This is a genomic window from Salmonella sp. 32120201201600049SM (assembly GCF_017572835.1).
In the GTDB taxonomy this organism is placed as follows: domain Bacteria; phylum Pseudomonadota; class Gammaproteobacteria; order Enterobacterales; family Enterobacteriaceae; genus Salmonella; species Salmonella enterica.
The window spans coordinates 115344-173014 of record NZ_JAGESA010000001.1 but is presented as its reverse complement, the minus strand read 5'-3'; the positions used below and the strand labels follow the sequence as shown (position 1 = coordinate 173014).

Here is a 57671-nt window from a genome sequence, read left to right as displayed (position 1 = left end):
TGTCTCTGGTAATGGTCATTGCCAGCCAGCTTATTGCTCGTGATAAAACCAAGGGCCGATAAGGCCCGTAATTCAGGGGACGTTAAATGAAAAAATGGTCACGCCACCTGCTCGCGGCGGGCGCCCTGGCGCTGGGTATGAGTGCCGCTCATGCCTCCGACAACGACACGCTCTATTTCTATAACTGGACTGAGTATGTACCGCCGGGCCTGCTGGAACAGTTCACTAAAGAGACCGGCATTAAGGTGATTTATTCGACCTACGAGTCGAACGAAACCATGTATGCCAAACTCAAAACCTATAAAGATGGCGCGTATGACCTGGTTGTTCCTTCTACATACTATGTCGACAAAATGCGCAAAGAAGGCATGATCCAGAAGATCGATAAGTCGAAATTAACCAATTTCCACAACCTCGATCCGGAAATGCTCAACAAACCGTTTGACCCCAACAACGATTATTCTGTTCCGTATATCTGGGGCGCAACGGCGATTGGCGTGAACAGCGATGCTATCGATCCAAAAACCATTACCAGCTGGGCTGACTTGTGGAAACCGGAATATAAAAACAGCCTGCTTTTAACCGACGATGCGCGAGAAGTCTTCCAGATGGCGCTGCGCAAGCTAGGTTATTCCGGTAACACTACCGATCCGAAAGAGATCGAAGCGGCATATGAAGAGTTGAAAAAACTGATGCCGAACGTAGCGGCCTTCAACTCCGATAATCCGGCGAATCCGTATATGGAAGGGGAAGTCAACCTGGGGATGGTGTGGAACGGTTCGGCCTTCGTTGCTCGTCAGGCTGGCACGCCGCTGGAGGTCGTCTGGCCGAAGGAAGGCGGTATTTTCTGGATGGATAGCCTGGCTATTCCGGCGAACGCGAAAAATAAAGAGGGCGCGCTGAAGCTAATCAACTTCCTGCTGCGTCCTGACGTCGCGAAAGAGGTGGCAGAAACCATCGGCTACCCTACCCCCAACCTGGCGGCGCGTAAGCTGTTAAGCCCGGAGGTCGCCAATGATAAGTCGCTCTATCCGGATGCGCAAACCATCAGCAAAGGCGAGTGGCAAAACGATGTCGGCGACGCCAGCGCTATTTATGAAGAGTATTATCAGAAGCTAAAAGCAGGACGCTAATTCAGCCAAAGCGCCTGTCGGGCCTACAGTTGAACGTAACGTGAAATGTAGGCCGGATAAGGCGTTACCGGGCAAACAGTACTACAGCCCTTTCAGGAATTTATCAACAAATTCCGGCACAACCTGGCTTGCCGGGCCGTAGTGCTTCTCTTCAAACTCGCTGCCGACCTGGCTTGGCTCAAGATTCAGTTCCACCGTATGTGCGCCGTGCAGTTTTGCTTCATGCACAAAACCCGCAGCCGGATAGACATGACCGGATGTGCCAATGGCGATAAAAATATCCGCCATCGACAGCGCCATATAAATTTCATCCATGCCAAGCGGCATCTCGCCAAACCACACTACGTGCGGACGTAGCGGCGCCGGGAACTGACAGCAGTGACATTTATCTTCCGGCATCACATCGCCGTTCCATTCCAGAATCTGGCCGCTTTGCGAACAGCGCACCTTCAACAGCTCGCCATGCATATGAATGATGTTGCGATTGCCCGCGCGCTCATGCAAATTGTCGATGTTTTGCGTCACCAGCAAAAAGCGATCGCCAAGCGCTTCTTCAAGCTTCGCTAACGCCAGATGCGCCGCATTGGGTTGTATTTCCGGCTGTTGAAGCTGCTGACGGCGGGCATTATAAAATGTCTGCACCAGCCCCGGATTACGGGCGAATCCTTCCGGCGTGGCCACATCTTCAACCCGATGCTCTTCCCAAAGGCCATCCGCCGCGCGAAACGTACGAATACCAGACTCTGCAGAAATTCCTGCACCTGTAAGGACTAATACTCTTGGGTTTTCCATCATTTCCGGCACCACTCTGTCTCTGAAAAAGATCCGCTGGCGCAGACGTTCACGCAACAGACGTTTATTTTTACGAAAGCGGCTTAATCGATGAAACCGACGCGACTGCATAACAACCTCTTTTTTTGATTAGTCGGTAAGATGTAAAAAAGCAGCACCGCGCATCCCACCTGCATCCCCATGCCGCGCACGCTCAATGCGCGGCGCGCGGGCAACAGGGAGGAGATGGCGCGGCAGTCTTTCCGCCAGTTGCGTTGTTATTGCCGTAAAGTTCGATAGTCCGCCGCCGATCACCAATAAATCGGGATCGACAATCGTCAGTATATTCCCCAGACAAACCGCCAGTAAATTCAGATAGCGCTCAACATGCGCGTGCGCCTGCTCATCGCCCTGCTCCCACAACGCGATAATCTCCGGCGCCTGCAGCGATTGATGATAATAATGCTGATATAGCCACGCAAACCCGCGCCCGGACAGATAATTCTCAATGCAGCCCATCTGACCGCATCCACAACGGCGGAGAGGAAAATCAAACCCCATCAACGTTAGCGCGTCAACCGGCAAACGCATATGACCAAACTCGCCGGTGATATAGCTCTGACCAGTAATCGGCTTCCCGTTTAGCACCAGGCCGCCGCCGACGCCGGTGCCGAGGATAAGCCCCATAACCAAAGGATATTGCGTGAATTCATCATCCCAGGCTTCGGACAAGGCAAAACAGTTAGCGTCATTGTCCAGACGCACATCGCGATCCAGTCGGGCGCTGAGATCGGCGCGCAACGGCTTACCGCTGGCTGCCGGGACATTCGCGGCGTACAGCGTGCCGTCTTCGGTTTCCGGCATACCGGGTATGCCAATCCCTACCGACCCTTTGACGCCAAATCGCTGGTCGGCTTCCGCGACCAGTTCGCACACGGCGTCTAAAAAGGCGCTATAGCTGGTATGGGGCGTAGGAACCCGTTTTTCCCACTGCAGCCGCCGCGTTGAGTCAAATACGCCTAACGCAATCTTTGTTCCGCCAATGTCAAACCCGTAATACATCACCGCTCCTTGTTTTTATATTCCGCGATTACTGGCCGCTCAATACTCGCGCAGGGTCAATGTTGCTTGCCCGCCGCGCCGGATACCAGCTCGCCAGTAAGCTTAACAACAACGCCGTGACCAGTACGTAAACAACGTCCAGCCAATGTAATTCGGATGGCAGGAAGTCGATAAAATAGATATCGCCGGACAAAAACTGATGCCCGATCGCCTTTTCAATCCCATTAATAATGGCGGTAAGCTGAAGCGAAACGACAACGCCGATCGCCACGCCAATCAAGCTGCCCAGCAAGCCCGCCAGTAGCCCGTACCAGACGAAAATGGCACGAATCAAACCATCTTTCGCCCCCAGCGTTCTTAATACCGCAATGTCGCCGCTTTTGTCTTTTACCGCCATCACTAAGGTGGAAACGATATTAAAACAGGCCACGCCGATCACCAGAATCATCGCCAGATACATAATGGCGCGAATCATCTGGATATCGCGATACATATAGCCGTAGGTGCCGATCCAGCTCTTAATGTAGACATAGCTGTTAGTCACTTCACCCGCGTCACGCACCAGTTTGTTCGCATTAAACACGTCGTGGACTTTAAGCGCGATACCGGAAACGCTGGACCCCATATCCAGATACTGCTGCGCATCCTCAAGCGGGATCATGGCGAAGCTGTGATCGAGCTGGCCGCTCAGTTGCAGAATCCCAATGACATGCAAACGCACGCGTTTGGGCTGGAGCAACTTATGGTCGGCATTCGCATTGGGGATCATGATGGACACCCAGTCGCCCTGTTTCACGTTCAGCGCATCGGCGACGCCTTTACCGATAATGATCTGCTGCTCGCCCGCTTTGAAATGATCCCAGGCGTGATTTTGCACAAATGACGGTAACGCGCTAAGCTGCTGCTCTTGCTTAGGGTCGACGCCTTTAACCTGAATGGCGCGCAAATTCGCCCCGCTCTCTACCAGGCCAGTAAAATTGATATACGGCGCGGCGGCGGCAATGCCCGGTACCTTCTGCACTTTTGCCAGCGCTTCACGCCAGTTGGTCCACGGCTGATTGACCGCTTCAATCTCCCCGTGTGGAACCACCGCCAGAATACGGTTATTCAACTCGCGTTCGAAACCGTTCATCGCGCTTAAACCGACAATCAATACCGCCACGCCCAGCGCGATACCGATGGTAGAAATGACGGAAATGAGCGAAACCATACCGCCGCGCCGCCGTCCACGGCTAAAACGCAAGCCAATTAACAATGATAAAGGCGACGCCATTACTCCGCCCCCATCAGGCTCAGTTCCGCCGTCAGGCGACCATCGCGCATCTCAAGCTGGCGGCTCATACGTTTCGCCAGTTGCAAATCGTGAGTCACCACCAGAAACGCGGTTCCCTGCAGACGATTTAACTCGCCCAGAAGCTCAAAAATACTGTCGGCATTACGCGCATCCAGATTACCGGTCGGCTCATCCGCCAGTACCAGACGCGGGTTATTCACCAACGCGCGCGCTATCGCGACACGCTGGCGCTCACCGCCGGAAAGTTCCGAAGGTCGATGGGTTGCGCGATGCTCCAGCCCTACAGCGTGCAGCATTTCTCGCGCCCGAGCGTCAATCTCCGCCGGTTTCTTTTTGCCAATCAATAATGGCATCGCCACGTTTTCCAGCGCCGTAAAATCCGGCAGGAGATGATGAAACTGATAGATAAACCCCAGTTTCTGGTTACGTAATTCCGCTTTTGCCGCAGAAGAGAGTTTGCTCATCGGCTGGCCGCTAAAAATCACATCGCCAGAGGTAGGCGTATCCAGCCCGCCTAACAGGTGCAGCAACGTACTTTTACCCGAACCGGAACTGCCGACGATCGCCATCATTTCGCCTTCGCCGATACTGAAGCTGACATCGTGCAACACGTCGGTTTGTACGGTGCCTTCCTGATAGCGTTTGCACAGGTTGTCGCATTGCAACAGGATCTTATTCATAACGTAAAGCCTCAGCGGGTTGAGTGGCGGCAGCGCGCCAGGAAGGATAAAGCGTAGAAAGCAGCGCGATGGCCATTGCCACCAGCGCGATAACGATCACCTGTAACGGCTCTATCGCCACGGGCAACGCAGCGCCATCCAGAAACGCGCCGATGATCGGCATCAGGTTATTCAGTTGGCTGGCAAGCAATGCGCCCAGCGCGGCGCCCAACAGCGCGCCGATAATCCCGGCGCTGGCGCCCTGCACCATAAAGACCATCATAATTTGTCGCGGCGTCAGCCCTTGAGTTTGTAAAATCGCCACTTCACCCTGCTTCTCCATAACCATCAGGCCCAACGAAGTAATAATGTTAAAAGCCGCGACCGCCACGATGAGGCTCAGCAACAATCCCATCATGTTCTTTTCCATGCGCACAGCCTGGAACAACTCGCCTTTGCGTTCGCGCCAGTCCTGCCACTTCGTGCCTTGCGGCAGCGTCTGTTGGCTGAGGGTATCGACTTGCAGCGGTTCATCCAGCCACAGACGCCAGCCGGTAATATTGCCTGCCGGATAGCGCATTAAACGCGACGCGTCCTGAATATTGACCAGCATTTCATAGCCATCGACCTCGCTATTGGCGGCAAATGTGCCAATCACCGTAAACAGACGCTGGCTGGGCAGGCGTCCCATTGGCGTAAACTGGCTGGCAGATGGCACCATTAGCCGAATCTGATCGCCGCGGTTGACCCCTAACTGTCCGGCGAGCTGCTCGCCGAGGATGACATTATACTTACCCGGCTGTAATTCGCTTTGCTTCACATTGACCAGATACGGCGTTAACGGATCTTTTTGCGTCGGATCGATACCCAACATCACGCCAACTGCAACGCTACGCGCGCTTTGCAGTACGACATCGCCCGTCGTCAGCGGCGCAATACGGTTAACGCCTTGCAGATTCACCGCTTTTTCCGGCATCTGACTCGGGTTAAGAGAACCATGTTCAGCAGAGAGGATGGCCTGAGGCATCAAACCAAGAATGTTATTTTGCAGTTCGCGCTCAAAACCGTTCATCACCGACAATACCGTGACCAGCGCCATCACCCCCAGGGTAATGCCGATAGTGGAAAGCCAGGAAACGAAGCGACCGAAGCGATCTGCTGCACGCCCGCGCATGTAACGCAGGCCAATGAATAGAGCGACAGGTTGATACATGTAATCCGTCTGGTTGCTGTTAGCAAAGTCCCGAGTATATAAGCGAAAGCGGAATGCGTAAATGTCTGAACCGTAAGAGTTCGTCAGCGTTATTCTGAAAAAGGCCGACAAATCAAGTCACTTACATGTTCATACTTTACCTGTTCGGCGTGTTATGCGGCGGATTCAATTTGCTAATAAACAACGATCGCGGATAATAAAGAACATTGCTTATCAGTCATATGCCCCTGAATACCTGAGTCCTTCATGCTGTCCTGGCGTGCAGCCAACCATGAAGCAGCCTGAAGGGTGACGCGTAGAGTGCGGCGTAAAACAAAAAGAGATACTGACAACCGTTATGCCTGAAAAACAACGTTACACGCTGCCGACAAAAGCGGGCGATCAGCGCCAGTTGGGCGAACTTACCGGTGCCGCCTGCGCTACGCTGGTGGCGGAGATAGCTGAACGCCATGCCGGTCCGGTGGTACTCATAGCGCCTGACATGCAAAATGCTCTGCGATTGCATGATGAAATCCGCCAGTTTACCGATCAGATGGTCATGAACCTGGCGGACTGGGAAACGCTACCGTATGACAGCTTCTCCCCGCATCAGGAAATTATCTCTTCGCGTCTGTCCACGCTCTACCAGTTGCCGTCGATGCAGCGCGGCGTCTTGATTGTACCGGTAAACACCCTGATGCAGCGCGTTTGTCCGCATAGCTATCTGCATGGTCATGCGCTGGTGATGAAAAAAGGCCAGCGGCTGTCCCGCGACGCTCTGCGCGCGCAGCTTGACAGCGCCGGTTATCGGCATGTCGATCAGGTGATGGAGCATGGCGAATACGCGACGCGCGGCGCGCTGTTGGATCTCTTTCCGATGGGCAGCGAACAGCCTTATCGCCTCGACTTTTTTGATGATGAAATCGACAGCCTGCGTCTGTTTGACGCGGATACCCAGCGTACGCTGGAGGAGGTTGAGGCCATCAATTTGTTGCCCGCGCACGAATTTCCTACCGACAAAGCCGCTATTGAGCTTTTCCGTAGCCAGTGGCGCGATACCTTTGAGGTAAAACGCGACGCCGAGCACATCTATCAGCAGGTCAGCAAAGGCACCCTCCCCGCCGGGATCGAATACTGGCAGCCGCTCTTTTTCAGCGAACCGTTACCGCCATTATTTAGCTACTTCCCCGCCAATACTCTGGTGGTGAATACCGGCTCGCTGGAAACCAGCGCCGAACGCTTTCAGGCCGATACGCTGGCGCGTTTTGAAAATCGTGGCGTCGATCCTATGCGCCCGCTTTTGCCGCCGGAAGCCCTCTGGCTACGGGTGGATGAGCTCTTTTCCGAGCTTAAACGCTGGCCTCGCCTCCAGCTTAAAACCGACCACCTGCCGGAAAAAGCCGCCAATACCAATCTCGGTTTCCAGAAATTACCGGATTTGGCTATCCAGGCGCAGCAGAAAGCGCCGCTGGACGCGCTGCGTAAGTTCCTCGAATCTTTCAGCGGTCCGGTGATTTTTTCTGTGGAAAGCGAAGGACGCCGCGAAGCGCTGGGAGAGCTCCTGGCCCGCATAAAAATCGCGCCGAAGCGGATATTACGCCTGGACGAGGCGCAGGATGCGGGACGCTATCTGATGATTGGCGCCGCAGAACATGGTTTTATCGACACCCAACGCAATCTGGCGCTGATTTGCGAAAGCGATCTCCTGGGTGAACGGGTCGCGCGTCGCCGCCTGGATTCCCGTCGTACGATCAACCCGGATACGTTGATTCGTAACCTGGCGGAGCTCCACGTCGGTCAACCGGTAGTGCATCTGGAGCACGGCGTCGGACGCTATGCCGGCATGACCACTCTGGAGGCTGGCGGCATCAAGGGTGAGTATCTGATGCTCACCTACGCCAATGACGCCAAACTGTATGTGCCGGTTTCCTCATTGCATCTGATTAGCCGCTATGCCGGCGGCGCGGAAGAAAGTGCGCCGCTGCATAAACTGGGTGGCGACGCCTGGTCGCGCGCCCGGCAGAAAGCGGCGGAAAAAGTGCGCGATGTCGCAGCGGAACTGTTGGATATTTATGCGCAACGGGCGGCAAAAGAGGGGTTTGCCTTTAAGCATGATCGTGAGCAGTATCAGTTATTCTGCGACAGCTTCCCGTTTGAAACGACGCCCGATCAGGCACAGGCGATTAACGCCGTATTGAGCGATATGTGCCAACCGCTGGCGATGGACAGGCTGGTGTGCGGCGACGTCGGCTTCGGCAAAACCGAAGTGGCGATGCGCGCCGCGTTCCTGGCGGTGGAAAACCATAAACAGGTAGCGGTACTGGTGCCGACCACGCTGCTGGCGCAGCAACACTATGACAACTTCCGCGACCGTTTCGCCAACTGGCCGGTACGCATTGAGATGCTGTCCCGCTTTCGCAGCGCCAAAGAGCAGACGCAAATCCTGGCGGAAGCCGCCGAGGGTAAGATCGATATTCTGATCGGTACGCATAAACTGCTACAAAGCGATGTGAAGCTACGCGACCTCGGCCTGCTGATTGTCGATGAAGAGCACCGTTTCGGCGTGCGCCACAAAGAGCGAATTAAGGCGATGCGCGCCGATGTCGATATTCTGACGCTCACGGCGACGCCGATCCCGCGGACGCTGAATATGGCGATGAGCGGTATGCGCGATCTCTCTATTATCGCCACCCCCCCTGCCCGTCGTCTGGCGGTAAAAACCTTTGTCCGCGAGTATGATAGCCTGGTGGTAAGGGAAGCGATTCTGCGTGAAATCCTGCGCGGCGGTCAGGTTTACTATTTGTACAATGACGTCGAAAATATTCAGAAAGCCGCAGAGCGGCTGGCGGAACTGGTGCCGGAAGCGCGAATCGCTATAGGCCACGGGCAGATGCGTGAACGTGAGCTAGAACGGGTCATGAACGATTTCCACCATCAACGTTTTAACGTGCTGGTGTGTACTACCATTATCGAAACGGGGATCGACATTCCCACCGCTAACACGATCATCATTGAACGCGCGGATCATTTCGGCCTCGCGCAGTTGCACCAGCTGCGTGGCCGCGTTGGGCGCTCGCACCACCAGGCCTACGCCTGGCTGTTGACGCCACATCCTAAGGCCATGACCACCGATGCGCAAAAACGGCTGGAGGCGATTGCGTCGCTGGAGGATTTAGGCGCCGGGTTTGCGCTGGCGACCCACGATCTGGAGATCCGCGGCGCGGGCGAACTGCTTGGCGAAGAGCAAAGCGGCTCAATGGAAACCATTGGCTTCTCACTCTACATGGAACTGCTGGAAAACGCCGTTGATGCGCTGAAAGCAGGCCGCGAACCCTCGCTGGAAGATCTCACCAGTCAGCAAACGGAAGTCGAGCTGCGAATGCCGTCGTTACTGCCAGATGATTTTATTCCGGATGTTAATACCCGGCTGTCATTCTATAAACGCATTGCCAGCGCAAAGAACGAAAACGAGCTGGAAGAGATCAAAGTGGAATTGATCGACCGCTTCGGCCTGCTGCCCGATCCGGCGCGTAATCTGCTGGATATCGCACGCCTGCGCCAACAGGCGCAAAAGCTCGGCATCCGAAAACTGGAGGGTAACGAGAAAGGCGGAACGATTGAGTTCGCCGAGAAAAACCACGTTGACCCCGCCTGGCTTATCGGGTTGCTGCAAAAACAGCCGCAGCATTTCCGTCTGGATGGCCCGACGCGCCTCAAGTTTATTCAGGATTTAAGCGAACGTAAAACGCGTATAGACTGGGTACGCCAGTTCATGCAGCAACTGGAAGAAAACGCTATTGCATAAGCGTCAGGCCGGGCGTCATTACTCTGCGTCCGGCCTAATCTTTACAAATTCTTTGCACTTCCCTGCAGTTCCAGACACAGCCAACCGCCATAATTCTTATTTCCTCTTTTATAAAAATAACCACATAATAATCATGGGTTTATTATAATGTTCAACAATACGCGACTCTCTCGCTGGTGGGCGTTGCTTGCGCTTACCGCGACCATCATGCTTGCCCTTCCCGCGCAGGCGAATACGTGGCCTCTTCCGCCCCCCGGCAGTCGACTGGTGGGAGAAAATAAATTCCATGTCGTTGAAGACGACGGCGGCTCGCTGGAGGCGATCGCCAAAAAATATAACGTGGGCTTTTTAGCCCTGTTACAGGCCAACCCTGGCATTGATCCTTACGTGCCACGCGCAGGCAGCGTGCTGACGATTCCGCTGCAAACGCTGCTACCGGACGCGCCACGTGAAGGTATCGTCATTAACCTCGCGGAATTACGGCTTTACTATTATCAACCGGGGAAAAATACGGTCACGGTCTACCCTATCGGGATTGGCCAACTGGGCGGCGATACCCTGACGCCAACGATGGTGACGACCATTTCGGATAAACGCGCCAATCCAACCTGGACGCCGACCGCCAATATTCGCGCCCGTTATAAAGCGCAAGGCATCGATCTCCCCGCCGTGGTGCCTGCCGGTCCCGATAACCCAATGGGGCATCACGCGATTCGTTTAGCGGCCTACGGCGGCGTCTATCTGTTACATGGCACGAATGCCGATTTTGGCATTGGTATGCGCGTCAGTTCCGGCTGTATCCGTCTGCGCGACGGTGATATAGAGACATTGTTCCGTCAGGTCACGCCGGGAACCAAAGTGAATATAATCAATACGCCGATTAAAGCCTCGGTGGAGCCAGGCGGCGTGCGACTGGTGGAAGTTCATCAGCCGCTGTCTAAAAATATAGGCGACGATCCACAGGTGCTGCCGATTGTGCTGAATGGCCCGATGCAGGCCTTTAAGGACGCGCCGCAGACCGATGCTGCGGTGATGGAACATGTTATGGAAGTGCGTTCCGGAATGCCGGTGGATGTAACCCGTCAATCAGAGGCGAAACCGCAGTCGCTGTAAGCGTGAATAGCTGACCGACAAAAAAGCCTCGCGATGCATCGCGAGGCTTTCTCTTTTTATTGTGGCAATCGCAGCGGCATTAATGAGGGTTAATGCTTACTTATAGATTACCGCCGTACCGTGGAGGGTATTCGGGCCGGTAACAGAGGTAATACGGAAAGACTTCGCCCCCATCTCCTGCGCTTTTTGCGCCAGCTGATCTTCCAGCGAGCCCAGATTCGTGCCGCCATTCGCGGAAATGGTGCCGAACTTCTGTTGACCTTCTGGCGTTGCCTGAACTTCAACGGCGGCGAAGCTGGCGAATGAGAGCGAACTCAGTACCGCAGCAGCGATGAGGGTTTTTACGTTTTTCATAGTGATGACCTTTAGCAGATGAATGGGTGTCGTAAGCATTAACTTAACGATCGATAAATTAATCATAGATGTGATCTACATCACACGTCAACCTCTTTTTATAATGATCGTTATATAATTTATAAAGATGTTATTTTTCATGTGAATAGAATTGATTTATTTTTCTAATGAATACTCTGGAGCCAGAAGTGGTTTGTTTTTATAATAGAGAGACCGCTCTTTAAACAGGTACAACGGCATCATGACAACGGATACCACGAGTTGCGCGAAGAAAAGCCGTGGCCGACCAAAAGTGTTCGACAGGGAAGCCGCGCTTGATAAGGCCATGACTCTCTTCTGGCAGCACGGCTATGAAGCAACTTCGCTTGCCGATCTCGTAGAGGCTACCGGGGCGAAAGCGCCTACTCTCTATGCGGAATTCACTAATAAAGAAGGATTATTTCGCGCTGTACTGGATCGCTACATCACTCGCTTTGCCTCAAAGCACGAAGCCCAGCTCTTTTGTGAAGAGAAAAGCGTGGAATCGGCGCTGGAAGATTACTTCACAGAAATTGCCGCCTGCTTTACCAGTACAGACACGCCGGCTGGCTGCTTTATGATTAATACGTCCGCCACCCTCGCCGCCTCCTCGCGCGATATCGCCCGCACGGTAAAATCACGCCACGCCATGCAGGAACAGACGCTCATCCAGTTTCTGCGCCAACGTCAGGAGCGCGGTGAAATTCCGGCGCACTGTAACCCGCAGGCGCTCGCGGAATATATAAACTGTATTTTACAGGGAATGTCGATCAGCGCCCGTGAAGGAGCCACCTTCGAACAACTGATGCAAATTACGCGTACGACTCTGCGCATCTGGCCTGAACTACTCAAGTCCTGAACGACGCGGCTTCGGATAAAAAAAGCCCCTCAGCCTGAGCGAATGAGGGGCTAACTTGCAGAGTACAGCTTTTTTATGCTTTGTTATTCAGAACCAGTTGGCCATTGCCGTCGAGGGGAATTTGCGTTCCGGGGTCTTTATCCATGCGGATTTTGCCCTGCTGATCGCCAATTTTGTAGGTCACGTCGTAGCCAAGCATCTTTTCAGATTTGTCATACACCGTCTTACAGCGTTGCTGAGTGGTAGTGTAAGTATCACTTTCCTGCATTGATCCCTGGATTTGATTGCCAGCATAACCGCCGCCCAGCGCCCCGACGACCGTCGCCACATCTTTACCACGACCGCCGCCAAATTGATGTCCAATCACGCCGCCTGCTACTGCGCCAAGCACCGAGCCGGCAATACGGTTTTCGTCCTGAACCGGTCTGCGATGCGTGACCGTGACATTACGGCACTCCTGACGCGGCGTTTTTACCGTCTCTTTAATCGGTTTAGCCGATATCACCTGCGCATATTGCGGACCACGATCAAATACGTTGAGACTGGCCACTGCCGCCACACCCAGCGCAGCCGCTACGCCAATCCCTATACCCGCCAACATTGATTTATTCACGGGAGTTCCTCCTTCGTTGCTATTGGTAACAATTTTGCAACCAGTATGCGAACAAAGCCAATCGGAATGAGGATGAAAAATGCGGGATGAGGCGGTAAAGCTGAAGGATTCGGACAACTCCGAAGCAAGTGATGGAGAAGCGCTCACCGGCGAGCAGCCGGTGAGGCGCAGAGAAATTAATGCAGTTTCAGGCGCGGACGAATGACGCGGTTAATACTGCCCACCAGCATCATCAGGCCGGTTTTAAAGTATCCATGCAGCGCTATCTGGTGCATACGGTATAGCGAGATATACACGAAGCGGGCGATACGTCCTTCAATCATCATTGAACCGCGGGTCAGGTTCCCCATCAGACTACCCACGGTAGAGAAGTTGGACAGAGAGACCAGCGATCCATGATCTTTATACTGGTAAGCTTTCAGCGGTTTGCCATTCATCTGCGCCAGAATGTTATTCATCGCGCAGGTAGCCATCTGATGCGCCGCCTGAGCGCGAGGCGGCACAAAACCTCCCTCCGGACGTGCGCAGGAAGCGCAGTCGCCAATCGCATAAATATCAGGATCGCGCGTGGTTTGCAGCGTCGGTTCCACCACTAGTTGGTTAATGCGGTTCGTTTCCAGACCACCAATCTCTTTCATAAAATCTGGCGCTTTGATACCCGCCGCCCACACCATCAGATCGGCCTGAATATATTCACCTTCTTTCGTATGCAGACCGCCTTCGTCGGCGCTGGTGACCATAGTTTGCGTCAGCACGCGAACGCCCAGTTTGGTCAGTTCATTATGCGCGGCGCTGGAGATACGCGGCGGCAACGCAGGCAGAATACGCTCGCCAGCCTCAACCAACGTCACGTTCAGCGCGTCGTTGGTCAGCCCCTTATAACCATAGCTATGCAGCTGTTTTACCGCATTATGCAGTTCAGCCGACAGCTCAACCCCCGTCGCACCACCGCCAACGATGGCGATATTGACCTTACCGTTCGCGCCCAGATTAGCCGAATACTTGAGGAACAGGTTCAGCATCTCCTGGTGAAAACGGCGCGCCTGATGCGGGTTATCGAGGAAGATACAGTGCTCTTTCACGCCCGGCGTGTTGAAATCATTAGAGGTGCTGCCCAGCGCCATCACCAGCGTGTCATACGCGATTTTGCGCTCCGGCACCAGCAGTTCGCCCTTTTCATCACGCAACTCGGCAATAGTGATGGTTTTCGCTTCGCGATCGATATCCATCACCGACCCCAGCTGGAACTGGAAACCATGATTACGCGCATGAGCCAGATAGCTCAGCGCATCCACGCCTTCGTCCAGAGAGCCAGTCGCCACTTCGTGCAGCAATGGTTTCCACAGATGGCTGTGATTTCTGTCTACCAGCGTGATTTTCGCTTTTTTCTTGCGCCCCAGTTTATGGCCTAACTGCGTCGCCATTTCCAGCCCGCCAGCGCCGCCGCCGACAATCACGATCTTTTTTAATGGTGTAGTCAACGTGACCCCCTTAAATTTATTAACCAATTGTTAATTAAAAGTTATTAGCATAGCCTTTAATTAACAACAAGTTACGTTAATGAGAATAAGCTTCTGATATGAGAATAGCATGAACGGTGCATTGGTCATACCAAAATTGATGTGCATCAAGTTTTCATGCTGAAAAGATAGACAGTTTGCGAGAATTGAGCATAAAAAAACCAGCCGCAAGGCTGGTTATCCGGTCACTGATAACGCCATATTGCCGGGGGCGTTACCCCAGCGTTTTAAACGCTTTGATACGTTGCAAATGCGGCGAAATATTTTTGAATTTGTGAGTCTGTTCCTCATCCCACACAATTTCATAAAACGGGTGAAGCGCTTGCGCTGAGCGTTGGCTGTCCAGCGCTTCGTCATGACGCGAGAGGATCACCAGACAACGATCGCGATTTTTTTCGCGAAAGTTGGTCACGCACTTTGTAGCGATGTCCGCATATTCTTCCGGGCGATCGATTTTCCCCTCCATGTTTTCATAGGGGAACAGGTTCGGGTTAAAAACCACCTGACGGATATCGCACAAAAAGCCAATCCGCTCCGCCCAGTAACCGCCCAGCCCCACGCCACAGATTAAAGGGCGCTCGTCCACATTCAACTGCAACATTTTGTCCACTTCTTTCAGCAGATGCTGCATATCGTGCTTAGGATGCCGCGTACTGTAGCTTACCAGCCGAACATCCGGGTCGATAAACTGTAATTGCAACACTTTTTCATGGTTGCCCGGACTATTTGAATCAAAACCGTGTAAATAAATAATCATCTGGCACCCTCACGAAAACTCGAGTTAATGACCTGCTTTTTCTTCCTGCCAGCGTTCATGTAACTGGTTGAGCTGGGCGCTGGCTGTTTTCCAGCGTGCTGAGTCCATGAGCTCCCGGCGTGAAAATGAACCTTTATGATACAAACGTGTAACACGTTCTGCTTTGATCGGCGACAGATTATCCAACACGCTGACTGCGCCTTTACGATTATTGCAGACCAGAATCATATCGCAACCCGCATCCAGCGACGCCTGAGCGCGCTCAGCATAGCTGCCCATAATCGCCGCGCCCTCCATCGACAGATCGTCGGAGAAAATGACGCCATCAAAGCCTAACTCCTGACGCAGCACCGTTTTCAGCCAGTACGGCGAACCGCTTGCCGGACGCGGATCGATAGCGCGGTAGATCACGTGGGCAGGCATAATCGCATCCAGTTTATTCTCGCTAATCAGCGTGCGGAACACCGACATATCTTTGCCACGGATGTCCGTTTCAGGACGTGGATCGCACGGCGTCTCTTTGTGGGAGTCCGCCGTGACCGCGCCGTGGCCGGGGAAATGCTTACCGGTCGTTTTCATCCCGGCGTCATGCATGCCGTCAATAAAGCGTGTTGCCATTGCCAACGCTTTTGCGGGATCGGCATGATAAGAACGCTCGCCAATTGCCGCGCTGATATGCCCGACGTCCAGCACTGGCGCAAAACTGATATCAATATCCATCGCGATCATTTCGCTGGCCATCAGCCACCCTGCCTCCTGCGCCAGTCGTCCCCCCTCTTCCAGCCCATGCAGCGCAAAAAAAGATTGCGCCGCGGGCAGGCGGGTAAACCCTTCACGGAAACGCTGTACGCGCCCGCCTTCCTGATCGACGGCCACCACCAGATGGTTACGCGATGCCGCCCGAATCTGGCGCACTAATTCGCGCAGCTGTTCCGGGTCATGGTAATTACGCGTGAACAGAATAAGCCCGCCAACCAGCGGATGCGCCAGTATCTCGCGCTCCTCCGCATCCAGCTCACATCCTTCGACATTCAACATTACTGGGCCCACACTGCTCTCCTTATCCTTTCATACGTAGCTGGCGCCAGGTTTCATCGGCCAGCCTGATAAATTGTTGCTCGCCGGTTTGTCGCCAGCGGTATTCGAACCACCCTGCTTTTAGCATAATGACCCAGGGGTGCCATAATCGTATCTGTCGCCATAGCTGCCGGGCGTCGATTCGCGCGCACGCGGCATAAGCGTTTGCCAGTTGTCGGTGCTGGCGTTCATCCTCAACCCATACTGCCGCCAGCTCCAACGCAATATCGCCGTCACCGGCATACTCCCAGTCAATCAGTCTCAACCCGGCGGACGTTAATACTATATTGTCGCCATGGACATCCATATGCAAAGGCGCGAGCCGCAGCGGGCGAGGTTCACCGTTTTTTTGCAACTGTTTGAGCCGCCGCAACCAAAACGGCGTACGCCTTGCCGGATCGCAACACGACCAGTACTGCGCCAATAGTGGCGATAGCGCGATACGCCAGCCAAAACGCGGCTGTTGATGCAAATGATACAGTAAGGCCGCCAGTTCGTCGGCATCTGGCAGAGCGGAATTTACCACACCATGCAGATATTCTACCGCCATCCAGCCTGGCGTATAAAAAAGCGCTCGCGGCGCAAGACTGGCCGGCAATTGGGATAAGGCGCGGTAATGACGTAAAAAATGGGCTGGTGGAGCGTCGGGGTCGTGATGACGGCGCAGCACGACACGGTGAGTATCGTGGGCAATAATACAGCTCCCGCCGCTTAGCCCCTGCGATGCGGCGACGGCGGGACGATACTGGGGAAAATAGCGCGACAGGATCTCGTCGCGCGTTAAGGGATTATTGTTGTTGGACCGCACCTTTACCTGACCAGATTATCTCGCCAGTTTGCACCAGCATTAACTGCATCTGTAATGCAGGCGCGTTAACGTTACCGGATGCGCTGGAGTAAAGTACATATTGCGCCCCGACATTGCGCGCAATGCCAATAGCTTTACTGCGCGTTCCCAGACTATCCTGCGGAGACAACCCTAACTGCTGTTTTGCCATCGCGAGTTGCTGTACAGAGACCAGCGTAAATTTACCGTTGTTCGCCAGCGCATTACGTAACGTTTCCGTTGCCTCGTTCGCATTTAACGACCCATTCGTCCGGTTATTCACGCTGTCGACAAGCAATACGCTTCCGGCCGTCACGCCATCAGCCTGCAACATTTTGCTGACCAGCGGTTGCATCGCGCCGTTCCAGTCATAGTGGCGCACCTTAGGCGCTGGCTGGCCCGTTTGATCTTCATGTTCGATCGGCCCCGGTTGCTGTGGAATGGTTGGCACAGACGGCACAACAGGAGGCTGTGGTGGCTGCGCGGGTTGTTCTGGCGCTGGTTTTACCTCTTCAACTGGCGCAGGTTGACGTTGCGCCATACACCCGGAGAGAAATATCGCCAGCGCAGCAATGGCAGCGTAGCGATGCATTTTTGTCATCAAAATTCACTCCTCACAAATAAAGATAAAGCCTGACCTTATGCGCCCCCAGATAATTGGCGCTGCCAAATAGCGTTACCGACGAACGCGCGGGTATGGTTACGCTACGCGGCGCCTCCAGCGGATGCATCTCCAGCCCCCGCGCGTCATACCAGTAAAACCGATAATGAACGGTTATGGGCTCTTGCCTTTCGTTATAGACGCGGGAAGAGGCTGATGGCTGGATATCAGACGCCGTCAGTTCAGGCGGCTCTGCGGTGACGCCCGCCGCCAGAACCGTGGACTCCATCACCAGCGACTGCGCGTCGCTTACCGGAATTTCAGGGTGTGACCGGCAGCCGGTAAGCAGCAGCAAGCCCAGAGAAACCGCGATGCATCCTTTGATCATACTTACAAGCCTTTATGCGCCAGCATCGGGCCTAGCGGGCGGCCGCCCAGTAGGTGCATATGGATATGATAAACCTCCTGGCCCCCATGACGGTTGGTATTCATGATTAAACGATACCCATCTTCGGCAATGCCTTCCTGTTCGGCGATTTTCGCCGCCACGGTGATCATCCGACCTAACGCCTGTTCATGTTCCGCCGTCACGTCATTGACGGTTGGGATCAGGATATTGGGAATAATCAAGATATGCGTCGGCGCCTGCGGTGAAATATCACGAAAGGCGGTGACCAGCTCATCCTGATAAACGATATCCGAAGGGATTTCACGACGAATAATTTTGCTGAATATAGTTTCTTCTGCCACGACGTTTTCCTTTTTCATAATAGCCCTTGCAGCGCACATGCTACGCCGAGCCATACTGCGAGTATAGAGTATGAGCGAGTTACCGACGCTCTTTCAACTTTAACCCACGATTTATTAAGCGAAAAATGACTACATGCTGGACTTACCGCCATATCCCCCTGCCATGACGCCTTTGTACGCTTAAAAAATATTTCTAGTTTCCCTGGTTATACCGTTTTACACATTTAATACAAATTCGTATATTTCTCATTTGCATTTTTATGCGCATTAACTAGCAAAGAATGAAAAGGTTCAACGTCATACGTCCTGAACTTACCCCAATAACAAGCAAGGATTTTCAGATGTCTTTCATTCAATACCGCCGGGACAAACACCTTCCGTCCACCGCCGCACCGTCGCTGTTAGCTATGGGTATGGCGATGGCATTTATGCCTGCCGCCTTCGCGGCTGAGGATACCGTTATTGTCGAAGGCGCGACGACCGCTGACGCCGTAAACCGCGAAGAACAGGATTACAGCGTGAAAACGACCGCAGCGGGCACCAAAATGCCGATGACTCAGCGCGATATCCCGCAGTCGGTCAGTATTGTCAGCCAGCAGCGTATGGAAGACCAGCAGTTGCAAACCCTGGGCGAGGTGATGACCAATACGCTGGGGATCAGCGGAAGCCAGGCTGACTCCGATCGCATCAGCTATTACTCGCGCGGGTTTGAAATTGACAACTATATGGTTGACGGTATTCCAACGTATTTTGAGTCCCGCTGGAATCTGGGCGATGCGCTAACGGATACCGCGCTGTATGAGCGCGTGGAGGTGGTTCGCGGCGCGAATGGGCTGATGACCGGAACCGGTAATCCTTCTGCCTCAATTAATATGATCCGTAAACACGCCACCAGTCGGGAGTTCAAAGGTAACGTCTCCACAGAATACGGTAGCTGGAATAAGCAGCGTTACGTCATGGATCTGCAAAGTCCGCTCACCGCAGACGGTAATGTCCGTGGGCGCATCGTGGCGGGTTATCAGAATAATGATTCCTGGCTGGACCGCTATAACAGTGAGAAAGCGTTCTTTTCCGGAATTATCGATGCCGATCTGGGGGCAACTACCAGCCTTTCAGCCGGTTATGAATATCAAAAAATTGATGTCAACAGCCCGACCTGGGGCGGTCTGCCGCGCTGGAATACCGATGGCAGCAAAAATAGCTATGACCGCGCGCGTAGTACCGCCCCGGACTGGGCTTATAACAATAAAGAGATAAATAAATTCTTCGTCACGCTTAAGCAGCGTTTTGCCGAAAGCTGGCAGGCGACCCTGAATGCGACCCATACTGAGGTCAAATTCGACAGTAAAATGATGTATATCGATGCGTTAGTGGATAAAGAGACAGGTACGCTGGTGAGTCCTTATGGCGCAAGCTACCCCGTGGTCGGCGGTACGGGCTGGAACAGCGGCAAGCGCAAAGTAGATGCCATAGATCTCTTTGCCGATGGCGCTTATGAGCTGTTTGGCCGTCAGCACAATATGATGTTTGGCGGCAGTTATAGTAAACAGAATAACCGCTATTTTAGCGCCTGGGCGAACGTCTTTCCGGACGACATTGGCAACTTCAGCGCCTTTAACGGTAATTTCCCCCAAACCCACTGGGCGCCACAAAATCTGGCGCAGGACGATACCACGCATATGAAATCGCTGTATGCCGCTACGCGCATTTCGCTGGCCGACCCGCTGCATCTGATTCTCGGCGCTCGTTATACCAACTGGCGTGTTGATACACTGACCTACAGCATGGAGAAAAACCATACCACGCCGTATGCCGGGCTGATTTATGATATCAACGACAACTGGTCCGCTTATGCCAGTTATACCTCTATCTTTCAGCCGCAGAATAAATGCGACAAAGCGGGTCAATATCTGGCTCCGATTACCGGTAATAACTATGAAGCGGGTCTGAAGTCCGACTGGATGAACAGTCGCCTCACCACCACGTTGTCCGTGTTCCGCATTGAGCAGAATAACGTCGCTCAGGCAACCACTATTCCCATCCCTGGCAGTAATGGGGAGTTTGCCTGGAAGTCTACTGACGGAACGGTGAGCAAAGGCGTCGAATTTGAAGTGAACGGCGCAATTACCGATAACTGGCAGATGACTTTCGGGGCTACCCGGTATGTTGCCGAGGACAATGAAGGTAACGCCGTGAACCCTAATCTTCCGCGCACCAGCGTGAAGTTATTCACCCGCTATCGTCTGCCGGCGATACCGGAGCTGACGGTCGGCGGCGGCGTGAACTGGCAGAATCGGGTTTACAAAGATACCACGACGCCGTACGGCACTTTCCGCGCCGAACAGGGCAGCTATGCGCTGGTCGATCTGTTTACCCGCTATCAGGTGACGAAAAATTTCTCCGTACAGGGAAACATCAATAACCTGTTTGATAAAACCTACGACACCAATATTGATGGTTCCATTGTTTACGGCGCACCGCGTAACGTCAGCCTCACCGCCAATTATCAGTTCTGACAGACTGTCGGAGAGCGGCATGTAAAGCGCCATTAAAAAAGGCAGCCGAATGGCTGCCTTAATTCTCCCCAACATCATTACTGCTTAGCTGTTACGGATGTACTCATCCATTTCCGTTTTCAGGTTATCGGATTTCGTACCGAAAATAGCCTGAACGCCGGAACCCGCGACGACAACGCCTGCCGCACCCAGTTTCTTCAGGCCAGCCTGATCCACTTTCGCTACATCGGCTACGCTCACGCGCAGACGCGTGATACAGGCATCCAGGTTAGTGATGTTCTCTTTACCGCCAAACGCCGCAACCAAAGCCGGCGCCATTTCGCTGGTCGCGCCCGCTTTTGCGTCATCAGTAGTGTCTTCACGACCCGGCGTTTTCAAATCCAGCGCTTTGATCAGCACGCGGAAGACGGTGTAGTACACAATCGCATAACCGGCGCCAACAATCGGGAACAGCCACAATTTGCTGCTGTTACCGGACAGCACGATAAAGTCGATCAGACCGTGGGAGAACGACGTACCGTCACGCATCCCCAGCAGGATACAGATCGGGAATGCCAGACCTGCCAGAATCGCGTGAATGATGTACAGGATCGGCGCCACGAACATGAAGGAGAACTCGATAGGCTCGGTAATACCCGTCAAAAACGAGGTCAGCGCGGCGGAAATCATGATACCGCCCACTTTTGCGCGGTTTTCCGGTTTAGCAGAGTGCCAGATAGCAATGGCCGCAGCCGGCAGACCGTACATTTTGAACAGGAAGCCGCCAGACAACATACCCGCCGTCGGGTCGCCCGCCATATAGCGCGGAATGTCGCCGTGGAATACCTGACCCGCTGCGTTGGTGTATTCGCCGATCTGCATCTGGAAAGGAACGTTCCAGATATGATGCAGACCAAACGGCACCAGGCAACGCTCGATAAAACCGTAAATACCAAACGCGACAACCGGGTTCTGATAAGCCGCCCACTGCGAGAACGCCTGGATAGCCGTACCGATTGGCGGCCATACGAAAGACAGCACCACACCGGTAAAAATAGCGGCCAGACCCGAAATGATCGGCACGAAGCGTTTGCCCGCAAAGAAGCCCAGATACTCAGGCAGTTTGATACGGTAGAAGCGGTTAAACATATACGCTGCGATCGCACCGGAGATAATCCCCCCGAGAACACCCGTATCAGCAAGGTGTTTAGCGGCGATCTCTTCAGCAGGTAAATGCAGAACCAGCGGCGCAACCACAGCCATGGTTTTCACCATGATGCCATACGCTACTACCGCCGCCAGAGCCGAAACGCCGTCGTTGTTGGTAAAGCCCAACGCCACGCCGATAGCGAAAATCAGCGGCATATTGGCAAAAACAGATCCGCCCGCTTCTGCCATAACGTGCGATACAACGGCTGGCAGCCAGCTGAAGTTAGCGGAACCGACACCCAGCAGGATACCTGCGATAGGGAGTACGGATACCGGCAGCATCAGCGATTTACCGACCTTTTGCAGGTTAGCAAATGCATTCTTAAACATAATTGAGAGTGCTCCTGAGTATTTGTGCTTTTCTACGTTCTCACGCATTGGCGAGGGGGGAGAACCCCGCCGTGGACAGGACATCTAAGTGCCCTTTTATTTATTACACAGAGTAAAATAAATACGTCTGATTTTGTTTGACGGCTATCACGTTTCAGCGCCAGATAGCCTAAAAAGTATCACATTCTGCCAAAATGAGTTTCCGAATGTTTCTATAAGCTCGTTCACCGCCCCTTTTGTGGCGGTGAACTTTACGCGCTTTGCTTATTAATTACGAGCTTTAAAAAAACTCGTTTAACGGATTGATGACAGGCGAGACGCGTCAATATGGAACAGGCGAGCAAAGTTATCGGTGGTGATCTGCGCCAGTTCTTCAACGGCAACCCCTTTCAATACCGCCATATATTCTGCGACGTCGCGTACCATCGCAGGCTGGTTCTCTTTACCGCGATGCGGCACCGGCGCCAGATAAGGAGAATCGGTCTCGACTAATAACCGATCCAGCGGCACATAGCGCGCCGCATCACGCAACTGTTCAGCGTTACGGAACGTTACGATGCCGGAAAAAGAGATATAAAACCCCAGATCCAGCAATTTGCCGGCCGTTTCTCTGTCTTCTGTAAAACAGTGTAGTACGCCGCCGCAATCCGTCACTTTTTCTTCGCGCAGGATAGCCAGCGTATCGGCACGCGCGTCGCGAGTATGGACAATCACCGGTTTATGCAATTCGCGGCCAATCTGGATATGATGAATAAAAGACGCCTGCTGGCGGATTTTGGTCTCAGGCGTGTAAAAGTAATCAAGCCCGGTCTCGCCCATCGCCACCACATCGTCTTCTGCAGCAAGGAGGCGCAGTTCTTCTACGTCATATGCTTCATCCTGATTTAACGGATGCACGCCGCAGGAAAAGACCACATTATCGCGCTTGCCCACCAGCTCGCGCATATGGCGATACCCCGGCAGCGTCGTCGCCACCGCTAAACAGAACTTCACATCGCGCGCGGCGGCTTTTGCCAGCACATCGTCCACGTCCTTATGCAAAGATTGATAATCCAGACCATCAAGATGGCAGTGTGAGTCGACTAAAAACATAATGTCTCTCTCAAAGATGAGGAACAGGCAACAAGGTGCCTGGTTGCAGGTAATGCTCGATGCGGAGAATGAGATCGGTTAATACCAGTTCGCGGTTTAATCCGGTCACATGAAGTAATTGATCACGACAATGGCAAACATCGTTCAGGATTGCCTGAATACGCGCCGGGGATAGCGGCCCCGCCAGCGCGGCAACAACCGCGTCCGCATCAACGTTTGTCAGGTACGACGCGCCGTGCTGACGTTTCAGCGCGTCTACCAGCAGCGTCGCCAGCCAGTGCAGGCGCGCCGGGGCTTGCTCATGATTGAGCGCCGTTAATAACGCATACCAGTCGCCCGTATGCAAACTGTCCATTAACGCCTGACACAGCGCCTCACGCTGCGCCCAGCGTTCAGACTGCAACAGCGCCAGCGCGGCGCCGGGCGACCCCGCATTCAGGCGTAGCGCCGTGAGCAATGCTTCTTGTGACGCCGTCACTTCTCGCGACAGCCATGACATCGCATACGATTCGGACGGCGGCGCCAGATGATGCAGCCGGCAGCGGCTGCGTAATGTCGCCAACAGACGAGCTGGCTCCGGGCTGGCAAGGAAAAACCAGGTTTGCTCCGGCGGCTCTTCCAGCGTTTTGAGCAACGCATTGGCGGCGGCGTCGGTTAATAGCGCCGCATCCGCAATCCACACCACCTTCGCACCGCCCAGACGGGAGTGCTCGTACAATTTCTCGCTGACCTCGCGTACCGCATCTACGCCGAGGCTGCTTTTGCCTTTATCCGGCGTCAGCGTGTAATAGTCCGGATGCGTGCCAGCCTGCATAAGCTGACAGCCACGGCAATGCCCACAGCTTTTGTGGCCCTCAGGCTGCTGGCATAACAGATAACGGCTCAGCGCATAGCACAGCGCCTCGTCGCCCATGCCAGGTAAGGCCTGAATCAGTAGCGCATGGTGCCCACGTCCCGCCTGGTAACTTTCTACCAGTTTTTCATAGGCGGGCCGTAACCATGGATACCATTTCATGCCGCTTGCTCCTGCACCCACTTCGTCACCGTGGCGCGAATGTCGCGCATGACGGCATCCAGCGGCTGGGTCGCGTCAATGGTGCGGATACGCGAGTCTTGCGCCGCCAGTTCCAGATAGCGCGCGCGAGTCCGGTTAAAGAAATCAAAAGATTCCTGCTCAATGCGATCCAAATCGCCGCGCGCTCTGGCGCGTTTTAGCCCGACTTCCGGCGTGACATCCAGATACAGCGTCAGGTCAGGACGAAAATCGCCCAGCACGGCATCGCGTAGTGTCGCCAGCATGGTTTGATCAATGCCGCGCCCTCCCCCCTGATACGCCTGTGTCGAGAGATCGTGGCGATCGCCGATCACCCATATGCCTTGCGCCAGCGCGGGTTTGATTACCGTTTCGACGAGCTGTACGCGAGCGGCATAAAACATCAGCACTTCCGCTTTATCGGTAATCACTTCGTCGCCTACCGATCGGATATCCAGCACCAGACTTCTTAGTTTTTCGGCAAGTTGCGTCCCGCCCGGCTCTCGGGTAAAAATCATATTACGAATACCCAGTTGCTCAAGGGTCTCCACCACCACGTCGCGCGCAGTGGTTTTTCCGGCGCCTTCCAGGCCCTCGATGACGATATAATTACTGCCCATTTTTTTCCTTAAGCACTTTCAGGTACTCCTGCACTGACCGATTATGGCTGGCAAGATTGGTGTTAAATGTGTGACCGCCTTTACCGTCGGCCACAAAATAGAGATACGGCGTTTTCGCCGGATGCGCCGCCGCCTGCAATGACGCTTCGCTGGGCGATGCAATCGGTCCTGGCGGCAGCCCGGTTATGGTATACGTGTTATAAGCCGTCGGCTTTTCCAGATCCGCACGCGACAAGTTACCATTATAACTCGTCCCCATTCCGTAAATCACGGTGGGATCGGTCTGAAGGCGCATACCGATTCTCAGGCGATTAATAAAGACTGAGGCCACCTGATCGCGTTCGCTGGCGACAGCCGTTTCTTTTTCAATAATCGAGGCCATTGTCACCAGTTGGTTCTGATCTTTATAAGGCAGCCCCTCGGCCCGGCCTTTCCAGACAGTATCGACAGCTTTCACCATCTTTTGGTGCGCTCGCTTGAGAATAGCGACATCGCTGGTGTTGGCGGTATACATCCAGGTATCGGGCCAGAACCACCCTTCTACCCATTCCGGATGCGCAAGCTTTAATGCCTGAGCGACAGTGGCGTAGTCATCATCCGGCAATGTATGGCGAATATACGGCGCCTCTCGTAGCTGTTTTAGGTAGTCGCTAAGGCGCATCCCTTCCACAAACCGCAACGGGAATTGCGCTTCTTTGCCGCTCTCCAGCAACTCAAGCATCTCCCGTACGGTCATCCCCGGCGTAAAACGGTAAGTTCCCGCTTTAAAGTGCGATAACTCAGGCTCCACGCGCAGCAGCCACTGAAATACCCGGGGGCGATTAATGATTTTTTCATCATAAAGCTGGTCGCCAAGCGCCAGCCGCCCCGTTCCCGCCTTGAGCGTAAAGATAGTCTCGTTTTTAATAAGTAACGTGCTGTTCGCCAGATGGCGAACTTTCCACATCCCCACGCCCACGGCAATACCCAGCACAACCAACAGCAGAAGGAAAACGCCTGACAATTTTTTCATAACTAATTCGGATGCTCACAAAATGGGGCTAAAAATTGAAACAGTGTTCGCGAAGAATACGACGTCCCGTGATAGGCGCGTATGGGAATAATCGGCATTAGCGCGTTGCAGATGATAATCTCATCCGCCTGCCTGACTGCCTCCTCTCTCGCCTGTACTTCAAGAACCTGGAAAGGAGATTGCGCCAGTTGGCGTAAACAAAATTGTCGCATAATGCCGTTCACCCCGGCCTGATCCAGACGCGGCGTAAAAACAATGTCGCCTGTACGCCAGAACAAATTAGCCGCACAGCATTCCGTAACCCATCCCTCGCTGTCAAGAACCAGCGCCTCATCGGCGTCCGTCTGCTCAAGATGAGAGCGAATCAACACCTGTTCGAGGCGGTTCAGATGTTTTAATCCGGCAAGATAAGGATTGCGCCCAAGCGGTATGGGACTAAGGGTAAGAGTGATGCCTTGCTTACGCCACTGAGAATAATAAGCGGGATAAGCAGAAACGGAGAGGATTCGGGTAGCTGCCTGACAATTCATGGCGCTGTATCCCCGGCCGCCGCTACCACGGCTAATGATCACTTTCAACACGCCTGAATCATGCCCTGTGGCCAACATTGTCATCTCTTGCCGAAGGGTCGACCAATGGCTAAAAGCGATCCGTAATTTTTCACAGGCAACCTGCAAGCGCTGAAGATGCGCTTCCAGATGGCAAATGTTGCCATCAACAATACGTGCGGTCGTAAAACTGCCATCGCCGAACTGCGTCGCCCGGTCGCTTACAGCAAGTTGATCCTGCGCATGGCCATTAATTAAAAACATAGTGGCTCCTTATCCGTCGCCTGCTAGTGTGGCAGGATGAATAACGCAGAACAAGAGGTGATATGCCTGATAAAAAAGGCCCGACAAGCGGACCTTTTTATTAATGTCTGTCTCTGGCTTAACTTAGATCTTTTTAAAAATCAAGGAACCGTTAGTTCCGCCAAAGCCAAAGGAGTTACACAGAGCGTACTCCAGATCGCTGACCTGGCGCGCTTCATGCGGCACGAAGTCCAGATCGCAACCTTCATCCGGGTTATCCAGATTAATGGTTGGCGGAATGGCCTGATCGCGTAGCGCCAGAATAGAGAAAATAGACTCTACTGCGCCTGCGGCGCCCAACAGATGGCCGGTCATCGATTTGGTCGAGCTCACCATCACTCGCCTTGCGGCATCGCCAAAGACTGACTTAACCGCCTGCGTCTCAGCTTTGTCGCCGGCAGGCGTCGACGTGCCGTGCGCGTTGACGTAGCCAATCTGAGCAGGCTCAATCGCGGCATCACGCAACGCGTTAACCATCGCCAGCGCAGCGCCTGCGCCATTTTCCGGCGGCGACGTCATATGGTAAGCATCGCTGCTCATACCAAAGCCGACGATTTCAGCATAGATTTTCGCACCACGCGCTTTTGCATGTTCGTACTCTTCAAGCACCAACATACCGGCACCGTCGCCCAGTACAAAACCATCGCGTTCTTTATCCCACGGACGGCTCGCCGCCTGTGGGTTATCGTTGCGGGTCGACAGCGCGCGCGCTGCGCCAAAACCACCTACACCCAGCGGCGTACTGGCTTTTTCTGCGCCACCTGCCACCATCGCGTCCGCATCGCCATAGGCGATGATACGCGCGGCATGGCCGATGTTATGCACGCCTGAAGTACAGGCAGTCGCAATAGAGATGCTTGGCCCACGCAGGCCATACATGATAGTCAGATGGCCTGCTACCATGTTAACAATCGTCGACGGGACAAAGAACGGGCTAATCTTACGCGGTCCGCCTTTTACCAGCGAACTGTGGTTTTCTTCGATCAGACCGAGACCACCGATACCGGAGCCGATAGCGGCGCCAATACGGCTTGCGTTCTCTTCCGTCACTTCAAGGCCAGAATCCTGCATGGCCTGTACGCCAGCGACAATTCCATATTGAATGAAGGCATCCATCTTGCGCTGCTCTTTGCGCGAGATAATGTCATCACAGTTAAAATCCTTTACTAAGCCAGCAAATTTCGTTGCATAGGCGCTAGTATCGAAATGGTCGATCAGGCTGATGCCACTCTGACCGGCAAGGAGAGCTTTCCAGGTAGACTCTACGGTATTGCCGACAGGAGACAACATGCCCAGTCCGGTCACAACTACACGACGCTTAGACACGGTTGTCCTCCAGGGAGGGAAAATGATTCTAGTGGGACAAAAAGATAAAACTCAGGCGGTCGAACGACCGCCTGGAGATGTTCACTTACGCCTGGTGGCCGTTGATGTAATCAATGGCAGCCTGAACGGTGGTGATTTTCTCAGCTTCTTCGTCCGGAATCTCAGTATCAAACTCTTCTTCCAGAGCCATTACCAGCTCAACGGTGTCAAGAGAATCTGCGCCCAGGTCTTCAACGAAAGAAGCATTGTTGGTTACTTCTTCCTGCTTAACGCCCAGCTGTTCGCCGATAATTTTCTTAACGCGTTCTTCGATAGTGCTCATACTCTTAAATTTCCTATCAAAACTCGCTTTCGCGATGGTTTTCGTAGTGTATAAAATGTTGAAAAATTTGCAACTAAATCCCGGCAGGTCTTACCACGATTTTACGTTATTTTGCGGCCTTTCGCCCTAATAACGCAAATATTTTTCAATCGTGATTAAACCATGTACATTCCGCCGTTGACGTGCAGAGTCTCACCAGTGATGTAACTCGCTTCGTCAGAGGCTAAAAATGCAACCGCACTGGCGATTTCCTGAGCGCCGCCGAGGCGACCCGCAGGCACCTGCGCCAGGATACCCGCACGCTGATCGTCAGACAGCGCACGCGTCATGTCCGTTTCAATAAAACCCGGAGCCACAACATTGACAGTAATACCACGGGACGCAACTTCACGCGCCAGTGATTTACTGAAACCGATCAGGCCCGCTTTCGCCGCAGCGTAGTTTGCCTGACCTGCATTTCCCATGGTACCAACCACAGAACCAATAGTGATAATGCGACCACAACGCTTTTTCATCATAGCGCGCATTACCGCTTTTGACAGGCGGAAAACGGATGATAAGTTGGTTTCGATAATATCGTTCCACTCATCATCTTTCATTCGCATCAACAGATTATCACGAGTGATACCGGCATTATTAACCAGGATATCCACTTCACCAAATTCTGCGCGAATATTTTCCAGAACAGATTCAATAGATGCAGGATCGGTCACATTCAACATCAAACCTTTCCCGTTAGCACCTAAATAGTCGCTAATGTTCTTCGCACCATTTTCACTGGTCGCAGTCCCGATAACTTTCGCGCCGCGGGCAACGAGAGTCTCTGCAATTGCGCGGCCTATGCCACGGCTTGCACCAGTCACCAGCGCAATCTTTCCTTCAAAGCTCATGGTTTTCCTCTTTTATTGCGTAAGTGCCGCAGACAGCGCCGCCGGCTCGTTCAGCGCCGACGCTGTCAGGGTGTCGACAATACGTTTCGTCAGACCAGTGAGGACTTTACCTGGACCCACTTCATAAAGATGTTCAACGCCCTGCGCCGCGATAAATTCCACGCTCTTCGTCCACTGTACCGGATTGTACAACTGGCGAACCAGCGCATCGCGGATAGCGGCGGCATCGGTTTCACATTTCACGTCAACGTTGTTCACTACCGGCACCGTTGGCGCGTTAAAGGTAATTTTGGCTAATTCAACCGCCAGCTTATCTGCCGCTGGTTTCATCAGCGCGCAGTGCGACGGTACGCTCACCGGCAGCGGCAGCGCGCGTTTCGCGCCAGCGGCTTTACAGGCTGCGCCCGCGCGTTCTACCGCCTCTTTATGCCCGGCGATAACCACCTGTCCCGGCGAGTTAAAGTTAACCGGCGAAACAACCTGCCCTTCGGCAGATTCTTCACAGGCTTTAGCAATAGAGGCATCATCCAGCCCGATGATCGCAGACATGCCGCCAGTGCCTTCCGGAACCGCTTCCTGCATGAATTTACCACGCATTTCCACCAGACGAACGGCATCAGCAAAGTTGATGACGCCAGCGCAAACCAGCGCGGAGTATTCGCCCAGGCTGTGACCCGCCATTAACGCAGGCATTTTACCGCCCTGCTGCTGCCAAACGCGCCAAAGCGCGACGGAAGCGGTTAATAACGCCGGCTGCGTCTGCCAGGTTTTATTCAATTCTTCCGCTGGACCTTGCTGGGTGAGCGCCCACAGATCATATCCCAGAGCCGCAGAAGCTTCAGCAAACGTTTCTTCTACGATAGGGTAATTTGCCGCCATTTCGGCCAACATCCCAACGCTCTGAGAACCCTGACCGGGGAACACAAATGCAAATTGCGTCATGTTTAAATCCTTATACTAGAAACGAATCAGCGCGGAGCCCCAGGTGAATCCACCCCCGAAGGCTTCAAGCAATACCAGCTGACCGGCTTTAATTCGCCCGTCACGCACGGCTTCATCCAGCGCGCACGGCACAGAAGCCGCGGAGGTATTGCCGTGCCTGTCCAGCGTGACGACGACATTGTCCATCGACATGCCGAGTTTTTTCGCTGTCGCGCTAATGATACGCAGGTTAGCCTGATGCGGCACCAGCCAATCGAGTTCTGAGCGATCCAGGTTATTAGCCGCCAGCGTCTCATCGACAATATGCGCCAGTTCAGTGACCGCCACTTTAAAGACTTCATTGCCCGCCATTGTCAGGTAAATCGGGTTATCCGGATTTACGCGATCGGCATTCGGCAGGGTCAGTAATTCACCGTAACGGCCATCGGCATGAAGATGAGTGGAGATAATACCCGGTTCTTCAGAAGCGCTCAGTACGGCCGCGCCTGCGCCATCGCCGAAAATAATGATCGTACCGCGATCGCCAGGATCGCAAGTGCGGGCTAATACATCGGAACCGACCACCAGCGCGTGTTTAACCGCGCCGGATTTAACGTACTGGTCGGCGATGCTTAACGCGTAGGTGAAACCTGCGCACGCTGCCGCGACATCAAACGCCGGGCAACCTTTAATACCGAGCATACTTTGAATCTGACATGCCGCGCTTGGAAATGCATGCGTTGCTGATGTGGTAGCCACCACAATCAAGCCAATTTGGTCTTTATCGATCCCCGCCATCTCAATCGCGCGATTCGCAGCGGTAAAGCCCATCGTCGCGACAGTTTCATTCGGCGCGGCGATATGGCGTTCACGAATACCTGTACGAGTGACAATCCACTCGTCAGAGGTCTCAACCATTTTTTCCAGATCGGCGTTAGTCCGCACTTGTTCGGGCAGATAGCTGCCAGTACCAATAATCTTCGTATACATGTACGCTCAGTCACTTTTCGGTTATATACCGTTACCTGTAAACGTCTGGCACGCTGGCGGCGCCGGGGAGACAGCGATATTATCTGTGCGCCCGCAGGTTTACGCCTTTGCCATCGTCCAGCGGTTCAAATCCGGCTGGGTATACAGATTCCAGGCGAGCGGCAATTCGCTGAGGAACTTGTCGCTGCACCGCCTGCACTGCCTGTTCAATCGCGACTGCAAATGCTCGCTGATTGGCCGCACCATGACTTTTTATCACCGTGCCGCGCAATCCTAACAGACAGGCGCCATTATACTGGTCGGGGTTGAGGTGACTGAATCGCCTCGTCAGGCTTTTTTGTAACCAACGTTTTAATAACAGCAGCCACCACGACCGTTTTTTCCCCTCGCCCTGTGATTTCAGCAGTGAAAGGAACATTCTGACAACCCCCTCCATCGTTTTAAGTGTGACATTGCCTGTAAAGCCGTCACACACCAGTACATCGGTTTTTCCCGTCAGTAACTCATTCGCCTCAAGGTAGCCGATGTAATTGATGGTTGGGACTGTTTTTAACATTAAAGAGGCTTCGCGAATACTGTCGAGGCCTTTGGTTTCTTCTTCCCCGATATTGAGTAGCGCCACGCGGGGATTTTTGATCCCGACGACCTCTTCCGCCAAAACGGCGCCCATCACGGCAAACTGCACCAGCATGGTACTGTCACAGTCGACGTTGGCACCCAAATCAAGCACTACCGTTTTGCCCTTTTGCTGGTGCGGTAATACCGTCACCAACGCCGGACGCTCAATCCCCTCAAGAGGCTTGAGCAATAATTTCGCCAGCCCCATCAGCGCCCCGGTATTACCGGCGCTAACGCAAGCTTCGGCTCGGCCTTCTTTCACAAGCTCCAGGGCCACACGCATGGATGTCCCGCGACTGGCGCGGATCGCCTGCGAAGGCCGGGCATCACTGGCAATAACTGACTGTGCAGGGATAATCTGCAGACGCGAACGTTGTTCAAAGTCAGCTTTGGCAAGTAATGGCGTGATAATATCGGGATTCCCGACTAAAAGAAGAGTGAGCTGCGAATTAGCGTTCAGTGCCTGCAATGCTGCAGGCACCGTCACGGAAGGACCAAAATCGCCCCCCATGACATCTAACGCCAGGGTTAGACGTGTCAAGGTATCGTCGCTGCCTGGTTCGGTGTTCTCCGCTTACGCGGAGAAATCCTCACTAAGCTTTATCACGCTTGTACTCTTCGGCTTTTACACCACAGGCACGCCTGTGATGCAAAAGGCATCGAGTATCGCGCGATTACTTAGCGATGACCTTACGGCCGCGGTAGTAACCGTCGGCAGTGATGTGGTGACGCAGGTGTTTTTCACCAGAAGTTTTGTCTACAGACAGGCTGGTGACTGCGGTCAGAGCGTCATGGGAACGACGCATGCCACGTTTGGAACGGGTTGGTTTATTCTGTTGTACGGCCATGGACCTTACTCCTCAATTACGGTTTATCCCTGCGTCCGCGGGGAAGACCTATTACTTACGCTTTAAGCTGGCTAATACGGCAAATGGGTTTGGCTTTTGCGCTTCATCAGGCAGTTCGCCAAAGACCATGTCCGCCTCGGACACTTCACAGTGTTCAGAATCATGCACCGGAACTACCGGCAAGGCGAGGATGATTTCATCTTCAACCGTCGCCAGCAGATCGATTTCGCCGAATTCGTTTACCTCAATCGGCTCATACGCTTCCGGCAGTGCTTCAGCCTGCTCGTCGGAACGAACAGGGCTAAAACAATACGTTGTGTGAACCTGATGGGTAAACGGTTTCCCGCAACGCTGGCATTCGAGCGACACCGTAACGACCGCATCGCCGGTTAAAACGGCGAGACGCTGGTTATCGATAGCGAACGACATGGAGCATTCCACATCACTGTCCACACTGACTACAGATTCGGCAACGCGCTCAACCTGATCGGGGGTATAGATACCCTGGTAATCAAGGCGTTTTTGAGCGGTACGAACCGGATCAAGAGTCAGGGGTAATTTTACCTTTTGCATAGGGCGCGCATATTAACTTCGTAACGTCATATAGTCAAAGAAAAAGGCAGCCTGCGGTTGCCTTTTGCCAATAATTCGCACACATTGCGGGTTACAGACTTATTTTCGCTCAAGACGAGTCAGTATGACAGGCTTGAAGACCGAAGAGCATAGTTTAAGATGGCTCTCATCATTACGCTATATCTGAGGGAAAAAATATGCCCCGTCTCATCCTTGCGTCTACCTCTCCCTGGCGTCGCGCGCTGCTGGAAAAGCTGACGATTCCTTTCGAATGCGCCGCGCCGGATGTTGATGAAACCCCCATGCCGGGCGAAGCGCCGCGTCAGTTGGTGCTGCGGCTGGCGCAGGCGAAGGCGCAATCGCTCGCCGCGCGTTTCCCGAATCATTTGATTATTGGCTCCGACCAAATTTGTGTTCTGGACGGCGAAATCACCGGCAAACCGCTGACGGAAGAAAAAGCGCGTCAGCAATTAGCCAAAGCCAGCGGAAATATTGTGACGTTTTATACCGGACTGGCACTGTATAACTCCGCCTCCGGGCAATTACAAACCGAAGTGGAGCCTTTTGACGTTCATTTTCGCCATTTAAGCGAAGCGGAAATAGACGACTATGTCCGTAAAGAGCATCCGCTGCACTGCGCGGGAAGTTTTAAAAGCGAAGGTTTAGGCATTGCATTATTTGAGCGCCTGGAGGGTCGTGATCCGAACACGCTGATCGGCTTGCCGCTTATTGCCCTGTGCCAGATGCTGCGACGGGAAGAGATGAACCCGCTGAATGCCTGATTAATCTGCCTGATGGCGACGCGATGCGTCTTATCAGGCCTACGGTGCATCACACGATTGTAGGCCTGATAAGCAACGCGCATCAGGCTTTACTACGTAATACCTCAAGGCAGCGCTTCAATTGCTTATCCATTGGCGCTTCAATGCGCATGACTTCGCCCGTTCCCGGATGCGTGAACTTCAGCGCCGCGGCGTGCAGAAAGAGACGTTTAAGACCGGTTCCCGCTTCGGTAAGCTGTTGATCAAACTCACGGTCGCCGTAGCGATCGTCGAACGCAATAGGGTGACCGGCATATTGGGTATGGACGCGAATCTGATGCGTACGGCCTGTGACCGGGCTACAGCGCACCAGCGTGGCGAAGGCATAGCGCTCTTCCACCTTGAAGCGCGTTTCTGACGGTTTGCCTTCCTGGCTCACGCGAACAATACGTTCGCCGCTTTGCAGAATGTTCTTTAATAATGGCGCCTGTACGGTTTTAACGTGCGATTGCCACTGGCCGCGCACCAGCGCCAGATAATCTTTCTGCATTCCCTTTTCGCGCAGTTGCTCATGCAGCGAACGCAGCGCGGAGCGTTTTTTCGCCACCAACAGCACGCCGGAGGTATCGCGGTCAAGACGATGCACCAGTTCCAGGAATCGCGCTTCCGGACGCAACGCCCGCAGCCCTTCGATGACGCCAAAACTTAACCCGCTCCCGCCGTGTACGGCGGTGCCGGAAGGCTTATTCAGCACCAGAATATGGTCGTCTTCATACAAAATGACGTCCGCCAACGCCGCCACTTTTTGCAAATGCGGCGACACTGCCTCTTCTTCGCGTTCAGCAACGCGAACCGGCGGAATGCGGACTTCATCGCCCGCTTCCAGTTTGTATTCCGGTTTAATGCGTTTTTTGTTCACCCGCACCTCGCCTTTACGCAAGATGCGATAAATCATACTTTTTGGTACCCCTTTCAGTTGGGTGCGCAAAAAGTTATCAATGCGTTGCCCCGCTTCGTCAGCGGCGATAGCAACAATTTTTACGGATGGCGTTTCTGTTTTCATGGGGGGCGATTCTAAATAGCCTGTGAGATTCGCGCCACACATTTTTCTATGCTTATAGAGACGTCTACGCCAGTGGATGAACATTTTTCACTGCGGTTTTGCTGGTTATTAAAGCGATTGGCTCGCGCTGGTGAAAAAACTGTGAGTAAGCGGGTGATAAATGGTAAAAGTCATCTTGCTATAACAAGGTTAGCAGTGGAATAATGATGCGGTTTCCGCACCGAAACTTGTTAAAACAAAAAGTTTAGCGGAATAACCCATTTTGTCTGACCGATCATCAACGCAGCAATGGCGTAAGACGTATTGATTTTTCAGACAGTTAGCGGGCTGCGGGTTGCAGTCCTTACCGGTAGATAGGATCTTCTCTGGAGAGTAATGCCCAGGCTGCTTCCCTGATAATTGCGCTGTGTTTCCGTATGAAATACAGGCAACCGACACTCTGCGCCTCTTTGAGCTGACGATAACCGTGAGGTTGGCGACGCGAAATAGTCACGAGGCCATCGGTTCATGCCCGGTAAGGCGTCACCATGCCCGCAGCTTAGTCGTCAACGTAAGAATAATGAGTAAGTTACGATGAAAAGAATGTTAATCAACGCGACTCAGCAGGAAGAGTTGCGCGTCGCCCTTGTAGATGGGCAGCGTCTGTACGATCTGGATATAGAAAGCCCCGGACACGAGCAGAAAAAAGCGAACATCTATAAAGGCAAAATTACCCGTATTGAACCGAGCCTGGAAGCGGCTTTTGTTGATTACGGCGCAGAACGCCACGGTTTCCTCCCGTTAAAAGAAATTGCCCGCGAATATTTCCCCGCTAACTACAGCGCTCATGGTCGCCCGAACATTAAAGACGTGTTACGCGAAGGCCAGGAAGTCATTGTTCAAATCGATAAAGAAGAGCGCGGCAACAAAGGCGCGGCGTTAACCACCTTTATCAGTCTGGCGGGCAGCTACCTGGTACTGATGCCGAATAACCCGCGCGCGGGTGGTATCTCCCGTCGCATTGAAGGCGACGATCGTACCGAGTTAAAAGAAGCGTTGGCCAGCCTGGAACTTCCTGAAGGGATGGGGCTTATCGTACGTACCGCGGGCGTGGGTAAATCCGCCGAAGCGTTGCAGTGGGATTTAAGCTTCCGCCTGAAACACTGGGAGGCCATTCAGAAAGCCGCTGAAAGCCGTCCCGCGCCGTTCCTGATCCATCAGGAAAGCAACGTCATCGTACGCGCGTTTCGCGACTATCTGCGTCAGGATATCGGTGAAATCCTGATCGACAATCCAAAAGTGATGGAAATGGCGCGTCAGCATATCGCCGCGTTGGGCCGCCCGGATTTTAGCAGCAAAATTAAGCTGTACACCGGTGAAATCCCGTTGTTCAGCCATTACCAGATCGAATCGCAGATCGAGTCAGCGTTCCAGCGTGAAGTGCGCCTGCCCTCCGGCGGCTCCATCGTCATTGACAGTACCGAAGCGTTAACCGCCATCGATATCAACTCCGCCCGCGCGACTCGCGGCGGCGATATCGAAGAAACCGCGTTCAACACCAATCTCGAAGCGGCCGACGAGATTGCCCGCCAGTTGCGTCTGCGCGACCTGGGCGGCCTGATCGTTATCGACTTTATCGATATGACGCCGGTACGTCACCAGCGCGCGGTAGAAAACCGCCTGCGTGAAGCGGTGCGTCAGGACCGGGCGCGTATTCAGATTAGCCATATTTCCCGCTTCGGCCTGCTCGAAATGTCGCGTCAGCGCCTGAGCCCGTCGCTGGGCGAATCCAGCCATCACGTGTGTCCGCGCTGTAGCGGTACCGGCACCGTGCGCGATAACGAATCTCTGTCGCTGTCCATTCTGCGCCTGATTGAAGAAGAAGCGCTGAAAGAGAATACGCAGGAAGTCCATGCCATTGTTCCGGTGCCGATCGCCTCTTATCTGCTTAACGAAAAACGGACGGCAGTTAACGCTATTGAGACGCGTCAGGATGGCGTCCGCTGTGTCATCGTCCCGAACGATCAGATGGAAACGCCGCACTATTCCGTGCTGCGCGTACGCAAAGGGGAAGAAACGCCGACCCTGAGCTACATGCTGCCGAAGCTGCACGAAGAAGCGATGGCGCTGCCTTCTGAAGAAGAGTACGCCGAGCGTAAACGCCCGGAACAGCCTGCGCTGGCGACATTCGCTATGCCAGATGTGCCTCCGGCGCCGACGCCTGTCGAACCGGCGGTTAGCGTCGCCACGGCGAAAAAGGATAATGTTGCCGCCGCGCAGCCTGCCCAGCCGGGTCTGTTTAGCCGCTTCCTTAACGCGCTGAAACAACTGTTCAGCGGTGAAGAAACGAAAGCCGTCGAAACAGCCGCGCCGAAAGCGGAAGAAAAAGCGGAGCGTCAGCAGGATCGTCGCAAGCCACGGCAGAACAACCGTCGCGATCGTAACGAACGCCGCGACACCCGTGATAACCGTGCCGGACGTGACGGCGGCGAGAGCCGCGACGATAATCGTCGTAACCGTCGCCAGGCGCAGCAGCAAAATGCGGAAACGCGCGATACCCGCCAGCAGGAAACGGCGGAAAAAGTGAAAACCGGCGATGAACAGCAACAGACGCCGCGTCGCGAACGCAGCCGCCGCCGCAATGATGACAAGCGCCAGGCGCAGCAGGAAGTAAAAGCGCTTAACCGCGAAGAACAACCTGTCCAGGAGACCGAGCAGGAAGAACGCGTTCAGCAGGTTCAGCCGCGCCGCAAGCAGCGCCAGCTTAATCAGAAAGTCCGCTTTACCAACAGCGCAGTGGTTGAAACGGTTGACACGCCGGTCGTCGTCGACGAACCACGCCCGGTTGAAAACGTTGAACAGCCCGTTCCAGCGCCGCGTACCGAGCTGGCGAAAGTTGATTTACCTGTCGTCGCCGATATCGCGCCGGAGCAGGATGATAGCGTAGAACCTCGCGATAATACCGGTATGCCGCGTCGCTCCCGCCGTTCTCCGCGCCACCTGCGCGTAAGCGGTCAGCGTCGCCGTCGCTATCGTGACGAGCGCTACCCGACACAATCGCCGATGCCGCTAACCGTCGCCTGCGCGTCGCCGGAAATGGCGTCCGGTAAAGTCTGGATCCGCTACCCGATTGTCCGTCCTCAGGAAACGCAGGTTGTTGAAGAGCAGCGTGAAGCAGATCTGGCGCTGCCACAACCGGTTGTCGCTGAACAGCAGGTTATCGCTGCGACCGTAGCGCTCGAACCACAAGCGTCGATACAGGCGGTAGAAAACGTTGCCGTTGAGCCGCAGACCGTCGCCGAACCACAGGCGCCGGAAGTCGTCGAGGTCGAGACAACGCATCCGGAAGTGATTGCCGCGCCGGTTGATGAACAGCCGCAACTGATTGCCGAAAGCGATACGCCGGTGGCGCAAGAGGTTATTGCTGACGCCGAACCGGTAGCAGAAACCGCCGACGCGTCCATTACGGTGGCTGAAAACGTAGCTGATGTTGTCGTTGTCGAGCCAGAAGAAGAGACAAAAGCGGAAGCGGCTGTTGTGGAGCACACGGCAGAAGAAACCGTTATCGCACCGGCCCAGGTGGTGGAAAAACCGCAGGACGTTGTCTGCGTTGACGATCATAACCACGCCAGCGCGCCGATGACGCGTGCGCCAGCGCCGGAATATGTGCCGGAAACCCCGCACCATAGCGACTGGCAGCGCCCTTCCTTCCACTTTGAAGGTAAAGGCGCAGCAGGCGGACACAGCGCCACACGTCACGCCAGCGCCCCGGCGACACGCCCACAGCCGGTAGAATGATGTAAATGCTGATACAAAGCCGACCGCCAGGTCGGCTTTTTTATGCCCCTTACAGGGCGATGCCTCACCCCATAGCGTCTTTTAGTCACTCCAGGCGTTTATGAGATCGGGCGGGATAATACGTACGGATGGCGTCGCTACGGGCGCGACAATATGACCACTAACTCAATGACGACTAAAAAAATGCCCGCGCCGGGGTGGATGGCGCGGGCAGACAAAACATATCCAGTTTCGTGATATGTTTCAAAAAGAGGCGTTACCGGTTCAACTGGAAAAGCGACATTCCCTGCATGTCGGTAAACGTTTTATAGGACGCCTGTAATGCCGCCTGTTGCATGACGTAGGAGGAAATGACCGAGTTCCAGTCCACATCTACCAGGTTGCTCATCTGCAGTTTCTGTCCCAGCGCACGATCGCTTCCCAGTGAATCCAGCGTACTGAGTTCGCTCAGTTGCGTTCCCAGTTCCGCACGAACGGTCAGGACGTTATTAAGCGAATTTTTTAAGCCGCGATTGGTTTTATCAATGGCGGCAGCGGCCTTTTCTTTTTCCACGTCATTGCCTTCCACCGGGGTCTTGAGTGCGGCAATTGCCGTATCGAGCATGACAAACAGATTCTTTTCGGAGTCCGAGCCATCCGGTTCCGGCACCGCATTGCTGGTGATGCTATTAAAAATTTGCGCTCCCGTATGGCCAATTACCATCGTGCGTGCGGAATCCACCTGCTGGGTAACACTTTTCTCGCCGCCATGATAACCACCTGTCGCCTGGTCGAATGGCGCCGCTTCCGTTTTATACCCGGCAAAGATATAGCGACCATTGCCGTCAGTGCTGTTTGCCAGGTTCATCAGCTGATCGCGGATGCCCTGTAAATCCGTCGCCAGCGACGCGCGGTCATCGTCGCTTAACGTGCCGTTTCCGGCATAGACGATTTTTTCCTGCGCGGTTTGAATCGCCGTCGTCACCTGACTGAGTACGCTTTCTTCCAGCGACACTTTTTGGGTGGCAAACGTACGCGCCAGGGCGTACTGGCTATTCTGCGCCTGCGCCTGAGAGAGTACTACCGCCTGCGACGCGGCGATCGGATCGTCAGATGGGTTGGTAACGCGCTTACCGGTAGACATCTGCTCGCCCAGCTTCATCCATTCGGCCTGAGAATTAGTGATGCCGCTCATATTTTGTTCGTACATCATCTGGGTACTGATACGCATGTCATCCTTCTCCTTTAGCGAATATTCAATAACGCATCAAACAGCGCATTCGCGGTCTGCAATACTTGCGCATTCGCCAGATAATACTGCTGATAACGCTGCAAATTGCCGTACTCTTCGTCGAGGTTAACGCCGGAAACCGACTGTTGCTGTTTATAAAGCTGTTTAACCACATTCGCCTGCGTGGTGCTGCTGGTTTTCAGCGTTGACGTTTTGTTACCCACATCGCTGACCAACGTGGCGTAAGCATCGTTAAAGGTTTTGTTGCCGCCCACCACGTTGCTGTTTTGTAAGTCCAGCAATGCCTGACCATTGCGGTTATCGCTGTCGCCGGTATCCACATCAGGATCGAGTTTTGACTCAGACGCCATCGCAATCTCGGCTTCATTTGTCACTTTAACGTTCATGTCGACGATAGCATTGCTGACCGGCTTGAGAAGAAAACTGTCGTTTTTCTGTGCGCCAGTCCCTACCGTCACTTTCAGACCGTCAATCTCCAGTTTTCCGTCAGCATCTTTTGTCGCCGTGAAAGTGGTGTTATCCGCAGTGCGAGTAACCTGCCAGTCTGTACCGTCAAAAACAATCTTATAATCCGTCGCCTGAACCTTCGTGCTGTCGACCACCTTAGCGGTTAGCGATACCGTTTTATCGGCATTATTACTGTTGCTATATACCACCGGCGAGCCAATGCTAAAGAAGTCTTTCCCTTTATTGCCGTCGGCGTCATAACCTTTGGTATGCTGCGCGTTAAACGCATCGGCAAACGCCAACGCCAACTGGCCCAGCGTATTACGAGTCTGATCCAGATCCTGAGAACGGAACGTCAGTAATCCGCCGAGCGAACCGGTGTTCAGCAACTTTTCCGGAATTTCGATGTTACCGGCGGCCTCATCGACATAAGCGACAGTCGTTCGCGTCGGGTCGGCGCTGGAGGGAACCGCCGCCAACTGACGCGCCGTCGACCCCTGCACCAGCGTATAGCCATTGGCCATCGTCAGGTTATAGGTGCCGCCGTCCTGTACACTCACCTCGACGCCAACGATCTTGTTAAGCTCGCTGACCAACTGATCACGCTGATCGAGCAGGTCGTTCGGCGATGCGCCCGCGCCTACGCCCGTCATACGGGAGATTTGATCGTTCAGGTTAGCTATCTGCTTCGCGTAATTGTTGATTTGCGCCACGCTGGAGCCAATCGCGATATTGACCTGTTTATCCTGATCGCGCAGATACTGATCGGTGGTTTTGAACTGGTTTACCAGCCCTTCCGCTTTACCAATCAGCGCCTGACGCGCCGCAGGATCTTCCGCGTTACTGACTAACGTTTGCAGGCTGGTAAAAAAACTCTGCAACGAACCAGACAGTGAGCTGGATTTATCGGCCAGCAGGTTGTCGATTTTCGACATTTGTTCATAGCGCGTGGTTAAGCCGCTGCTCTGGTTTTGCGCGCCGCGTAGCTGATTAGTGATAAACGCATCATATTCGCGCTGTACGCCTGAAACGTAAACGCCATTACCTATCCAGCCGCCAGCCCCTAACGTACTGTTTGCCTGCGCCAGAATAGTTGTCTGCCGGGTATAACCCGCAACGTTATAATTGTTGATGTTATTACTGACCGTATTTAACGCGGCCTGCGCGGCGTTAAGTCCGCTCATGGCGTGATTAATCAAGCTGGACATGATGGTTCCTTTTAATCCTTCAATACTCGTTGTTATCGGCAGCGACTACGTGGACTTGAGCAATTTAAAAGAGATTGTCGAGATTCGCGCTGTAGGTTTTGCTGACCTTTTCACTCATCGCTTTCAACTGCTGAATCATGCTGGTCAATTTACGCGCGTAATTCGGGTCAGTGGCGTATCCGGCGTTTTGCAGAGCCACTGCGCCCTGCTCTGCCGTGGCGGCAGTGGTCACGGCAGCGTAGCGTGGGTTACGCGTTAACAGCGCGACATAATCCGATAATGCCTCCAGATACGAGCTATAGACGCGGAATTTCGCTTTCACTTTTTTCGCTTCGCCATTCTCGTATTCAGTGGTGGTGATTTCCGTCACCGGCCCTTTCCAACTGGCGGTCGCTTTCACGCCAAATACGTTATAGCTGGGTTCGCCATTCTCCCGCAGGATTTGCCGCTGCCCCCAGCCGGACTCCAGCGCCGCCTGCGCCAGAATCAGATGATGCGGCACCCCGCTTTGTTCGCTGGCCAGCCTCGCCGGGAGCGAAAGCCGGGCCAGAAAGTCTTTACTGTCGCCGGAGAGCGGCGCATCGCTGCTCTCCGGCGTTTTCGGTATGGCTTTGCGCACCAGTTGGGTCAGCGCCTGATTTTGATAGCTGTTTACCGTCTCCAGGGAGAATTTAAGCGGTACTTGCGGCGCGTCATCCGCAGGCATCGTCTGCCCGCTGGTCATCTGTTTAACCATCATATCCGCCAGCCCCAGTCCCTTGCCGGCAGTCATCTGCTGGGCGATCTGCTGGTCATACATGCTGGTATACAGACGCGTCTGATCGCTGCTGAATAGACCATCTTTGGGTAAAGCCTCGCGCATACTTTTCAGCATCATCTGCACAAACATCCCTTCCACCTGACGGGCCACAGGACGGATATTCGCCGCCGGGTCCTGGCCCGCTTTCGCTTTCAGTTCGTTCAGAGATTGCGCATCCCAGGCCGCGCTGGCCAGCAATTTACCGTCTCCTATCATCAGATGATTTCCAGTTTGGCGCGTAGACAGCCCGCGCTCTGCATGGACTGCAAAATCGACATCAGGTCCATCGGCGTCGCGCCAAGCGCATTCAGCGCACGCACTACGCTGTTCAGATTGGCGCTGGAACGCACGCTCTGTAGCGATCCGCCGCTCTGACGCAAATCTATTTGAGTCTGTGGCGTCACCACGGTCTGCCCGCCGCCAAATGGCGTATTCGGCTGGTTGACGTTGAGCTGGCGATTGACTGTCACTGACAAATTGCCCTGCGCCACAGCGCAGCTATCCAGCGTGACTTCCCGATTCATGACCACCGAACCGGTACGCGAGTTGATCACGACTTTTGCATCCTGCGGCGTCACGTTGACTTCCATATTTTGAATGTCCGCCAGAAAACGCACCTGCGAGCTGTTGCCGCTGGGCACGCGCACCTGTACCGTTCGCGCATCAAGCGCAGTGGCGCTGCCGTAACCGCGGGCGCGGTTAATGGCGTCGGTAATTTGCTGCGCCATCGTAAAATCTTCGTCGTTCAATTGCAGATTAATGGTGTTGCCAGCGCCGAACTGAGTCGGCAACTCGCGTTCGATAATCGCGCCGTTAGTGATGCGCCCGCCATTAAGCTGGTTAACCTGCACGCTACTGCCGCCTGCGGAAGCGCCCGCGCCGCCGACCAGAATATTGCCCTGCGCCAGAGCATACACCTGGCTGTCCACCCCTTTTAACGGCGTCATTAATAACGTCCCGCCACGCAGACTTTTAGCGTTCCCCATTGAGGAAACGACGACATCGATCGTTTGTCCCTGTCGCGCAAAAGGCGGATACGATGCCGTCACCATCACCGCCGCCACGTTTTTCAACTGCATATTGGTGCCGGTGGGGACCGTAATCCCCAGTTGTGACAGCATGTTATTCAGCGTCTGGGTGGTAAATGGCGTCTGGGTCGTCTGGTCGCCCGTACCGTCCAGCCCGACCACCAGCCCGTAGCCGATCAGCGAGTTTTCCCGTACTCCCTGGACACTGGTCAGATCCCGGATACGCTCGGCGTGCGCCAGAGTGGCAACCAGTGCCAGAACGATTCCTGCAAGAGCTTTAAACACATACACCTCGCTTACATCGGCGACAAATTAAGGAAGAAACGTTGCAGCCAGCCCATATTTTGCGCTTCGTTAATATAGCCGTTCCCGACATATTCAATCCGCGCATCCGCCACCTGTGTCGAGGGAACAGAGTTGCTGCCGCTGATGGTGCGTGGATTTACCACGCCGGAGAAGCGGATGAATTCCGTTCCCTGATTAATCGCGATCTGTTTTTCCCCCACGACGTGTAAATTGCCATTGGCCAGAACCTGATCGACGGTCACGGTCAGCGTGCCGCTAAAGGTATTGCTGGCATTCGCGCCGCCTTTACCATTAAAAGAGTTGCTGCCGGAGGCCTCCATATCCGCGCGGGAATTACCGAATAATCCCTGCAGATAACGCGGTACCGTATCAAAACCAAAGCTGGTTTTGCCGTCGCGGCTGGCATTTGCCGACGAGCTTTTACTGGCGCTGACGTTTTCCTGTAACACAATCGTGAGCGTATCGCCGATATTACGCGGTCGACGATCTTCAAAAAGCGGCTGATAGCCATAATTAATCGGCTGCGCAGACTGAAATATGGAGCCATTCGCCACCGGTACCGGGCCAGGTATCGGCTGCGCCGTGGTCGCCCCCTGCACGAGCGGTTTAGCGGGTATCCAGGCGCATCCTGTCAGCGTCGCGACCATCAGGGCCATAACTGGGTAAGCGTGAAGCGCGTATTTTTGCATTACCTTCATCTTCAAAATCAGGGAGCCGGTGGCGTATCCCCCACCGGCGGCCCCTTAGAGTTGCGTCAGTTTCTGCAGCATCTGATCGGTCGTCGATACTGCTTTACTGTTAATTTCATAGGCGCGTTGAACCTGAATCATGTTCACCAGCTCTTCCGCCACGTTAACGTTCGACGTTTCGACATACCCTTGATACAACAACCCCGCGCCGTTGAGCCCCGGCGTGCTTTCGTTCGGCGCGCCGGACGATTGCGTTTCGATATAGAGGTTCTCGCCGATGCTTTCCAGCCCGGTGTCGTTCATAAAGGTGGTCAGGTTAAGCTGCCCGACCTGAACCGGCGCGGCCTGCCCCTGCTGGGTCACGCTGACCACGCCGTCGCGGCCAATCGTGATGCTTAACGCGTTGGCCGGAATGGTGATTGCCGGCTGCACCTGAAAACCGCCCGCCGTCACCAGTTGACCATTCTGATCCACCTGGAAAGAGCCATCGCGGGTATAAGCAGACGTACCGTCCGGCAGCATGACCTGGAAAAAGCCCTGCCCTTTAATCGCCACATCTTTACTGTTGTTGGTCTGCGACAGGTTCCCCTGACTGTGCAGACGCTCCGTGGCGACCGGACGCACGCCGGTACCGATTTGCAGCCCTGAAGGCAGCGTCGTCTGCTCGGACGACTGCGCGCCCGGCTGGCGGATGGTCTGATACAACAGATCTTCAAATACCGCGCGCTGACGCTTAAAACCATTGGTGCTGACGTTTGCCAGGTTATTGGCAATCACATCCATATTGGTTTGCTGCGCGTCCAGACCGGTTTTGGCGATCCATAATGAACTGATCATAAAATGTCCTGTATTAACTCATCGACAGCAGTTGGTTAGCTCGCCCTTCGTTCTCATCTACGCTGGTGATAACCTTCATCTGCATTTCAAAACGACGTGCGTTGGCGATCATGTCGGTCATGGCTTCAACCGGCTTGACGTTACTGCCCTCCAGCACGCCCGACATAATGCGAATTGACGGGTCGGCGGCCAGTACCGCCCCGCGTTCAGCCTGTGCCTCGGCGGTAAGGCGGAATAAACCGTCATCGCTCCGCTGCACCTCATTGCCTTCCGCTTTGACCAGCTTCAGTCGCCCAACGGGCGCCACCGTGTTTGGCGGGTCGCCGGGATTGAGCGCGGAGATCGTGCCGTCTGCCGCAATGGTGATTTCCGACCCTTCAGGAACGGTAATCGGGCCGCCTTCGCCGATAACCGGATGTCCCTGAATGGTTAACTGCCCGGTCGGACCCACCTGGATATTCCCGTTACGGGTATATCCTTCAGCGCCATCCGCCGCTTGCACTACCAGCCAGCCGTCCTGCTGTAACGCGACATCCAGCGGACGGGAGGTGTAGTCCAACTGACCCGGGGTCATATCCGCCCCGGGCGTCGACGCCGTAACCAGCGTGCGCGTTGCTAAAGAGAGGCCATCAACGGGCACCGCGCGTAGCGCGTTAAGCTGCGCGCGAAAGCCCGGCGTTGAGGCATTAGCCAGGTTGCTGGCCGTTACCGCCTGCTGGTTAAGCGTCTGGCTGGCCGCCCCCATAGCGGTATAAATTGCGTGATCCATTAAGCTATCCCGTCAGGCGCTTAGCGCAGGTTAACCAGCGTATTGAGGATCTGGTCCTGAGTTTTGATGGTCTGCGCATTCGACTGGTAGTTACGCTGCGCGACGATCATATTCACCAGCTCTTTACTCAAATCCACGTTAGAGGCTTCCAGCGCGCCGTTCGTCAGCTTACCGAAGTTGCCGGAACCGGCAGTCCCCAGCAGCGCAACCCCGGAAGCCTGCGTCGCCGCCCAGACGTTATCGCCCTGGGATGCCAGACCTTCGTTGTTGGCGAAGTTAGCCAGCACAATCTGCCCCAGCACCTGCTCCTGCTCGTTGGAGTAGTTGCCAACCACGGTGCCGTCGTTGTTAATCTGGTAGCTCACCAGGTCGCCCGGCTTATAGCCGTTTTGATTGGTGGCGACGATGTTGTTAGCCCCGGTGTTCTGCTGCATGGAGTTAAGGAAGCTGAGGGAGAAGGTGGCCGCTGTCGCGCCATTAATCGTACCGGTGGTGATGTTCACCGTACCGCCAGACTCCAGAATCCCGTTTTCATTGAATTTCAGCGTAGTGGACGCCGTTGTTGGCGCAGTGGCTGCAGGATCGCTGCTGTCATGGGTGTACACAGCCCATTCATTATCTTTGGTTTTCACAAAATAGACGTTCATGTCATGGGCATTACCCTGGCTGTCATAAACGGTGACGGTGCCTTTTTTGTTATACGAATCCGCATCACTCACGCTAAAGGGCGTTTTAGACGGTACAGGGTCCGTTGAGTTCAGGTTGATCTGCATTGACGCGGTGGTGGTCGATTTCGCCGCCATCAGCGTGTTCGGAATGGTGATCGGTGCAGGATTCGCCCCCTGCTGAATGGTCGGCGGCGTACCGGTGGCCGGATAGCCGGTCAACTGCATCCCCTGCATATTGACCAGGTTACGGTTCTCGTCCAGTTTGAACTGGCCGTTGCGGCTATAGAACACGGAACCGTTGCTGTCTACCAGGCGGAAAAAACCGTTCTGGCTAATCGCGACATCCAGCCCGCGCCCGGTGTTCGTTGTCGTACCGTCGGTAAAATCCTGGGTAATCCCCGCCACTTTTACGCCCAGCCCCACTTTGGAACCGGCGAACATATCGGCAAATGATGCCGTACCGGACTTAAAGCCATAGGTGGCGGAGTTGGCGATGTTATTACCGATAACATCAAGGTTGGTGGCCGCAGCGTTCAGGCCGCTAACCGCTTGAGAAAAAGACATGACTGACTCCTGATAAGTGTAAGGGCTTAGATTATTTGCCGAACTTCGTCGAGTGTGGTGGTGCCGTAGGTACCCAGATCCAACAGGTTGCCGTTACTGCCCTTCGTCACGCCCTGTACCAGAGCGAATTGCAGCGGCTGCGCCACCAGTTGCGTCCCGCCATTGCTGGCGGTAATCGCAATGTTGTAAGAACCATTCGGTACCGTTGTTCCGTCCGTTTGCTTACCATCCCAGGTAAAGGTGTGTACCCCGGCTCGCAACTCACCGATCTCCAGCGTCCGTACCACCCGGCCATCTTTATCGGTAATGGTTGCCGTCACTTTGTCCGCAGGCTGTTGCAATTCCACGCCAAACGGCGTCGTGGACGTCACGGCCCCTTCTTCCGCGCCTTTACCCGCCAGAATTGTGGTGCCAGGCACCATAACGCCATGTCCAATCAGCGTGGTCGCCTGTAGGGACTGACTATTATCGATTTGCCCGGAAATAGCCCCCAGCGTCGTATTCAGTTTTTCAATGCCGCTCACGGTACTGATTTGCGCCAACTGTGTCGTTAACTCATTATTTTGTAATGGGTTAGTCGGGTCCTGGTTCTTCAATTGCGCGACCAGTAAGGTCAGGAAACTGCTTTGCAGATCGGCAGCGTTGCTTCCGGTCATCGACCCGCTGCCGGTCGTCGTTTTGACGCCCGTGTTGGTCGGGTCATTCATATTTACGGCAATAGACATACGCGCCTCCTTTACTGGCCTAATGTCAGCGTCTTAAGCATCATGCTTTTTACGGTATTCAGGACTTCGATATTTGCCTGATAGCTGCGCGAGGCTGACATCGTGTTGACCATTTCGCCGACCACATCGACGTTGGGCATTTTGACGTAACCATTAGCGTCCGCCAGCGGGTTGCCTGGCTCATAAACCAGCTTTTCCGGTGCCTGACTTTCAATCACGCTGGCGACCTTTACCCCGCCAGTGGCTTGACCCGGCGCGGCGTCCACCTGAAAAACCACCTGTTTGGCGCGATAAGGCTGTCCGTCCGGGCCGGTGACGCTATCCGCATTCGCCAGGTTACTGGCCGCAACGTTCAACCGCTTGGACTGCGCGGCAAGCGCCGATCCGGCAATATCAAAAATGTTTAACAGCGCCACGAATTAGTTTCCTCCCTGTAGCACATTCATCATGCCTTTGAGTTGGCTACCCAGAACGGTAAGCCCCATCTGATATTTGAGACTGTTATCCGCAAACTGCGTACGTTCCCTGTCCATATCTACGGTGTTACCATCCAAAGAAGGCTGATCGGGTACGCGGTAAAGCAGATCCACTGCGGGAGAAGAGACCGCCTGGGCGGGAATATGGTGAGAGGAAGTCAACGTTAACGCGACGCCGCCGGTTTCTTCCCGTCCACGCACCATCACCTTTTTTAACTCACTGGCAAAATCAATATCGCGCGCCTGATACCCCGGCGTATCGGCATTGGCGATATTCGCCGCTAATATTTCCTGACGTTGCGCGCGCAGATTTAGCGCTTCCTGCTGAAATCGTAAGGCGGCATCGAGCCTGTCGAGCATATCTCCTCCGCAAATGGCAAAATTCAGCCGACAGCTTAAATGCCTTCACGCGCGCGTTATCGCCGGAATAAACGCAAAATGCGTCGCTATTTATTGCGTTGATGCTTGCTTCACACGGGTAGAATCCTGTCATGACATCAACCAGGGGGAAGTACCATGCAAACGTTAAAACGAGGATTCGCCGTGGCGGCTTTGCTGTTCAGCCCCCTGACAATGGCGCAGGACATCAACGCCCAGCTGACCACGTGGTTTTCCCAGCGTCTGGCTGGCTTCAGCGACGAGGTGGTTGTCACGCTCCGTTCACCGCCCAATCTGCTGCCGAGCTGCGAGCAGCCAGCCTTCAGCATGACGGGCAGCGCGAAGCTGTGGGGCAACGTCAATGTGGTGGCGCGCTGCGCCAATGAAAAACGTTATTTGCAGGTGAATGTGCAAGCGACCGGCAATTATGTCGCCGTTGCCGCGCCCGTCGCGCGCGGCGGAAAATTGACGCCGGCCAACGTCACGCTAAAACGTGGCAGGCTGGATCAGTTACCGCCGCGGACGGTACTGGATATCCGTCAGATTCAGGATGCCGTCAGTTTGCGCGATCTCGCTCCCGGGCAGCCGGTACAGCTTACGATGATACGTCAGGCCTGGCGCGTCAAAGCGGGGCAACGAGTACAGGTCATCGCCAATGGCGAGGGGTTCAGCGTCAATGCGGAAGGTCAGGCGATGAATAATGCCGCCGTCGCGCAAAATGCGCGCGTGCGCATGACATCGGGTCAAATCGTGAGTGGAACCGTCGATTCTGATGGGAATATTCTTATTAACCTATAATTGTGTAAAGATTTTGTCGCGGCTGCCGATGAGATATTCAACCATGATGGTAGCTGGCCGCTACAACGTAACCCTCGATGAGGATAAATAAATGAGCATTGACCGTACCTCACCTTTGAAACCCGTTAGCACTGTCCAGACGCGCGAAACCAGCGACACGCCGGTACAAAAAACGCGTCAGGAAAAAACGTCCGCCGCGACGAGCGCCAGCGTAACGTTAAGCGACGCGCAAGCGAAGCTCATGCAGCCAGGCGTCAGCGACATTAATATGGAACGCGTCGAAGCATTAAAAACGGCTATCCGTAACGGTGAGTTAAAAATGGATACGGGAAAAATAGCAGACTCGCTCATTCGCGAGGCGCAGAGCTACTTACAGAGTAAATAAGCGTATGACTCGTTTGTCAGAAATACTTGACCAGATGACCACCGTCCTGAATGACCTGAAGACGGTGATGGACGCCGAGCAACAACAGCTTTCCGTAGGCCAGATTAACGGCAGCCAGCTACAGCGTATTACAGAAGAAAAAAGCTCGTTGCTGGCGACGCTGGATTATCTGGAACAACAGCGCCGTCTGGAGCAGAATGCGCAGCGTAGCGCAAACGATGACATTGCAGAGCGCTGGCAGGCGATTACCGAAAAAACGCAGCATCTTCGCGACCTCAACCAGCACAACGGCTGGCTGCTGGAAGGGCAAATCGAGCGTAATCAACAGGCGCTGGAGGTGCTGAAACCTCACCAGGAGCCGACCTTGTACGGGGCTGACGGTCAGACTTCCGTCTCTCACCGCGGCGGTAAAAAAATTTCTATCTAATCATTGCCGGATGGCGACGTTGCGCCTTTCCGGCCTGAATGCCTTGTAGGCCTGATAGCACAGCGCTATCAGGCACTGAATTTACGCCGTCCGGCGAACAAACTCTTTCACTTTAAAGCCCAACACGGCAAGCGCGGCGAAATAGGCCGCGATACCCGCAATCACTACCGCCATCAAACGTAGCAAACGCCATAGCATCGACCCTTGCGACCACTCCGGCATAATATGCAACACGCCGAACAATACGGCGGCCATCACCAGTACGGAAATGATCAGACGCATCAGGAACCACATCCAGCCCGGTTGTGGCGTAAAGATATTCTGTTTGCGCAGTTGCCAGTACAGCAGCGACGCATTGAGACATGCCGCCAGACCAATAGAGAGCGACAGCCCGGCGTGTTTCAGCGGTCCAATAAACGCCAGGTTCATTAACTGCGTCATGATTAACGTCACGATGGCGATTTTCACCGGCGTTTTAATATCCTGGCGAGAATAGAAGCCCGGAGCCAGCACTTTTACGACGATCAAGCCAATCAGCCCCACCGAATAGGCGATTAACGCCCGCTGCGTCATTGCCGCATCAAAGGCGGTGAATTTACCGTACTGAAACAGCGAGACCGTCAGCGGCTTCGCCAGGATGCCTAACGCTACCGCGCTCGGCAACGCCAGTAAAAAGCACAAACGCAGCCCCCAGTCCATCAGGCGGCAGTACTCATCATGATTGCCGCTGGCAAAGCTTTTCGACAATGACGGCAACAGGATGGTCCCCAACGCCACGCCCAGCACGCCGGACGGGAACTCCATCAACCGATCGGCATAGTACATCCATGAGACCGAGCCGGAGGCCAGAAACGAGGCAAAAATAGTATTGATGATAAGGGAAATCTGACTGACGGATACGCCCAAAATCGCCGGCCCCATCTGTTTGACCACCCGCATCGCCCCGGTGTCGCGAAAGTTAATGCGCGGCAGCACCAGCATACCGATCTTTTTTAAATACGGAAGTTGATACACCAGTTGCAGCACGCCGCCGACGGTGACTGCCCAGGCTAACGCCAGCACCGGCGGATTAAAGTATGGCGCGGCGAATAATGCAAAACCGATCATGCTGATATTAAGAAATGTCGGCGCAAAAGCGGGAATAGAGAAGCGATTCCAGGTGTTGAGAATGGCGCCAACCAGTGAAGCCAGCGAGATCAGCAGAATATAGGGAAACGTAATCCGCAGCAGTTGCGTCGTCAGCGCGAATTTATCCGCAGTATCGGCAAAACCCGGCGCGGTTACCATAATCACCCACGGGGCGGCCAGCATACCGGCCACCGTCACGACGGCCAATGCCAGCGTCAACAGGCCGGAAACGTAAGCGACAAAGATCCGCGTCGCTTCTTCACCCTGCTTGCTCTTATATTCCGCCAGGATAGGCACAAAGGCCTGAGAAAAAGCGCCTTCGGCAAAGATCCGGCGTAGTAGATTGGGGAGTTTAAACGCCACAAAAAAGGCGTCGGTCGCCATCCCTGCGCCAAAAATTCTGGCGACAATCGCATCACGGGCAAAGCCCAACACGCGTGAAAACATAGTCATCGAGCTGACGGCAGCCAGCGATTTCAATAAATTCATTTCTTTTGTATTCCAGACCCTGGCGTAAAACTCCTGCATGGCTGATCCATCGACCGGATAACGCAACTTCTGCCGTATCCGGCTGTATCACCGCGCCTGACGGCGACGTTAAAACGTCTTATCAGGCCTTACAGACTCCCCACGGTTTGCCATTATTCACTGTGAAAAGAGGTATTATGTAGAGTGGGCATATATACCCGCCATACTTCGAGCTGCATGTGCGTTAGCTTTTCTGCAACTCGAATTATTGAGGGTATAGTACCTGGATTACGATGAATTACTACCGCCAGATGTTACAGAGGATTATTCGCTGATGGCGTCCCGCCACAGCGCCTCCACGACGCGCTGGGCCAAAATCGCCTGCTCCCCCGCCGTTTCCGGAACCGTCTGATTTTGTACGCAGTCAATGAAATGCCGCGCGCATCCGACAAAACCACGCTGCTCAAGCGTCGTTTGCCAACCCGGAATGGGTTTGATGAAAATACCCTGCCCGCGCTCTTCGCGCCATTCACGCATATCCGTCACGTCATACAGCCCGCCGTCGGTGACGGCCTGGACCGATTCACGCTGACTTCCGGCGCGCCGGTGCATACTGGTGGTAATTTGTAGTTTGTCGGCGGAAAAATGATGTTCCGCATAGCACATTTCGCCGGACTCGCTGGTGAGCAACGTGCCGCTGGCAAGGCGCGCCTCGCCGCCCGCCAGCCACAGAGCGGTATCCACGACATGCAGATAGTCATCGAGCAAAGTAAAACGTAAGTCGTGCGGCCCGACGCTATCGGTACGATGTTTATCCATACGCAGTGACGCCGCAGTGCCGAGGCGCGTCTTCAGTTCGCGGTACAGCGGCGCGAAACGGCGATTAAAGCCAACCATCAGCGTCAATTTTTTTTGCGCCGTCAGCGCCACCAGCCGTTCGGCATCACGTAGATTTTCCGCCAGCGGTTTATCCACGCAAACATGGACGCCGGCATTGAGAAGTTCGCTGACCACGGCATAATGGCTTGCGGTACTGGAGTGGACGAAGACCGCATCGCAGCCGGACGCTAAATTCGCCAGCGAATCCACATACGGTATGCGCCAGCTTTCGCAGATACGTAAGGCTTTATCCCGCGAAGGAGACCAGGCGCCCTGTAACGTCCATCCGGCGGTGTTGGTTAATACCGGCAGCCAGGCCTTCTGCGCAATACCGCCTAATCCGACAATGCCAATCCGTAATGTTCTCACATTACTCTCCCAGGTGAGCTAACAAAGAATCCAGCCGCTGCTTTAACTCCGCCACTTCGCTTTCCAGCGCTTCGACGCGCGACTGAAGATCGCCCAACGCACTTTCCGGCGCAGACGTCTGGAGAGACAGTTCATCGACATCGCCGCAAAAAAGGTGCATATAGCGGCTTTCGCGCTTACCCGGTTCACGCGCCAGACGGACGACATACGGGCCGTCCTCACGACTGGCAAGCCGTTCCAGCGTGGATTCAACTTCCGCCATATCGCTGAATTCATGCATCCGCGACGCCCGGCTACGCAACTCGCCGGGCGTTTGCGCGCCGCGCAGCAGCAGCGTAGTGACGAGCGCCACTTCCGCCGCGCTAAGTTTCAGATCGCCAAATTCGGAATTACAGAAACGCTGTTCATATTTGGTGACGCGATTGCCAAACCCGCTGACCGTACGCAAAAAGTGGCGTTTCACCAGGTTATCGAGCTGTTCTTGTACCTCTTGTTCCGTCAGGTTCATTACCGGTTCACGGTTGGTTTTCTGATTACAGGCTGTCACCACCCCGTTGACGGAAAGCGGATACTGTTCCGGCGTTGTCACCTGCTTTTCCAGCAGACAGCCAATCACTCGCGCTTCAGTGGCGGTTAATTCATATTTCATCGTTTTCTCCCTTTGCCTCTCATTCCGTAAGCCGCTCAACGCCCCGGCGTCCATAACGGCGTGGTTAACGCCGTCAGGACATGGTCGCGCCATTGTCCATCAATCAACAGGTAATCTTTCGCATAGCCTTCTTTCTCAAAGCCAAGCCGCGCCAGCAACGCGCCGCTACGTTTGTTGTGCGGCATATAGTTCGCCATGATACGGTGGATATGCTGAGTGCGCTGCATATAGCGAATCGCAGCGGTTAAGGCTTCAAACATCAGCCCCTGCCCCTGCCACTTCTGCGCAATGGAATAGCCCAGATAACAGGCATGAAAAGAACCGCGCACCACATTGGAAAAATTCGCCACGCCGATAATTTCTTTTTCTTCCGGATCAAGTAGCGCGAAATAGAAGGCGGAGCCCTGTTTGTGAAATTCACCGATCATTCCCAGACGCGCCTGCCATCCTGAAGGATAACAATGACTTTCATCACGGACCGGTTCCCAGGGTTTTAAAAAATGACGATTTTCCGCGTAATAATCGGCCAGACGCCAGGCATCACGCTCATGCACTAAACGTACCACCAGACGATCGGTGGTTAAGCGCACTTTTGGCACGTTACTACGATAGCCAAACATTCTATACCTACTCCTTCCTGTAACGTCTTCAGCACGCCAGTAACATTACTATACCTGCGCAACCAGGCTCTGTGAAAAGCGCAAATCGTCATTTTTTGAATTGCTGCCACTTTTTGATGAAAACTCTCGATTAAAAAGGACTTTTGATAAAAAAATATTGTCCCGCTAACGGTAGGAAAAAACGAAACGCCGCCGCAGAATAGAAGACGCTCATCTTTTATTTCCCGGGAGGGGAAATGTCGCGCGTCTCGCAGGCGAGGAACCTGGGTAAATATTTTCTTCTCATCGATAACATGTTGGTGGTGCTGGGTTTTTTCGTCGTCTTCCCGCTCATCTCTATTCGCTTTGTCGATCAAATGGGGTGGGCTGCCGTAATGGTAGGGATCGCGCTCGGCCTGCGCCAGTTTATTCAACAAGGTCTGGGCATTTTTGGCGGCGCCATCGCCGATCGCTTTGGCGCGAAACCGATGATTGTCACCGGTATGCTGATGCGCGCCGCAGGCTTTGCCACCATGGGTATCGCGCATGAGCCCTGGCTCTTGTGGTTTTCCTGCTTTCTTTCCGGTCTCGGCGGTACGCTTTTTGACCCGCCGCGTTCAGCGCTGGTGGTCAAATTAATTCGTCCGGAGCAACGGGGCCGCTTCTTCTCTCTGTTGATGATGCAGGACAGCGCGGGCGCGGTGATTGGCGCGCTGCTGGGAAGCTGGTTGCTACAATACGATTTTCGCCTGGTCTGCGCGACAGGCGCTATTTTGTTCATATTATGCGCCCTTTTCAACGCATGGCTGCTTCCGGCCTGGAAGCTATCAACGGTCAGAACGCCGGTGCGTGAAGGAATGCGCCGCGTCATGAGCGATAAAAGGTTTGTCACCTACGTGCTGACGCTGGCGGGCTACTATATGCTGGCGGTACAGGTCATGTTAATGCTGCCGATTATGGTAAACGATATCGCCGGTTCGCCTGCTGCCGTGAAATGGATGTACGCTATTGAGGCGTGTCTCTCGCTGACGTTGCTCTACCCGATTGCCCGCTGGAGCGAAAAGCGTTTTCGGCTGGAGCATCGGCTGATGGCCGGTTTGCTCGTCATGTCGCTGAGCATGCTCCCCATCGGGATGGTGGGCAATTTACAGCAGCTTTTTACGCTTATTTGCGCTTTCTACATCGGCTCGGTTATCGCCGAACCGGCGCGCGAAACGCTCAGCGCGTCGCTCGCGGACGCGAGGGCGCGGGGAAGCTATATGGGCTTTAGCCGTCTGGGATTAGCCATTGGCGGCGCGATTGGTTATATCGGCGGCGGCTGGTTGTTTGATATGGGTAAAGCGCTTGCGCAGCCTGAACTACCGTGGATGATGCTCGGTATTATCGGTTTCATCACCTTTTTGGCTTTAGGCTGGCAATTTAGTCATAAACGCACGCCGCGCCGGATGCTGGAACCCGGCGCCTGATTTGATACCTGTCGCTATCTCCTCCATACTGGTCAGATACCGACAGTCAAATGGAGGAGAAACGTGAAGCTTTATATTTACGATCATTGCCCTTTCTGCGTTAAAGCCCGCATGATTTTCGGCCTGAAGAACATCCCCGTTGAACTTAACGTGTTACAAAATGACGACGAGGCGACACCCACCCGGATGATTGGTCAAAAGATGGTGCCCATCCTGCAAAAAGATGATAGTCGCTACCTTCCTGAAAGTATGGATATTGTACATTATGTCGACAACCTCGACGGCAAACCACTGTTAACCGGGAAACGCAATCCAGCCATTGAAGAGTGGTTGCGCAAAGTTAACGGTTACGTTAATCAGCTACTGCTGCCGCGATTTGCAAAATCCGCTTTCGATGAATTTTCTACCCCTGCGGCGCGCCAGTATTTTATCCGCAAAAAAGAAGCCTCATCTGGCAGTTTTGACAACCATCTTGCGCACTCTGCCGGACTGATTAAAAAGATCGGCGATGATTTACGTTTGCTGGATAAACTCATCGTACAGCCTAACGCCGTTAACGGCGAATTATCGGAAGATGATATTCATCTGTTTCCGCTTCTGCGTAATCTGACGCTGGTCGCCGGTATCCACTGGCCGACAAAAGTCGCGGACTATCGCGATAATATGGCGAAGCAGACGCAAATTAATTTACTCTCCTCAATGGCTATCTAACGCCCGCCAGGCGGCAACCCTTTCTTGCCGCCTTTTTCAGCTTTTTCTAGTGACGCCATGTCCGCTGGCGCGACATGCTGCTTTGTGTCAAGATTAGGGCACAGGCAACATGCTAAGGAACGCCATGAAAAAGTTTTTTTTTGCCGCTGCGCTGGTAGTTAGCGGCCTGTTAGTGGGTTGTAATCAACTTACGCAATACACCATTAGCGAACAAGAAATCAATCAAGCGCTTGAAAAACGGAATAATTTCTCAAAAGATATTGGTCTGCCCGGCATTGCCGACGCGCATATCGTATTGACTAACCTTGCCAGCCAGATTGGTCGGGAAGAGCCTAATAAAGTCACCCTTACTGGCGATGCCAGGCTGGATATGAATTCCCTGTTTGGCAGTCAAAAAGCGACGATGAAACTCAAGCTAAAAGCCCTGCCGGTCTTTGATAAAGAAAAAGGCGCCATCTATCTTCAGGAGATGGAAGTAGTAGACGCCACCGTGACGCCGGAGAAAATGCAATCGGTGCTACAAACGCTCCTG

The 57671-nt window shown here is 54.1% G+C and carries 58 protein-coding genes (2 of these 58 cut by a window edge); 14 read left to right on the top strand and 44 right to left on the bottom strand.

Going from position 1 to position 57671, the window contains the following annotated elements:
* Positions 1 to 62, top strand: partial view of a spermidine/putrescine ABC transporter permease PotC gene (gene potC, locus J4650_RS00855; RefSeq protein WP_000580299.1) — the 3' end only. Its footprint begins 718 nt before the window's first position; 62 of the gene's 780 nt are visible here — the last part of the coding sequence; its start codon lies off the left edge, out of view; its stop codon occupies positions 60 to 62.
* A 24-nt stretch (positions 63 to 86) separates the two neighbouring features.
* The gene (potD, locus tag J4650_RS00850) at positions 87 to 1133 is read left to right on the top strand and encodes a spermidine/putrescine ABC transporter substrate-binding protein PotD (RefSeq protein WP_000759329.1); all 1047 of its coding nucleotides are present in this window, start codon (positions 87 to 89) and stop codon (positions 1131 to 1133) included.
* Positions 1134 to 1214: 81 nt separating this feature from the next.
* Here potD and cobB read toward each other — a convergent pair whose 3' ends face one another.
* Genes cobB through lolC form a run of 5 tightly spaced genes read right to left on the bottom strand, consistent with a single transcriptional unit; the run spans position 1215 to position 6132 of the window.
* The gene (gene cobB / locus J4650_RS00845; RefSeq protein WP_001191856.1) at positions 1215 to 2036 is read right to left on the bottom strand and encodes a Sir2 family NAD+-dependent deacetylase; all 822 of its coding nucleotides are present in this window, start codon (positions 2034 to 2036) and stop codon (positions 1215 to 1217) included.
* Positions 2037 to 2054: 18 nt separating this feature from the next.
* Entirely contained in the window at positions 2055 to 2966 is a 912-nt protein-coding gene (gene nagK / locus J4650_RS00840) for an N-acetylglucosamine kinase (protein WP_023993485.1), read from the bottom strand.
* 28 nt (positions 2967 to 2994) lie between these two features.
* On the bottom strand, positions 2995 to 4239 hold the full coding sequence (gene lolE, locus J4650_RS00835; RefSeq protein WP_000168091.1) for a lipoprotein-releasing ABC transporter permease subunit LolE: 1245 nt from the start codon (positions 4237 to 4239) through the stop codon (positions 2995 to 2997).
* Complete coding sequence (lolD, locus tag J4650_RS00830; protein ID WP_001033714.1) at positions 4239 to 4940, bottom strand: lipoprotein-releasing ABC transporter ATP-binding protein LolD; 702 nt, start codon at positions 4938 to 4940, stop codon at positions 4239 to 4241. The genes lolE and lolD overlap by 1 nt, the downstream gene beginning before the upstream one ends.
* Complete coding sequence (gene lolC, locus J4650_RS00825; RefSeq protein ID WP_001670457.1) at positions 4933 to 6132, bottom strand: lipoprotein-releasing ABC transporter permease subunit LolC; 1200 nt, start codon at positions 6130 to 6132, stop codon at positions 4933 to 4935. The genes lolD and lolC overlap by 8 nt, the downstream gene beginning before the upstream one ends.
* Positions 6133 to 6469: 337 nt before the next feature.
* Between lolC and mfd the strand changes: the two genes are divergently transcribed.
* Together mfd and J4650_RS00815 are read left to right on the top strand one after the other, a co-directional pair.
* The gene (gene mfd, locus J4650_RS00820; protein WP_001114323.1) at positions 6470 to 9916 is read left to right on the top strand and encodes a transcription-repair coupling factor; all 3447 of its coding nucleotides are present in this window, start codon (positions 6470 to 6472) and stop codon (positions 9914 to 9916) included.
* Between the two features lie 147 nt (positions 9917 to 10063).
* Positions 10064 to 11029, top strand: coding sequence for a L,D-transpeptidase family protein (locus J4650_RS00815; protein ID WP_000482969.1), 966 nt, complete (start codon positions 10064 to 10066; stop codon positions 11027 to 11029).
* 96 nt (positions 11030 to 11125) lie between these two features.
* Here the strand turns inward: J4650_RS00815 and bhsA are convergent, their stop codons facing one another.
* Complete coding sequence (gene bhsA, locus J4650_RS00810; protein ID WP_000800159.1) at positions 11126 to 11383, bottom strand: multiple stress resistance protein BhsA; 258 nt, start codon at positions 11381 to 11383, stop codon at positions 11126 to 11128.
* Positions 11384 to 11624: 241 nt separating this feature from the next.
* Here bhsA and comR point away from each other — a divergent pair, with 241 nt between their 5' ends.
* The gene (gene comR, locus J4650_RS00805; RefSeq protein WP_000205986.1) at positions 11625 to 12260 is read left to right on the top strand and encodes a TetR family copper-responsive transcriptional repressor ComR; all 636 of its coding nucleotides are present in this window, start codon (positions 11625 to 11627) and stop codon (positions 12258 to 12260) included.
* Between the two features lie 73 nt (positions 12261 to 12333).
* Here the strand turns inward: comR and J4650_RS00800 are convergent, their stop codons facing one another.
* The 8 genes from J4650_RS00800 to hinT form a co-directional block, all read right to left on the bottom strand.
* Complete coding sequence (locus J4650_RS00800) at positions 12334 to 12873, bottom strand: glycine zipper 2TM domain-containing protein (RefSeq protein WP_001043449.1); 540 nt, start codon at positions 12871 to 12873, stop codon at positions 12334 to 12336.
* Between the two features lie 176 nt (positions 12874 to 13049).
* Positions 13050 to 14354 carry an NADH-quinone dehydrogenase gene (gene ndh / locus J4650_RS00795; RefSeq protein WP_000211053.1) on the bottom strand — a complete coding sequence of 435 codons (1305 nt, stop codon included), beginning with the start codon at positions 14352 to 14354 and terminating at the stop codon, positions 13050 to 13052.
* Positions 14355 to 14607: 253 nt separating this feature from the next.
* On the bottom strand, positions 14608 to 15150 hold the full coding sequence (gene ycfP, locus J4650_RS00790; RefSeq protein WP_000587943.1) for an alpha/beta hydrolase YcfP: 543 nt from the start codon (positions 15148 to 15150) through the stop codon (positions 14608 to 14610).
* Positions 15151 to 15174: 24 nt separating this feature from the next.
* Positions 15175 to 16200: a beta-N-acetylhexosaminidase gene (nagZ, locus tag J4650_RS00785; protein WP_000529340.1), complete on the bottom strand. Its 1026-nt coding sequence runs from the start codon at positions 16198 to 16200 to the stop codon at positions 15175 to 15177.
* Between the two features lie 10 nt (positions 16201 to 16210).
* Positions 16211 to 17035, bottom strand: coding sequence for a thiamine kinase (thiK, locus tag J4650_RS00780; RefSeq protein WP_001257334.1), 825 nt, complete (start codon positions 17033 to 17035; stop codon positions 16211 to 16213).
* On the bottom strand, positions 17016 to 17654 hold the full coding sequence (gene lpoB / locus J4650_RS00775) for a penicillin-binding protein activator LpoB (RefSeq protein WP_000164355.1): 639 nt from the start codon (positions 17652 to 17654) through the stop codon (positions 17016 to 17018). Before lpoB ends, thiK begins: the two co-directional genes overlap by 20 nt.
* 13 nt (positions 17655 to 17667) lie before the next feature.
* A complete protein-coding gene (locus J4650_RS00770; protein WP_000589563.1) occupies positions 17668 to 18042 on the bottom strand; it encodes a YcfL family protein in 375 nt (124 codons plus the stop codon).
* A 2-nt stretch (positions 18043 to 18044) separates the two neighbouring features.
* Positions 18045 to 18404 carry a purine nucleoside phosphoramidase gene (gene hinT, locus J4650_RS00765; protein WP_001532068.1) on the bottom strand — a complete coding sequence of 120 codons (360 nt, stop codon included), beginning with the start codon at positions 18402 to 18404 and terminating at the stop codon, positions 18045 to 18047.
* Positions 18405 to 18745: 341 nt separating this feature from the next.
* Between hinT and fhuE the strand changes: the two genes are divergently transcribed.
* Positions 18746 to 20920 carry a ferric-rhodotorulic acid/ferric-coprogen receptor FhuE gene (fhuE, locus tag J4650_RS00760; RefSeq protein ID WP_023994306.1) on the top strand — a complete coding sequence of 725 codons (2175 nt, stop codon included), beginning with the start codon at positions 18746 to 18748 and terminating at the stop codon, positions 20918 to 20920.
* Positions 20921 to 21004: 84 nt separating this feature from the next.
* On the opposite strand, the gene ptsG is transcribed toward fhuE, so the two are convergent.
* The 14 genes from ptsG to yceD all read right to left on the bottom strand — a co-directional run bounded on the left by ptsG (position 21005) and on the right by yceD (position 33534).
* Entirely contained in the window at positions 21005 to 22438 is a 1434-nt protein-coding gene (ptsG, locus tag J4650_RS00755; protein ID WP_000475705.1) for a PTS glucose transporter subunit IIBC, read from the bottom strand.
* A 294-nt stretch (positions 22439 to 22732) separates the two neighbouring features.
* Positions 22733 to 23530, bottom strand: coding sequence for a metal-dependent hydrolase (locus J4650_RS00750; protein ID WP_000480268.1), 798 nt, complete (start codon positions 23528 to 23530; stop codon positions 22733 to 22735).
* A 10-nt stretch (positions 23531 to 23540) separates the two neighbouring features.
* Complete coding sequence (holB, locus tag J4650_RS00745) at positions 23541 to 24545, bottom strand: DNA polymerase III subunit delta' (RefSeq protein ID WP_000872450.1); 1005 nt, start codon at positions 24543 to 24545, stop codon at positions 23541 to 23543.
* A complete protein-coding gene (gene tmk, locus J4650_RS00740) occupies positions 24542 to 25183 on the bottom strand; it encodes a dTMP kinase (RefSeq protein ID WP_000535396.1) in 642 nt (213 codons plus the stop codon). The genes holB and tmk overlap by 4 nt, the downstream gene beginning before the upstream one ends.
* On the bottom strand, positions 25173 to 26195 hold the full coding sequence (gene yceG / locus J4650_RS00735; protein WP_023993488.1) for a cell division protein YceG: 1023 nt from the start codon (positions 26193 to 26195) through the stop codon (positions 25173 to 25175). Before yceG ends, tmk begins: the two co-directional genes overlap by 11 nt.
* 2 nt (positions 26196 to 26197) lie before the next feature.
* Positions 26198 to 27007: an aminodeoxychorismate lyase gene (pabC, locus tag J4650_RS00730; RefSeq protein ID WP_000478660.1), complete on the bottom strand. Its 810-nt coding sequence runs from the start codon at positions 27005 to 27007 to the stop codon at positions 26198 to 26200.
* 123 nt (positions 27008 to 27130) lie between these two features.
* Positions 27131 to 28372, bottom strand: a complete 1242-nt coding sequence (gene fabF, locus J4650_RS00725; protein ID WP_023993489.1) for a beta-ketoacyl-ACP synthase II — start codon at positions 28370 to 28372, stop codon at positions 27131 to 27133.
* An 85-nt stretch (positions 28373 to 28457) separates the two neighbouring features.
* The gene (gene acpP, locus J4650_RS00720; protein WP_000103754.1) at positions 28458 to 28694 is read right to left on the bottom strand and encodes an acyl carrier protein; all 237 of its coding nucleotides are present in this window, start codon (positions 28692 to 28694) and stop codon (positions 28458 to 28460) included.
* Between the two features lie 155 nt (positions 28695 to 28849).
* On the bottom strand, positions 28850 to 29584 hold the full coding sequence (gene fabG, locus J4650_RS00715; protein ID WP_000007236.1) for a 3-oxoacyl-ACP reductase FabG: 735 nt from the start codon (positions 29582 to 29584) through the stop codon (positions 28850 to 28852).
* A 12-nt stretch (positions 29585 to 29596) separates the two neighbouring features.
* Complete coding sequence (gene fabD / locus J4650_RS00710) at positions 29597 to 30526, bottom strand: ACP S-malonyltransferase (protein WP_001529843.1); 930 nt, start codon at positions 30524 to 30526, stop codon at positions 29597 to 29599.
* Between the two features lie 15 nt (positions 30527 to 30541).
* Positions 30542 to 31495, bottom strand: coding sequence for a beta-ketoacyl-ACP synthase III (fabH, locus tag J4650_RS00705; protein ID WP_000288148.1), 954 nt, complete (start codon positions 31493 to 31495; stop codon positions 30542 to 30544).
* A gap of 79 nt (positions 31496 to 31574) precedes the next feature.
* Positions 31575 to 32654, bottom strand: coding sequence for a phosphate acyltransferase PlsX (gene plsX, locus J4650_RS00700; protein ID WP_001518286.1), 1080 nt, complete (start codon positions 32652 to 32654; stop codon positions 31575 to 31577).
* A gap of 133 nt (positions 32655 to 32787) precedes the next feature.
* Positions 32788 to 32961: a 50S ribosomal protein L32 gene (rpmF, locus tag J4650_RS00695; protein ID WP_000290727.1), complete on the bottom strand. Its 174-nt coding sequence runs from the start codon at positions 32959 to 32961 to the stop codon at positions 32788 to 32790.
* A gap of 51 nt (positions 32962 to 33012) precedes the next feature.
* Positions 33013 to 33534, bottom strand: coding sequence for a 23S rRNA accumulation protein YceD (gene yceD / locus J4650_RS00690; protein ID WP_001174492.1), 522 nt, complete (start codon positions 33532 to 33534; stop codon positions 33013 to 33015).
* 197 nt (positions 33535 to 33731) lie between these two features.
* On the opposite strand from yceD, the gene J4650_RS00685 reads away from it, so the two are divergent.
* Positions 33732 to 34316 (top strand): nucleoside triphosphate pyrophosphatase, encoded by a 585-nt coding sequence (locus tag J4650_RS00685; RefSeq protein ID WP_023233938.1) that lies wholly within the window; start codon positions 33732 to 33734, stop codon positions 34314 to 34316.
* Positions 34317 to 34398: 82 nt separating this feature from the next.
* On the opposite strand, the gene rluC is transcribed toward J4650_RS00685, so the two are convergent.
* Positions 34399 to 35358, bottom strand: coding sequence for a 23S rRNA pseudouridine(955/2504/2580) synthase RluC (gene rluC, locus J4650_RS00680; RefSeq protein WP_000846318.1), 960 nt, complete (start codon positions 35356 to 35358; stop codon positions 34399 to 34401).
* A 573-nt stretch (positions 35359 to 35931) separates the two neighbouring features.
* Between rluC and rne the strand changes: the two genes are divergently transcribed.
* Positions 35932 to 39135 (top strand): ribonuclease E, encoded by a 3204-nt coding sequence (rne, locus tag J4650_RS00675; RefSeq protein WP_023993490.1) that lies wholly within the window; start codon positions 35932 to 35934, stop codon positions 39133 to 39135.
* Between the two features lie 256 nt (positions 39136 to 39391).
* Here rne and flgL read toward each other — a convergent pair whose 3' ends face one another.
* The 11 genes from flgL to flgB all read right to left on the bottom strand — a co-directional run bounded on the left by flgL (position 39392) and on the right by flgB (position 49242).
* On the bottom strand, positions 39392 to 40345 hold the full coding sequence (gene flgL / locus J4650_RS00670) for a flagellar hook-associated protein FlgL (protein WP_001223032.1): 954 nt from the start codon (positions 40343 to 40345) through the stop codon (positions 39392 to 39394).
* A 14-nt stretch (positions 40346 to 40359) separates the two neighbouring features.
* On the bottom strand, positions 40360 to 42021 hold the full coding sequence (gene flgK, locus J4650_RS00665; RefSeq protein WP_000096425.1) for a flagellar hook-associated protein FlgK: 1662 nt from the start codon (positions 42019 to 42021) through the stop codon (positions 40360 to 40362).
* Positions 42022 to 42085: 64 nt separating this feature from the next.
* Complete coding sequence (gene flgJ, locus J4650_RS00660) at positions 42086 to 43036, bottom strand: flagellar assembly peptidoglycan hydrolase FlgJ (RefSeq protein WP_022742667.1); 951 nt, start codon at positions 43034 to 43036, stop codon at positions 42086 to 42088.
* Positions 43036 to 44133, bottom strand: coding sequence for a flagellar basal body P-ring protein FlgI (locus J4650_RS00655; protein WP_001518955.1), 1098 nt, complete (start codon positions 44131 to 44133; stop codon positions 43036 to 43038). The genes flgJ and J4650_RS00655 overlap by 1 nt, the downstream gene beginning before the upstream one ends.
* Positions 44134 to 44144: 11 nt before the next feature.
* On the bottom strand, positions 44145 to 44843 hold the full coding sequence (gene flgH / locus J4650_RS00650) for a flagellar basal body L-ring protein FlgH (RefSeq protein ID WP_023993491.1): 699 nt from the start codon (positions 44841 to 44843) through the stop codon (positions 44145 to 44147).
* 54 nt (positions 44844 to 44897) lie between these two features.
* Complete coding sequence (flgG, locus tag J4650_RS00645; protein ID WP_000625851.1) at positions 44898 to 45680, bottom strand: flagellar basal-body rod protein FlgG; 783 nt, start codon at positions 45678 to 45680, stop codon at positions 44898 to 44900.
* Positions 45681 to 45693: 13 nt separating this feature from the next.
* Positions 45694 to 46449, bottom strand: a complete 756-nt coding sequence (locus tag J4650_RS00640; RefSeq protein WP_000349278.1) for a flagellar basal body rod protein FlgF — start codon at positions 46447 to 46449, stop codon at positions 45694 to 45696.
* A 20-nt stretch (positions 46450 to 46469) separates the two neighbouring features.
* Positions 46470 to 47681 carry a flagellar hook protein FlgE gene (gene flgE, locus J4650_RS00635; RefSeq protein WP_000010567.1) on the bottom strand — a complete coding sequence of 404 codons (1212 nt, stop codon included), beginning with the start codon at positions 47679 to 47681 and terminating at the stop codon, positions 46470 to 46472.
* Between the two features lie 26 nt (positions 47682 to 47707).
* The gene (gene flgD, locus J4650_RS00630; RefSeq protein WP_000020450.1) at positions 47708 to 48406 is read right to left on the bottom strand and encodes a flagellar hook assembly protein FlgD; all 699 of its coding nucleotides are present in this window, start codon (positions 48404 to 48406) and stop codon (positions 47708 to 47710) included.
* Between the two features lie 11 nt (positions 48407 to 48417).
* A complete protein-coding gene (gene flgC / locus J4650_RS00625; protein ID WP_001196448.1) occupies positions 48418 to 48822 on the bottom strand; it encodes a flagellar basal body rod protein FlgC in 405 nt (134 codons plus the stop codon).
* Positions 48823 to 48825: 3 nt separating this feature from the next.
* Positions 48826 to 49242: a flagellar basal body rod protein FlgB gene (gene flgB, locus J4650_RS00620; RefSeq protein ID WP_000887043.1), complete on the bottom strand. Its 417-nt coding sequence runs from the start codon at positions 49240 to 49242 to the stop codon at positions 48826 to 48828.
* 156 nt (positions 49243 to 49398) lie between these two features.
* Here flgB and flgA point away from each other — a divergent pair, with 156 nt between their 5' ends.
* The 3 genes from flgA (at position 49399) to flgN (ending at position 50870) form a co-directional block, all read left to right on the top strand.
* Positions 49399 to 50058 carry a flagellar basal body P-ring formation chaperone FlgA gene (gene flgA, locus J4650_RS00615; protein WP_001194076.1) on the top strand — a complete coding sequence of 220 codons (660 nt, stop codon included), beginning with the start codon at positions 49399 to 49401 and terminating at the stop codon, positions 50056 to 50058.
* 91 nt (positions 50059 to 50149) lie between these two features.
* The gene (gene flgM, locus J4650_RS00610) at positions 50150 to 50443 is read left to right on the top strand and encodes a flagellar biosynthesis anti-sigma factor FlgM (RefSeq protein ID WP_000020893.1); all 294 of its coding nucleotides are present in this window, start codon (positions 50150 to 50152) and stop codon (positions 50441 to 50443) included.
* 4 nt (positions 50444 to 50447) lie between these two features.
* A complete protein-coding gene (flgN, locus tag J4650_RS00605; RefSeq protein ID WP_000197547.1) occupies positions 50448 to 50870 on the top strand; it encodes a flagella biosynthesis chaperone FlgN in 423 nt (140 codons plus the stop codon).
* Positions 50871 to 50951: 81 nt separating this feature from the next.
* Here flgN and murJ read toward each other — a convergent pair whose 3' ends face one another.
* The 4 genes from murJ to rimJ form a co-directional block, all read right to left on the bottom strand.
* Entirely contained in the window at positions 50952 to 52487 is a 1536-nt protein-coding gene (murJ, locus tag J4650_RS00600; protein ID WP_001537775.1) for a murein biosynthesis integral membrane protein MurJ, read from the bottom strand.
* A gap of 303 nt (positions 52488 to 52790) precedes the next feature.
* A complete protein-coding gene (locus J4650_RS00595; RefSeq protein WP_023993493.1) occupies positions 52791 to 53714 on the bottom strand; it encodes a Gfo/Idh/MocA family oxidoreductase in 924 nt (307 codons plus the stop codon).
* Between the two features lies 1 nt (position 53715).
* The gene (locus J4650_RS00590; protein WP_000873045.1) at positions 53716 to 54363 is read right to left on the bottom strand and encodes a YceH family protein; all 648 of its coding nucleotides are present in this window, start codon (positions 54361 to 54363) and stop codon (positions 53716 to 53718) included.
* Positions 54364 to 54398: 35 nt separating this feature from the next.
* A complete protein-coding gene (gene rimJ, locus J4650_RS00585) occupies positions 54399 to 54983 on the bottom strand; it encodes a ribosomal protein S5-alanine N-acetyltransferase (protein ID WP_000468204.1) in 585 nt (194 codons plus the stop codon).
* Between the two features lie 236 nt (positions 54984 to 55219).
* Between rimJ and mdtH the strand changes: the two genes are divergently transcribed.
* The 3 genes from mdtH to J4650_RS00570 form a co-directional block, all read left to right on the top strand.
* Positions 55220 to 56428: a multidrug efflux MFS transporter MdtH gene (gene mdtH / locus J4650_RS00580; RefSeq protein ID WP_000092178.1), complete on the top strand. Its 1209-nt coding sequence runs from the start codon at positions 55220 to 55222 to the stop codon at positions 56426 to 56428.
* A 63-nt stretch (positions 56429 to 56491) separates the two neighbouring features.
* Positions 56492 to 57139, top strand: coding sequence for a glutaredoxin 2 (gene grxB / locus J4650_RS00575; RefSeq protein WP_000780893.1), 648 nt, complete (start codon positions 56492 to 56494; stop codon positions 57137 to 57139).
* 124 nt (positions 57140 to 57263) lie between these two features.
* A protein-coding gene (locus tag J4650_RS00570) for a lipoprotein (protein WP_000713054.1) crosses the window boundary here: on the top strand, positions 57264 to 57671 show its 5' portion. It continues 153 nt past the right edge of the window; the window shows 408 of its 561 coding nt (coding positions 1–408); the start codon lies at positions 57264 to 57266; its stop codon lies off the right edge, out of view.

What these genes read in the sequence shown, in the direction of transcription:
- nagK (WP_023993485.1), bottom strand. Translation starts at nt 2,966, where the DNA reads ATGTATTACGGGTTTGACATTGGCGGAACAAAGATTGCGTTAGGCGTA.
- flgD (WP_000020450.1), bottom strand. Translation starts at nt 48,406, where the DNA reads ATGTCTATTGCCGTAAATATGAATGACCCGACCAACACGGGCGTCAAA.
- comR (WP_000205986.1), top strand. Translation starts at nt 11,625, where the DNA reads ATGACAACGGATACCACGAGTTGCGCGAAGAAAAGCCGTGGCCGACCA.
- mfd (WP_001114323.1), top strand. Translation starts at nt 6,470, where the DNA reads ATGCCTGAAAAACAACGTTACACGCTGCCGACAAAAGCGGGCGATCAG.
- lolC (WP_001670457.1), bottom strand. Translation starts at nt 6,132, where the DNA reads ATGTATCAACCTGTCGCTCTATTCATTGGCCTGCGTTACATGCGCGGG.
- holB (WP_000872450.1), bottom strand. Translation starts at nt 24,545, where the DNA reads ATGAAATGGTATCCATGGTTACGGCCCGCCTATGAAAAACTGGTAGAA.
- fabD (WP_001529843.1), bottom strand. Translation starts at nt 30,526, where the DNA reads ATGACGCAATTTGCATTTGTGTTCCCCGGTCAGGGTTCTCAGAGCGTT.
- fabG (WP_000007236.1), bottom strand. Translation starts at nt 29,584, where the DNA reads ATGAGCTTTGAAGGAAAGATTGCGCTGGTGACTGGTGCAAGCCGTGGC.
- murJ (WP_001537775.1), bottom strand. Translation starts at nt 52,487, where the DNA reads ATGAATTTATTGAAATCGCTGGCTGCCGTCAGCTCGATGACTATGTTT.
- potD (WP_000759329.1), top strand. Translation starts at nt 87, where the DNA reads ATGAAAAAATGGTCACGCCACCTGCTCGCGGCGGGCGCCCTGGCGCTG.
- rimJ (WP_000468204.1), bottom strand. Translation starts at nt 54,983, where the DNA reads ATGTTTGGCTATCGTAGTAACGTGCCAAAAGTGCGCTTAACCACCGAT.
- J4650_RS00685 (WP_023233938.1), top strand. Translation starts at nt 33,732, where the DNA reads ATGCCCCGTCTCATCCTTGCGTCTACCTCTCCCTGGCGTCGCGCGCTG.
- J4650_RS00750 (WP_000480268.1), bottom strand. Translation starts at nt 23,530, where the DNA reads ATGTTTTTAGTCGACTCACACTGCCATCTTGATGGTCTGGATTATCAA.
- rluC (WP_000846318.1), bottom strand. Translation starts at nt 35,358, where the DNA reads ATGAAAACAGAAACGCCATCCGTAAAAATTGTTGCTATCGCCGCTGAC.
- rpmF (WP_000290727.1), bottom strand. Translation starts at nt 32,961, where the DNA reads ATGGCCGTACAACAGAATAAACCAACCCGTTCCAAACGTGGCATGCGT.
- flgE (WP_000010567.1), bottom strand. Translation starts at nt 47,681, where the DNA reads ATGTCTTTTTCTCAAGCGGTTAGCGGCCTGAACGCTGCGGCCACCAAC.
- flgH (WP_023993491.1), bottom strand. Translation starts at nt 44,843, where the DNA reads ATGCAAAAATACGCGCTTCACGCTTACCCAGTTATGGCCCTGATGGTC.
- fabH (WP_000288148.1), bottom strand. Translation starts at nt 31,495, where the DNA reads ATGTATACGAAGATTATTGGTACTGGCAGCTATCTGCCCGAACAAGTG.
- flgM (WP_000020893.1), top strand. Translation starts at nt 50,150, where the DNA reads ATGAGCATTGACCGTACCTCACCTTTGAAACCCGTTAGCACTGTCCAG.
- fhuE (WP_023994306.1), top strand. Translation starts at nt 18,746, where the DNA reads ATGTCTTTCATTCAATACCGCCGGGACAAACACCTTCCGTCCACCGCC.
- bhsA (WP_000800159.1), bottom strand. Translation starts at nt 11,383, where the DNA reads ATGAAAAACGTAAAAACCCTCATCGCTGCTGCGGTACTGAGTTCGCTC.
- lolE (WP_000168091.1), bottom strand. Translation starts at nt 4,239, where the DNA reads ATGGCGTCGCCTTTATCATTGTTAATTGGCTTGCGTTTTAGCCGTGGA.
- mdtH (WP_000092178.1), top strand. Translation starts at nt 55,220, where the DNA reads ATGTCGCGCGTCTCGCAGGCGAGGAACCTGGGTAAATATTTTCTTCTC.
- ycfP (WP_000587943.1), bottom strand. Translation starts at nt 15,150, where the DNA reads ATGATTATTTATTTACACGGTTTTGATTCAAATAGTCCGGGCAACCAT.
- rne (WP_023993490.1), top strand. Translation starts at nt 35,932, where the DNA reads ATGAAAAGAATGTTAATCAACGCGACTCAGCAGGAAGAGTTGCGCGTC.
- ptsG (WP_000475705.1), bottom strand. Translation starts at nt 22,438, where the DNA reads ATGTTTAAGAATGCATTTGCTAACCTGCAAAAGGTCGGTAAATCGCTG.
- J4650_RS00640 (WP_000349278.1), bottom strand. Translation starts at nt 46,449, where the DNA reads ATGGATCACGCAATTTATACCGCTATGGGGGCGGCCAGCCAGACGCTT.
- flgG (WP_000625851.1), bottom strand. Translation starts at nt 45,680, where the DNA reads ATGATCAGTTCATTATGGATCGCCAAAACCGGTCTGGACGCGCAGCAA.
- acpP (WP_000103754.1), bottom strand. Translation starts at nt 28,694, where the DNA reads ATGAGCACTATCGAAGAACGCGTTAAGAAAATTATCGGCGAACAGCTG.
- J4650_RS00590 (WP_000873045.1), bottom strand. Translation starts at nt 54,363, where the DNA reads ATGAAATATGAATTAACCGCCACTGAAGCGCGAGTGATTGGCTGTCTG.
- pabC (WP_000478660.1), bottom strand. Translation starts at nt 27,007, where the DNA reads ATGTTTTTAATTAATGGCCATGCGCAGGATCAACTTGCTGTAAGCGAC.
- flgL (WP_001223032.1), bottom strand. Translation starts at nt 40,345, where the DNA reads ATGCGTATCAGTACCCAGATGATGTACGAACAAAATATGAGCGGCATC.
- lolD (WP_001033714.1), bottom strand. Translation starts at nt 4,940, where the DNA reads ATGAATAAGATCCTGTTGCAATGCGACAACCTGTGCAAACGCTATCAG.
- lpoB (WP_000164355.1), bottom strand. Translation starts at nt 17,654, where the DNA reads ATGACAAAAATGCATCGCTACGCTGCCATTGCTGCGCTGGCGATATTT.
- flgN (WP_000197547.1), top strand. Translation starts at nt 50,448, where the DNA reads ATGACTCGTTTGTCAGAAATACTTGACCAGATGACCACCGTCCTGAAT.
- yceG (WP_023993488.1), bottom strand. Translation starts at nt 26,195, where the DNA reads ATGAAAAAATTGTCAGGCGTTTTCCTTCTGCTGTTGGTTGTGCTGGGT.
- tmk (WP_000535396.1), bottom strand. Translation starts at nt 25,183, where the DNA reads ATGGGCAGTAATTATATCGTCATCGAGGGCCTGGAAGGCGCCGGAAAA.
- J4650_RS00770 (WP_000589563.1), bottom strand. Translation starts at nt 18,042, where the DNA reads ATGATCAAAGGATGCATCGCGGTTTCTCTGGGCTTGCTGCTGCTTACC.
- cobB (WP_001191856.1), bottom strand. Translation starts at nt 2,036, where the DNA reads ATGCAGTCGCGTCGGTTTCATCGATTAAGCCGCTTTCGTAAAAATAAA.
- yceD (WP_001174492.1), bottom strand. Translation starts at nt 33,534, where the DNA reads ATGCAAAAGGTAAAATTACCCCTGACTCTTGATCCGGTTCGTACCGCT.
- flgK (WP_000096425.1), bottom strand. Translation starts at nt 42,021, where the DNA reads ATGTCCAGCTTGATTAATCACGCCATGAGCGGACTTAACGCCGCGCAG.
- flgA (WP_001194076.1), top strand. Translation starts at nt 49,399, where the DNA reads ATGCAAACGTTAAAACGAGGATTCGCCGTGGCGGCTTTGCTGTTCAGC.
- flgB (WP_000887043.1), bottom strand. Translation starts at nt 49,242, where the DNA reads ATGCTCGACAGGCTCGATGCCGCCTTACGATTTCAGCAGGAAGCGCTA.
- flgJ (WP_022742667.1), bottom strand. Translation starts at nt 43,036, where the DNA reads ATGATAGGAGACGGTAAATTGCTGGCCAGCGCGGCCTGGGATGCGCAA.
- J4650_RS00815 (WP_000482969.1), top strand. Translation starts at nt 10,064, where the DNA reads ATGTTCAACAATACGCGACTCTCTCGCTGGTGGGCGTTGCTTGCGCTT.